We start from the raw sequence: 57,010 nt of genomic DNA on the forward strand, positions 1-57,010 counted from the left end.
GCCCACCCACGAGAGTTCGATGAGCAAACTGATTGTCCGCGCCGGCGAGTTCACCTTTGACGCGCGTTTCGAGGAGCAGCTCGCGCCGAAGACGGTCGCCGCCTTCCGCAAGGCGATGCCGTTCGAGAGTCAGGCGATCCATGTGCGCTGGAGCGGCGAGGGCGTGTGGATGCCGCTCGGCGATCTCGATTTCGGCGTGTCCTACGAAAACCACACCAGCTATCCGGCGCCGGGCCAGATCATCCTCTACCCGGGCGGCATCAGCGAAACCGAAATCCTGCTCGCCTATGGCGGCGTGCACTTCGCCAGCAAGATGGGCCAGCTCGCCGGCAATCATTTCATCACGCTGACCTCGGGGCTGGAGAACCTCACCGCGTTCGGCAAGACCGTGTTGTGGAAGGGTGCGCAGCAGATCCGTTTCGAGGAAATCTGATGTGACCGAGGCCCGCTATCCGCGCGATCTCAGCGGCTACGGCCGTAACCCGCCGGATCCGAAATGGCCGGACGCGGCGCGCGTCGCCGTGCAGTTCGTGGTCAATTTCGAGGAGGGCGGCGAGAACAACATCCTGCACGGCGATCGTGCCTCGGAAGCGTTTCTGTCCGACGTGCTCGGCGCGCAGCCCTGGGTCGGAAAACGTCACGCCAATATCGAGACCATGTTCGAATATGGCTCGCGCGCCGGCTTCTGGCGGCTGTGGCGGATGTTCACCGAGCGCAAGCTGCCGGCCACGGTGTTCGGCGTCGCAATGGCGCTGAAGCGCAATCCGGATGTCGTCGCGGCGATGCAGGAGGCGGGCTGGGATATTGCGAGCCACAGCCTGCGCTGGGTCGAACACAAGGACATGTCGGAGGACGAGGAGCGCGCGGAGATTGCCCGCGCCATTGCCGTGCATACCGAGGCGACCGGCGCGCGGCCGCTCGGCTGGTACACCGGCCGCTCCTCGATCAACACGCTGCGGCTGCTGATGGAGGCGGGCGGGCTACGCTATCTCTGCGATTCCTACGCCGACGATCTGCCATACTGGATCAAGGCAGCCGGCACCGAGCCGCATCTCGTGATCCCCTATACGCTCGATGCCAACGACATGCGCTTCATCAACGCCCAGGGTTTTGGCGGCGGCGACGAGTTCTACACCTATCTGAAGGACAGCTTTGACGTGCTCTACGCCGAGGGTGCGACGCGACCCAAGATGATGTCGGTCGGCCTGCATTGCCGCGTCGTCGGCCGTCCCGGCCGCGCCGCCGCGCTGATGCGCTTCCTCGATTATATCCAGAAGCACGAACGGGTCTGGGTGCCGACCCGGCTTCAGATCGCCGAGCATTGGCACGCCAATCTGAAGCATCTCGCCGCGGACGCGTTCGAGATCGGGTAAGTTCGGGTTCGAGTGTGGGTCTCTTTCTTACCTCGCCCCGCGTGCGGGGAGAGGTCGGATCGCATGAAATGCGATCCGGGTGAGGGGAGTCTCCGCGAGCGCAGCTATCACCGTATACGCGGAGGCGGCCCCTCACCCCAACCCTCTCCCCGCAAGAGCGGGGCGAGGGAGCGCGCGGTGCCGTTGCCGCCGCTTCAGCTCCTAATGCCCGGCCATGTGCCGGCCGATCTCGGTGAGGTCGGCCTCGCTGGCGCGGGCCTCGTGCACGAATGCGCCGTGGAACATCACGACCAGCCGGTCCGACAATTCCAGCAGCTCGTCGAGGTCTTCGCTGACCAGCAGCACCGCGGCGCCACGGTTGCGGGCGGCCATGATCTCGGCGTGGATCTGCGCCACCGCCGCGAAGTCGAGCCCGAAGCACGGGTTGGCGGCGATCAGCACCTCGACGTCGCCCGAGAGCTCGCGCGCCAGCACCGCGCGCTGCACATTGCCGCCCGACAGCGCCGCGATGGGGGTCTCCGGCGTGCGGGTCTTGATCTTGTAGCGGTTGATCTTGCGCTCCGCGTCCTCGCGGAAGGCCGAGCGGTTCAGCCACCAGCCGCCGCGCGCGAACGGGGCGCGGTCGAACTCGCGGAACGCGATGTTGTCGGCGACGCTCATGCCGCCGACGCAGGCGTTCTTCAGCGGCTCCTCCGGCAGCAGTGACATCTTGTGGCGGCGCATCTCCTCGCGGCTTGCCGCATAGGTTTCGCCCTGGACGCGGATCACGCCGCCCTCGGATTCGCGCTGGCCGGCCAGCACCTCGACCAGCTGGCGCTGGCCGTTGCCGGAGACGCCGGCGATGCCGACGATCTCGCCGCTCTTCACCGTCAGCGACACGCCGTGCACGGCGATCGCGCCGGCATCGTCGAGCGCGGTGAGCCTGTCGAGCTCGAGCCGGGGCGCGCCGGTCTCGCCGGTGCGCGGCGGCTGCACCGTCAGCTGTTCGGCGCCGATCATGGTGCGGGCCATCTCGTCCGGCGTGAGATCGGCGACCCGGCCGGTGCCGGCGAGCTTGCCGCGGCGCAGGATCGTGACGTCATCGGCAAACGCCATCACCTCGCGGAACTTGTGCGTGATCATCAGGATGGTCAGTTCACCCGCGACCACCATGGCGCGCAGCATGCCGAGCACCTCGTCGGCCTCGCCCGGCGTCAGCACCGAGGTCGGCTCGTCCAGGATCAGGAAACGGCGCTTCAGATAGAGCTGTTTGAGGATCTCGCACTTCTGCCGTTCGCCAGCGGAGATGTCGGAGACTTTCGCGTCGAGCGGCACCTTGAACGGCATCCGCGCCAGGAAAGCCTCGAGCTCTTTCTTCTCCTTGCGCCACTCGACCATGGCAGGCACGTCATCGCGCGCCAGCACCAGGTTCTCGGCGACCGTCATCGCCGGCACGAGGGTAAAGTGCTGGTAGACCATGCCGAGCCCGAGCGCATGCGCATTCTTGGGATTGGCGATGGTCTGCTGGCGGCCGCCGACCAGGATGTCGCCTTCGGTGGCGTGGTAATAGCCCATGATGCATTTCACGAGCGTGCTCTTGCCCGCGCCATTCTCGCCGAGCAATGCGTGGAACGAGCCGGGCCGCACCTTGAGCTCGACATTGTCGAGCGCTACGAAGTCGCCGAACCGCATCGTCATCGCGATGGCGTCGACGCCGAACGCGCCTGAAGGGGCGGCCGGTTCGCCGATGATCACGACAGCGCCCCGATCAGGTCGGCGGATTTGGTCACCGCGCCGAACACGCCGCCCTGCATCTTGATCATCTTCAGCGCGTGATCGTGATTGCTCCTGTCGGTCGCGCCGCAGCAATCCTCGACCAGCACGCATTCGAAGCCGCGGTCATTGGCCTCGCGCATCGTGGTGTGGACGCAGACGTCGGTGGTGATGCCGGTCAGCACGATGTTCTCGATGCCGCGCAGCCGCAGCATCAGCTCGAGGTCGGTGGCGCAGAACGAGCCCTTGCCGGGCTTGTCGATAACAGGTTCGCCCGGCAGCGGCGCAAGATCGGGGATGATGTCCCAGCCGGGTTCGCCGCGCACCAGGATGCGGCCGCAGGGGCCGGGATCGCCGATGCCGGCGCCGATCTGGCGCGAGCGCCAGCGCTTGTTGTCGGGGAGGTCGGTAAGGTCGGGCCGGTGGCCTTCGCGGGTGTGGATGATGTGAAAGCCCTGCGCGCGCATCACCGCGAGCAGTTTCTTGATCGGCTCGATCGGCGCCCGCGTCAGCGACAGATCGTAGCCCATCTTGTCGACATAGCCGCCGACACCGCAGAAATCGGTCTGCATGTCGATGATGATGAGCGCGGTGTTTTGCGGCCGCAGGTCGCCATTGTAGGGCCAGGCGTAGGGCTCGGATTTGATGAAGCGCTCGGGCATGGAATGATCTCGCTCGTCTATCGGGTGATGGACAATTCGGCGGGCGCGCCGGTCAGTGTGCGCTTCGGCGAGCAGGTGATGATCATGATCGCCAGGGTCAGGATGTAGGGTGCCGCGTTGAACAAGTGGTAGCCGGAGGTGATGCCGACCGATTGCAGCGCTGGCCCGAGCGCGGCGGCGCCGCCGAACGCGAGCGAGGCCCACAGGCACAGCATCGGGTCCCAGCGCGCGAAGATCACCAGCGCCACCGCAGTGATGCCCTGTCCCGAGGAGAGCCCTTCGTTCCAGCTGCCCGGATAGAACAGCGACAGGAACGAGCCGCCGATGCCGGCGAGGAAGCCGCCGACCATGGTGGCGCGCAACCGGATCAGCAGCACGGAGTGGCCCATCGCGCGCGCCGCGTCCGCGCTTTCGCCGGCGGTGCGGATCAACAGGCCCCAGCGCGTGGTCCTGAACGCCCAATAGAGCAGCGGTGCGATCGCGACGCCGATCAGGAACAGCACGTTGATGCGCAGCGCCGCGCGCACCTGCGGCACGTCGCTCCACCAGCCGAAATCGATCGCCGGCAGCCGTGCCGCCGTCGGCTCGATCAGCGGCTTGCCGAGGAAGAACGCAAGCCCGGTGCCGAGCAGCATCAGCGCGATGCCGACCGCGATATCGTTGACCCGCGGCAGCGAGCAGATGCCGGCATGCAGCGCGCCGAACAAGGCGCCGGTGATCCCGGCCGCGAGCACACCTAGCCATGGCGAGCCGGAGAGATAGGAGATGCCGTAGGCGCTCATCGCGCCCATCACCAGCGTGCCTTCGAGGCCGAGATTGATGCGGCCGCTTCGCTCGGTGATGCACTCGCCGAGGCTGACGAACAGGAACGGCGTCGAGACGCGGATGGCGCCGCCGAACACGGCGAGCGGGACGGTCCAGAGCCCGAGCGAGCTATCTGCCATGTCAGGACTTTCCCTTCAGGAAGCCGATCCGCCCGTAGAGCGCATCGCTTGCCAGCACGAACACGAAGATGATGCCTTGCAATACCAGCACCGACGCGTCGGGCAGGCCGAGCCGCCGCTGCAACAGGCCGCCGGAGGCCGAGATGCCGCCGAGCAGGATCGCGACCGGAATGATCGCGAGCGGATTCTGCCGCGCCAGGAATGCGACCAGGATTCCGGTGAAGCCGTAGCCCGCGGCGAGGTTGGCGTTGGTGCGGCCCTGCACGGCCGCGACCTCGATCATGCCGGCTAGTCCCGCGCTGCTGCCGGCGAGGAAGCAGACGGTCAGGATCAGCTTGCCGACGGAAAGCCCCACGATCTTGGCGGCGCGGATGTTGCCGCCGGCGACGCGCGCGGCGAAGCCGAAAGTGGTGTGATAGATCAGGATGTAGGCGGCAACAGCCGCGACGAGGCCGAACACCAGGCCCCAATGCACGTCGGTGCCGGGAATGCTGCCGATCATGTTGGCGGCGCCGATCTCGCGCGTCGACGGCTTGTTGAGGCTCGCCGGATCGCGCATCGGCCCTTCGACCAGATGGTTCAGAATCGCGAGCGCGATATAGACCAGCAGCAGGCTCGAGATCGTCTCGTTGACCCCGCGATATTGCCGCAAGCCGCCGGACAGCGTGATCCAGAGGCCGCCGCCGATCATGCCCGCGATCACCATCGCGGTCTGCACGACGATCGGTGCCGCGCCCTGCAGCGCCAGCGCCGCCGATGTCGCCGACAGCGCGCCGATCAACAGCGCGCCTTCACCGCCGATGATCACCATGCCGAGCTGCGCCGGCAGCGCCGTGCACAGCGCAGTCAGGATCAAGGGCGCTGCGCGGGTCAGCGTGTTCTGCCAGGAGAACCAGGTGCCGAAGGCGCCGTAATACATGTAGAAATAGAGGTCGAGCGGGTTCTTGCCGTAGAGCGCGATGAAGCCGCCGAATACCGCGAGCGCGCCGACCAGCGCCGCGCCCGGAATCAGGATGTATTCGATGCTCGCGCCGTAGCGTTGGAGGAAGCCGGGATCGGCGGCCGGAGCAACGCCGGCCGCCTCCACCGATTCCGCCGCCTCGGTCGTCACGCGGTGGCTCCGATCACGCCCTCGACCAGATAGTCCATCTTTTCGAGCTCGGGATCCTGCTGGCCGCGGTCGGTGCCGGAAGCGATCACCGTCTTGCCCTTGTTGTCGACCAGCGGGCCCTTGAAGATCGCGTACTCGCCGGACATGAACTTGGCCTTGACGTCATCGGCATGTTTGCGGGCTTCCGCCGAGACCATCTCGCCATAGGGTGAGACCTTGACGATCTCTTCCTTCAGGCCGCCGCGGTAGAAGTTCGGGATCGCTTCGCCCGCGGTGATCATCTTGACGAATTTCGGATAGAGCGCTTCCCAGTTCCATTCGGCGCCGGTGAGATAGGCCTTCGGCGCCAGCGGCGACTGGTTGACGTGATAGCCGCACACCATCGCGCCACGGCGCGCGGCGTTCTCGACCATCGTCTTCGGTCCGTCGACATGGCAGGTCAGCACATCGACGCCCTGGTCGATCAGGCTGTTGGTGGCCTCGGCTTCCTTGACCGGCATCGACCAGTCGCCGGTGAAGATCACCTGCGTCGTTGCCTTCGGATTGGCGAGCCGGGCGCCGAGCGTAAACGCGTTGATGTTGCGCAGCACCTGCGGGATCGGCTTGGCCGCGACGAAGCCGAGCTTGCCGCTCTTGGTGGAATAGCCGGCGACGATGCCGGAGATGTATTGCGCCTCGTCGATATAGCCGAAATAGCTGCCGGCGTTCTTCGGGTCCTTGTCGGACCACAGGCCGCCGCAATGCTCGAAGTGCATCTTCGGAAACTTGGCCGCCATCTTGACGACGTGCGGGTTGTAGTAGCCGAACGAGGTCGGAAACAGCAGCGTGGCGCCGTCGAGATTGATCATGGACTCGATGGTCTTCTCGACCGCGTCGGTCTCCGGCACCTTCTCTTCCTCGACCACCTTGATGCCGGGAAGCTTCTTCAGCGCCGCCGCGCCCTGAGCGTGGGCCTGATTGTAGCCGTAGTCGTCGCGCGACCCGACATAGATGAAGCCGACCGTGGTTTCCGCTGCCGCCGCGCCGCGAATTCCGAGCGTGCTGCCGAGCGCCAATGCCGCGCTTCCCTGCAATAAATGCCTTCTTGAAATCCTGCCAAGATCCATCGCCTGCTCCCTCCGGCGGGGCCGACCCGCCTGTCCTTGTCGCAGCCGCCGTAACGGCGGCGCGTGACGGAGTGTCGCAAGCTTCGTGCCAGAGCACATTTGGCGGTCATGGTTCTGTAAGCGACTGAATATGAATGCGAATAGTAATCAATATGGGCGGCCTGCGGAATCGGCAGATTCCGAATTGCCTATTTGATGAGCGATCAATCGTCGTTGTATGCAATGCCGTTAAGCAGTCGCTAACCCCCGGACGGCCGATGCGAGCCCCGCCGGGGGCGGCGTCAGGGCGCCATTTGCCGGCTGGTCAATCGGACCGGGCCTGCTACGAGTGAACCGGGCCCAGGTGGCGGGTCGGACTGATGGGAAACAGCATGAGCGAGAAGAAACCGTCCGCGAAACCGGCCTCCCTTGGCGACGGCATCGTGGCGCGGATCGATCAGCTCGCGGCGATCTCGGAGACGCCGGAGCATCTGGCGCGCGTCTTCCTCACTGACGAGCATCGCAAGGCGGCCGATCTCATCCTGTCCTGGATGCGCGAGGCCGGCATGAGCGCGCATCTCGATGCGATCGGCAATGTCTGCGGCCGCTACGAGGGTGAGCGGCCGGCTCTGCCGGCCCTGATGCTCGGCTCGCATTACGACACCGTGCGCGATGCCGGCAGATGGGACGGCCCGCTCGGCGTCATCACCGCGATCGCCTGCGTCGCCGATCTGAACCGGCGGGGCAAGCGGTTGCCGTTCGCGATCGAGATCGTGGGCTTCGCGGACGAGGAGGGCGTGCGCTTTGCGTCGACCCTGCTCGGCAGTCGCGCGGTGGCCGGCACGTTCGACGAGAGCGTGCTCAACACGCGCGATCGCGCCGGCACGTCGATGCGTGACGCGCTGGTCGCCTTCGGGCTCGACCCCGATCATATCGGCAAGGCGGCGCGCGCCCGCCGCGAGCTGCTCGGTTACGTCGAGCTACACATCGAGCAGGGCCCGGTGCTGGAACAGAAGGCGCTGCCGGTCGGCGTCGTCACCGCCATCTCAGGTGCGACGCGGCTTGCCGCCAATCTCACCGGCGTTGCCGGCCATGCCGGCACGGTGCCGATGCCGCTGCGGCGCGATGCGCTGACCGGCGCCGCCGAATGCATCATTGCGATCGAGCAGTTTTGCCGGAGCGATGAAGCCGGCCTCGTCGGCACCGTCGGCTATATCAGCGCCATGCCCGGCGCCACCAACGTGATCCCCGGGAAGGTGTCGTTCACGATGGACATCCGCTCGCAGAGCGACATGCATCGCAAGCGTGCGGTCGCCGACATCGTGCGGCAGATCGAGGCGATCGCCAAGCGCCGCGAACTCACGTTGCAGATCGACGTCACCCACGAGAACCGCAGCGTGCCCTGCGCGCCATGGCTGAAAGCGCAGATCGCCGAGGCGGTCGCAGCCGAGGGCCATGCCGTGTTCGAGCTGCCGAGCGGAGCCGGGCATGACGGGATGGCGATGGTCGACGTCGCCGATATCGGCATGATCTTCGTGCGCTGCCGCGGCGGGATCAGCCACAATCCCGCCGAGCATGTCGAACTCGCCGACGCCGACACCGGCGCGCTTGTGCTGCTGCGCTTCATCGAGAATTTTCATCCGCACGGTGCAGTGAATAGCTGAGGCCGCCACGCCTGGCGGCCCGTATAGCGCCAGTCCGCTGTCGCCCAATCCGTGCCGAATCCGGACAGATCAGACCGCCGTTTCCGGCTCGGCCGAGCCTATTTGCGCCCCGGGCCCGAAGCGCTAGACTTGTTCGAACGGGGGGAAGGACATGCGCTCGTCCGTCGTCCAGGACGTTCAGTTCCCGAAACAACCGGCGCTGCAGCTGATCTATGACACTGCGCCGATCGGCCTTGCCTACCTCTCTCCCGATTGCCGTTATCTCCAGATCAACCAGCGCCTCACCGAGATCTGCGGCATCTCCGTCGAAGGTCATCTCGGACGCACGGTGCATGATTGCGTGCCCGCATTGGCAACCGCGGTCGAAGGCATCGTTCGCTCGATCATGGAGACCGGAGAACCCGTGACCGGCGTGGAGGTCTACGGACAGCGCCCGGGCCACAATGACGAGCGATGCTGGATCACGCATTGGCACCCGCAGCGCGAGCCGAACGGGAGCATCGTCGGGGTCAACGTTGCCGCGGAAGAGATCACCGACCGCAAACGCAGCGAACGCGAGATCCGCGCCGCCCGCGACGCGGCCGAGAAAGCCCTGCATCATCTGCAGGAGACCCAGGCCTCGCTGATCGAGGCGGAAAAGCTTGCGGCGCTGGGCCGGCTGGTGGCCGGCGTCGCGCATGAGATCAACAGTCCGGTCGGCACCAGCCTCACGGTTGCCTCGGTGCTGGAGCAGAAATGCGCCGATTTCGCCGCCGAGGCTGCGCGCGGCAAGCTGAAGCGCTCCAGCCTGAGCGATTTCATCGAGGTGGTCGAGAGCGCGTCGTCGCTGCTGGTCGGCAACCTCAAGCGCGCCGCGGATCTGGTGCAATCGTTCAAGCAGGTCGCCGTCGATCGCAGCTATTTCGACCGCAGCCAGTTCGATCTCGGCGAGGTGACCGAGCAGGCGCTCTCGAACCTGCGTCCGGCGTTGCCGAAGAACAATCTGGCGCTCGAGGTCGATTGCCCGTCCGGTCTCGCGATGAACAGCTATCCCGGCCCTTACGGCCAGGCGCTGACCAATCTGTTCGTCAATGCGGTCGCGCACGCATTTCCGGACGGCAAGGGCGGCACCATCACGATCCGGCTGCGCGCGTCGGGTGCGGACCAGGTGGAAATCCTGTTCGCCGACGATGGCTGCGGGATGAGCCGTGATGTGCTGCGGCAGGCCTTCGATCCATTCTTCACCACGCGCCGCGACATCGGCCGTATCGGGCTCGGCCTTCACATCGTTCACAACATCGTCACGAACCGGCTGGGCGGAGAGCTCCATCTGGACAGTGCCCCGGGCATCGGGACCAGCGTGCGGATCGAACTGCCGCGGGTGGCGCCGCAGCGCGGAACCGACGGTTGATGCTCCGAGCGCTCAGAAGGAAATACTCCCCGGCGATGCGCCGGCGCGCGCGAGTGCCGCTGCGCTTCATCGAGAATTTCCGGCCGCACGGTGGGTGAAACAGCGCACGCCCCTTGTCGCCGTTATTGCAAGGAGCGATAGCCGTACAAAGATTGTCGTCCCTGCCTAGTGCGCAATTGCGCACTAGGCAGGGACGACGCGGAGTTTGTGGCGTGCGATCTTGGCAAAGTGGCCGCGAGGCTATTTTTAGCTGCCGGAGAAGAAAACTCTCCTCGCCCCCGCTCGAACGAAAGGTCCTTCCAGCTTGGAGCCGTAAAAGACGGTCCGTTACCCTTGCTTCTGCGTCCGTGATCGCGACATTCTAGGCCGGTCCAGATGGTCAAGACGATGAGCCAATCCGCATTCGATCCCTTCGGCGAGCCGGTTCCCGCGGTCGATTCTTCGGCCGCGAGCGAAGGTGTGTCGAAATGGCTGAAGACCGCGGGCACCAGCGTGTTCTGGGTGCTGGTGGTCGGTATCGTGCTGGCGCGCGCGGTCTATTTCGAGCCCGGCGTGTTCAGCTTCGAGCATGCCGTGGCGTGGGCGCAGGGTCTGTTCGCCGCGCTTTAGCCGACGGCGCGCGCGGCGCCGTCTTCGCGGCCCGGGTCTCCCGAATGATCCCCTCGAACGCGACGGCCGCCGGCACGTCCAGCCGGCCGGGCGATTTCAATTGCCAGAGCGTGCGCTCGATATGGACGCCCTTGATCGGGATCACCTTGAGCTTCCCGAGCTTCACCTGATCGTCGATCGTCGCGACCGATACGATGGCGACGCCAACACCGGCCGCCACCGCCTGCTTGATCGCCTCGGTGCTGCCGATCTCGAGCGTCCGCCGCGGCTCGACGCGCTGGGCGGCCAGCGCCTGCGCGACCACCTCGCGGGTGCCTGAGCCGGGCTCGCGCACGATCAGGATTTCGTCGTTCAGCAGGCGGACGTCGATCGCGCCCGCAGCGGCTGCGAAGCGGTGATCCGGAGCCGCGATCAGCACCATCACGTCGGTACGCCACGCTGCGCTGATCAGGTTCTCGTCCTCGACAGGCCCCTCGACCAGGGCGATTTCGATCTCATGTCCCAGCATCAGCGCGGCGATATCAGAGGTATTGGCGCTTACGACATGCAGGTCGATGCCGGGAAAGGCGCGGTGAAACACGCCGAGATATTCCGGGATCATATAGGTCGCGATCGTCGTGCTGGCGCCGATGCGCAGCGAGCCGCTGTCGAGGTTGCGCAGGGCCTGCAACTCGTCCTCAGCAGCGCGCTCGGCCGCGAACAACGTCTCGGCATGGCGGGCCAGCGCTGCGCCCTCCCGGGTCGGCCGCACCCCCTTCGGCGTGCGGTCGAGCAGCCGGCAGCCGACCTGCAGCTCGAAATCCCGCACGCCCTTGGAGATCGCGGGCTGGCTGATGTGCAGGAGGTCGGCGGCGCGCGAGAAACTTCCGGTTCTCGCCACCGCCGCGAACAGGCGAAGCAGATGCAGGTTAAGGGACATAACTTCTCTCTATCGGGGCAGTCCGAAAAGATATTAGCCAAGCGGGGCGCCCTGGCGCATAAAATCTTCTCCGAAAAGAGGATGTCGTGCCGCAACAAGAACAAGATCAAGGGCAGAAGCAGGGGGCGCTGAAGCGCATATTCCTGCTCATTCCGGGCATTCTGCTCTGCGGGGTAGTCACGATCATCTCGCTCGGCATCCAGGCCGCCGAAGAGCGGGTTTTCGACCACCCCTATATCGAGGCCCTGGTGGTCGCGATCCTGCTCGGCATGGCGGTCCGTACCGCCTGGGAGCCGCCGGAGCGCTGGCGCTCGGGCATTGCCTTCAGCGCCAAGCAGCTGCTCGAGGTCGCGGTGATGCTGCTCGGCGCGTCCATCAGCTTCGCCGCGATCGTGGCGTCGGGCGGGCTCCTGATCGGCGCGATCGCCGTCACCGTCGTGATCATGCTGGCGGTGACCTATGGTCTCAGCCGGATCCTCGGGCTCAAGACCAAACTCGCGATCCTGATCGCCTGCGGCAATTCGATCTGCGGCAACTCCGCGATTGCGGCGGTCGCACCCGTGATCGAAGCCGATGGCGACGACATCGCCTCGTCGATCTCGTTCACCGCGATTCTCGGCGTGCTGATGGTGCTCGGCCTGCCGCTGCTGATCCCACTCTTGAAGCTGACGGCAACGCAATACGGCATCCTCGCAGGCCTCACGGTCTATGCCGTGCCGCAGGTGCTGGCGGCGACCGTGCCCGCCGGCATCGTGAGCACCCAGATCGGCACGCTGGTGAAGCTGGTGCGCGTCCTGATGCTGGGCCCGATCGTGGTCGGCCTCTCGCTGTTCGTGGCGCGGCGGCGCAAGGCCGCCGGCACCGCCAAGGAAGGTGCTGCAAAGGCCACCTCGATCAGCCCGTTCAAGCTGGTGCCCTGGTTCATCATCGGCTTCCTGGTGCTGGCCGCGCTGCGCTCGTTCCAGCTCGTGCCCGACATCGCGATCGCGCCGGTGACCAAGACGGCCGCGATCCTCACCGTCGTCTCGATGGCAGCGCTTGGGCTCGGCGTCGATGTGCGCGTGCTTTCGACCGTCGGCGGCCGCGTGACGGCAGCGGTCACGCTGTCGCTGATGCTGCTCTTGGGCTTGAGCATCGGCCTCGTGCATTTCTTCAAGTAGCCGCGCCGGGGCGGCTACTCGGCGGCCTTCGCGGTCTTGCCGAACATCCGTGTCGGTGCGGGAAAGCCGCAGGACGTGCCGTCGGTGATCTTGACCTGATCTTCCCACGGCAGGCGGAAGCGGCCTGACACCATGTCCTGCATGAAGGTGTAGGGACAATCCATCGCGCCGCCTTTCACCGCGACATAGCCGCGGTGCCAAAGCTGATAGATATTGTTCTCGACGCCCCAGTTGATCCGCGCCTCGCGCACGAGGTCGGGCCGCACCTCGGCGGTGATGATCTCGTCGGCCCGTCCCGTGGTGCCGTGCGCGATGATGCTGCCGTCGAAATTGACGATCATGCCTTCGCCCATCGAGTCGAACGACCCGTCCGAGCCGCACATGCAGACATTGGCCGTCACCATCAGGTTCTGGAACGCGTTGGCCTGGTTGGTGAAGCGCCAGCTGTCGCGGATCGGCGCGGTGTAGCCTGCGGTGCGGATCATGATCTCGGCGCCCTTGTAGGCACATTCGCGCGCCATTTCCGGGAACATGCCGTCGTGGCAGATGATCAGCGCGATCTTCGCGCCCTTCGGTCCGTCGATCACGGGAATGCCGACATCGCCCGGCTCCCACGGCTCGACCGGAATCCAGGGATGGAATTTGCGGTAATAGAGCTTGATCTCGCCGTGATCGTCGATGATCAGCCCGGAATTGTAGGGGTTGCCGTGCGGGTTTAACTCCATGATGGAGAAGCAGCCCCAGATCTTGTTGTCGATGCAGGCCTGCTGGAAGGCCGCGACTTCGGGGCCGTCGAGCCGGCACATGATCTCCGGATTGGTATCCATCGAGAGCCCGTGCAGCGAATATTCCGGGAAGACGACAAGATCCATGGTGGCGAGATTGCGCCGCGCCTTGCCGACCATCCAGACGATGCGCTGGGTCTGCCGCGCCAGATCGGCTTTGGTCGCCACCACGGGCAGCTGCAGCTGCACCAGTCCGATCACCACGCCGTTGGGTGACTTGTTGAGGCCGCCAAGTCCATTCATGCCTGTCCTCCCGCCAATTAAAATGGGCTGTCATTTCGCGAACGATTGTCGTCGTTCGGTCGGGCTCCCGTCCGGCCCCTTAGCTAGCAACGATCATGCCAGCAAGATCGAACGGCCAGCAAATCAGGTGCCGGTGATGACCTGGGAAGATGACGCGGAGAAATGGCCGAGCGTGTCCCAACAGATTGAGATGCCGGGCGTTTCGGGCGGTTCAGGGGGCCAGCCGCATCGTTGCGCAATGGCACGCGGTTTGCTTAATCAAATGCGGGTCTTCTCCCATTGGGGGCGTGCGTCATGGCGAACACGAGGACAATCGCGGCGGAGCCGGCGCCGATCACGCTCGACTGGAGCAAGACCGCGCTCGTCATTATCGACATGCAGCGCGATTTCATGGAGCGAGGGGGCTTCGGCGAGACGCTCGGCAATGACGTCAGCCAGCTCGCCCGCGCGGTGCAGCCGATCGCGGCCGTCCTCGCCGCGGTGCGCGACGCGGGCTTGCTCGTGGTCCATACCCGCGAGGGCCATCTGCCCGATCTCTCCGACGCGCCGCCGGCGAAGCTCGAGCGCGGCGCGCCGTCCTTGCGGATAGGCGATCCCGGTCCGATGGGGCGGATCCTGATCCGCGGCGAGGCGGGGCACGACATCATCCCCGAGCTTTATCCGCTCGACAGCGAGATCGTGATCGACAAGCCCGGCAAGGGCGCGTTCTACGCCACCGAATTCGGCGACATCCTGCAGAAATACGGCATCGAGAATCTGCTGGTCTGCGGCGTCACCACCGAAGTCTGCGTCAACACCACGGTGCGCGAGGCCAATGACCGCGGCTATCGCTGCGTCGTGATATCAGACGGCTGCGCGTCCTACTTCCCCGAATTCCACGAGATGGGCCTGAAGATGATCAAGGCCCAGGGTGGCATTTTTGGTTGGGTCGCCGAGTCTGCCGCGGTGCTGGAGGCGATTGCTGCGTAGAGCATGATGAGATTAGGACGCGGGCTCATCAACGCGCAGCCATAGCCGGATCGAAGTGCCTAGCCCTTCGCGGCGGGGACGGGCGGCACCGGCAGAATGATTTCGGAAGCGACCTTCCAGTCCTTCCCGACGCGAAGCCAATTGATGATCATGAGAAACGGCCTGGCCGTTCCGTCCTGCCCCGCATAAGAGACCGTGATGTTCATCGGCACGTAGGACTCGGCGACGTCGCGCGTCAGGCCGACAACCTTGAGCTTCGAATAATCTGGCTCGAGCACGACCGGACCGGAGCTTCCGATATCATGCAGCTTTTGATCAACCGCCTCGTTGCCCCAAAAACCGGCCCAGTTCCCCTCGGACGGGATCGCGCTCTTGGCCACCAACAGGGTCGAGGGCGATTGCCAGAACATCCCATGCAGAGCCTTGAAATCGTGGTTGTTGGCCAGTTCCATCAGCCGGCCGAACTTCGATCTTATCGCGCCGAGGGTCGCAGCATCCAGCGGCTCTTTCCTGACGGCGGGAGCAGACGCGACAGCCCCGGTGGAAACAGCCAAGGCGGTGAGAGTGATAAGAAGTGTCTTGTACATACCGGAATTTCCCTTCCAACGTCAGGTTCGCGTCATGACAACGGCCGTCGCGTTCCGCGATTGGTTTACTCACTTCCATCGGCCGAAGACGTCGTCGGGACGTTTCAGCTTGCACATTCGCGTAGCAAGGTTGTGATCTTCGTATCGAGATTTCGGGCGACGGCAAGGGCTTCCGAGCTGCCATAATGCAGCAGATAACTCTCCATTTTGTCATAAGAGACGTGCACGCCATCGGGACGCTCATCAATGAGCAACGTGACCGGAGCGTAAGATCCAGCATCGGGCACGTGCTTGACCATTTCTTTCATGATGAGTGGATTGCCGACCACAAACCGCATGATCCTGGGCGTCTTGGATCCAGTTTCGCGACGCAGAATGTCGCCCAGGTCGAATTCCGCGAAGAGCATAAGGTCCGTTCGACCGAGGCCGCTTTGTACAACGCGCTTCAAATCCGGGAAGGAGTTTGTCGCCCTCGTCTCTTGGAAAAACTCGACCATGTTGGGTTGCCCGATCGCCGACTTGAGCGCGGCCACAACAGCGTCGAATGGTTTTGAGCTCGTGAGGCTGAAACGCTCAACCTCGATCTTAACGATTGTCATCTTTCCTCCGTAACAACTCTCATGGATGAAGCGCGCCTGACCGCATCGGAACGACCGGGTGTCATGCATCCCCGTGCAGTGCATCCAGGAAGGTCCGGACGTGGCTGACGAACATCTCGTGGTGCTGAAACAGGGCGCCGTGCCCTGAATCGGGATAGAGGACCAGCTGAGCGTTGCTTAGTTCCTTGAACATTGCGTAGGCGTTGTTCGCGGGCAGCATGGTGTCGTGGCTGCCGCTGACCACAAGAGCGGGCTGGCGGATGGCGCGCAGAATGGCGTGCCCGGGATCGGGTGTTGCGCACCAGGTGATCAGCGCCTTGGCCTGCGGATCGGTTACCGCGCTGCCGTTATCGGTGTCCCGATCGTCCTTACGCACCTTCGTCCGCTTCAGGAAGGCCAAGCCGGATGACCGGCTGGCGGACGAATTCGTGAAGAACAGCGGCAGGCGGGGGTCCGGCGCATCGGTTTGGGAAAACGCCTGCTGCAGAACCGCCAACAGGTGTTCCTCTCCGCCTTTCGGCGCGGTGCCGACGAGGATGAGCTTGCGGACCAGCCGTTCGTGCTCGGCGGCGATCTGTTGGGCGACGCAGCCGCCGAGAGAAAAGCCCAATAGGTCGACTTCAGAAAAGCCGAGCAGATTGATGAAGGCGACCGCATCTCTCGCCATCGCTGCGATATTGTCAGGCGTTTGGCCGGTCGAGCGACCGACCCCTGCATTGTCGAATGCGACCACAGGTCGATCGGTGGCGAGAGCGTTGACGACGGCGGGATCCCATGCATCGATGTTGCCCGAGAAGTGCTGCAGGAGCACCAGCGGCGTTCCGGTCGAACGGCCGAGGCGGCGATAGGCGAAGCGGATTCCGCCGCCTTCGATGTAACGGGTCGGCGCCGTTTCGAGCGAGGCGTCCTGGCTCGCGATGTCGAGTTGAGTCATGTCATCCTCCGGATGCTTGGCAAAAAATAATCGAGTGGGCGGACCGGTGCGTAGCGACCGAGGCGGTCCTGCAGGATGTCGTCGGCGCTTCCGCGGCTTTGGCTGGTTTGGGCCATCGCGGTCCGATGCGTGCTGCATTCTTTGAGCGAGCGTGCGCGCTCCCGGCGCGAACGCGCCGGGAGCGGTACCGTCACTTCGCGAGTGCGGCCTTTTCAATCACCGCGGCGACTTCCTTGGCATGAACGACGAGCGAAGCGTGGCTGCCGGCGACTTCCGTCGTCTGAGCCTTCATCCTGGCTGCGAACGACTTCTGGGCCTCGGGCGCGAGGACTTTGTCCTTGGTGCTGATGACATAGAACGTCGGCTTGTCGTGCCAAGCCGCAATGTCGACGGGGGCTTCGAACGCAACGTGATTCAACGGAAGCTGCGAATTGGCAAGATGCGCTGCGATTTCCGGAGGAAGGTCAGCCGCGACGGCCGACGGAAACACCTTGGGATCGATGTACAAATTGCCCGTCGCGTCGGGATGGATCGCGTTGCCGCCTTCGGTGGGCGGGCCGGCTTTTGCCAGCGACGCCAGGGATTCACCGACCTCCGGCGCGAAGGCGGAGACATAGACCAGCGCCGAAACCTTGGGATCGTTGCCGGCTTGCGTGATCACCACGCCGCCCCATGAGTGGCCGACCAGAACGGTCCTGCCGTCCTGCTTCGCGAGCGCCTGCTTGGTGGCATCAACGTCGGCGGCGAGCGAAGTGAGCGGATTTTCGACGAGCGTGACGTTGTAGCCTTTCTTCGTGAGAATATCGGCAACGGGCTGCCAGCTCGTCTGGTCCACGAAAGCGCCGTGCACGAGCACGACGTTGTGGGCTGCTCCCTTGGGCAGTTCGGCGGAATGGAGGGAGCCGACCAATGTCGTTCCGGCCAGGAGTGCGGTGGCGGCTGAGAGGAGGATATTTCGCATTGATTGTTCCTGTTGGCATGTCGGACGAACACGGTCCGGGGAAATGGACAGGCGTTTCCAGCAGGGTCGCGGTTCTTCCATCTGCCGTTGGCGAAATGGTTGCCGCTCGTAACGTCGGCCCGCCGCGACATGACCTATTCCGCGGACCTTTCGGACGATAGAGATCAATCGTCCTGATGTTGTGTCCGATCGTCCACCGGTCTAATCTTGGCGGCATGGACATCCTCGCCCAAGTGCTCGATCGCGTTCGTCTCGGCGGGACGCTGCTTTTTCACTTCGAGCTCGGCCATCCCTGGCATCTTGAGTTGCCGGCGCGTCCCTACGCTCTGTTTCACTATCTCAGCCAGGGCTCAGCGACTTTCGCGCTCGGACCGGGACAGGAAATCCAGATGACCGAGGGCGATTTTGTCGTCATCACACGCGGAGAGCCCCATGTGTTTTATTCGGATCGCCGGGCCAAGCCTTTGCGGATCATGGATATCGATCGATCGTCGCCGCGTCTTGGCGTCGTTCGTCAAGGCGGCCGTGCAAAGCCGCGCTCGACCATGATCTGCGGCAATTTCACGGTGTCACGGCCGGTGTTTGGCAGCGTGCTGGAGCTGCTTCCGCCCGTGCTCCTGCTGAAGCGGACGGCGGACGGTGGTTGGCTTGAAGCAATCCTGCGCCGCATGGTCAGCGAGTCCGCGCTCGAGCGTCCTGGCCAACGCGTTGCGCTTTCACGACTGACGGAAGTGCTCTTTGTCGAGGTGCTGCGAAGCTGGATCGCGTCTCTCAAACCCGGACAAGGCGGCTGGCTCGGAGCAATATCTGACCCGCATATCGGACCGGCGCTCAAACTGATACACGAAAACCCGGAACGCCCTTGGACCCTGAGCGACCTTGGCCAGCGCGTGGGGCTCGGCCGCTCGGTATTTTCGGCGCGCTTTACCAAGCTCGTCGGCCAGTCCATGCACCGTTATGTGATCGAACGCCGGATGGCAGAAGCGGCGTTCCTGCTCGAAACCAGCGACGAGCCGATCGCACGAATTGCAAGCCGGGTCGGTTACGCGACCGCGGCGGCATTTTCGAAGTTGTTCCTCCGGCATCACGGCCTGTCGCCTGGCCGGTACCGGGCCGCTCGACGATCTGACGGCGGAGGAAGGCAAGGGGACGTTCAGGAAGCAGAAGTTGCCGAATGACCTTGGCCCAGATGTCCGCTCATGACCCAGGCTGTGAGCGTTTTCACAAAGCCTGGATCCATAGATGACGCTCTGGATGACCCCTGAGAACGTCGGCTCTCTGAAGAAAACCGGAAGTGCCTAGGTTCGGTCGCTACCGGCGGCTTTTGGACCCAAAGCGGTCATGACGAATTGATGGTATCCTTGGATGTATTCTTAAGCGTGGCGAGCCCCAACGTTATGAGAAAGCATGACCACGAGCAATTCTCAAAGCTGCTAACTGCGACGTTCCCGCCGCACCCCATGCCTGCGCAGTTCTTTTGGAGGGAAGATCGGCACGACAATAGCTATGAGTTCCGTCGCGATTTGCTTGAATGGCTCGCAGAACGCCAATGGACAGAGATCAAGATGCGCGACTGGGCAATGGCTGGACACCTCAGCATAACCAGAGAGCTCTTGGAGCCAGCAACCTTCCTCTATTACTTGCCGTCATTGTTGCTCGGTGTCATTGAAGACCCGGGATACCTAGAGTCGGCGCTCGTAGCCATTATTCCCTCGGCAAGAGATCGAAGACCGAAGAGCAAATGGTGGGGTGAGCTTCTCGAAACTATTTCACCAGATCAGAGCGCTGCAATTCGTGCCTTCCTAGCGTATATTCGCAATAATCTGTTGCGGTCTGGTGAGGGACCTTTTGTGATCTCGATGAACGAGGCGTTGACGACGGAAGCAGAAACGTTCTGGGATGCACAAATTCTCTCGTCAACGAGCCGGACGAAGTAACGTCCGGGTTCTGGTCCTTAGCCGACATCATTGAGCGCGCCTCTTTGTCCGCTTCTGACGGTAATGCGGGTGTCGTTCGGCGGTCGGTATGGGTACACGCTCTAGCCACCCTTCACCGCGCCCGCCGTCAGCCCCGCCACGATCTGCCGTTGCGCCAGCACGGTGAGCAGCAGCACCGGCGCCGTCACGATCAGCGCGGCGGCGGCGAGCGGGCCCCAGCTCAGCTGGTCGAACGAGATCATGTTGTAGACCGCGACCGGCAGCGTGCGTGTCTCGCGCCCGGCCAGCACGATGCCGAACACGAAATTATTCCAGGAGAAGATCACCGCGAGGATGAAGGCGACCGCGAGCCCGGGCCTGGCGATCGGCAGCGCGACATGGCGGAACACCTGCCAGCGCGTGGCACCGTCGATCAGCGCGGCTTCCTCCAGCTCCAGCGGTGTGGTCTCGAAATAGCCGATCATGATCCAGATCACGATCGGCACCGTGACCACGAGATGGATGATGATCTGCGGCACCAGCGTTCCGAGCAGGCCGAGCCACTGGAACAGCAGGAACAGCGGGATCAGGTACGACAGACCGGGCGTGATGCGCGCGATCAGGATCACGATCGCCGATTTATGCGCGGCCATCCGCGCGATGCCGTAGCCCGCGGGCACGCCGACCAGCATCGCGAGCCCGGTGGCGCAGCCGGTCACGATCAGGCTGTTGCTGAAATAGGTCAGGAAGCGGTTGGAGGCGAACACGTCGGCGTAGTTCTTCCAGGCGAAATGCTCCGGGATGAACACCGGCGGATAGGAGGCGTTGTCGATCTCGAATTTCAGCGACAGCGAGGCCATCCAGAGGAAGAACAGGATCGCCGGCGAGACGATGACGAACACCGACAGCCACAGCCCGATCCGGCCCAGAATCTGACGCGGGTTCATGCGCCGTCCCCGAGCTCTGAGGTCCACAGCAGGCGCTTGCGCAGGTAAAGCAGCAGCGCCGCCAGCGCCACGATCAAGAGGAAGAACACCACCGCGATCGCCGAGCCGTAGCCGAGGTCGTAATAGACGAAGGCGACGCTGTAGAGATAGACGTTGATGGTTTCCGACGCCGAGCCCGGTCCTCCCTGGGTGATCGCGAAGATGATGTCGAAGCTTTTCACCGCGTCGATCATGCGGATCATGCCGGCGATGAACAGGAACGGCATGATCAAAGGCAGCGTGATGAAGCGGAACACCTGCCAGAAATTGGCGCCGTCGATCTGCGCGCTCTCATAGGGTTCGGTCGGGATCGCGGCGAGGCCGCCGAGCACGATCAGCATCACCAGCGGCGTCCATTGCCAGGTCTCGACCAGCACCAGCGAGGGGATCACCGTCGTCGGGTTGAACACCCAGAGCTGTGGCGGCAGGCCGACCAGCGAGAGCAGATAGTTCAAGACGCCAAGCTGCGGGTGGAACATCATGGTCCACACCAGCGCGATCGCCACCGGGGTCGCCATCATCGGCATGATGAAGATGCCGCGGAGGAAGCCGCGCGCGGCGAATTTCTGGTGAAACACCACCGCCGCCAGCGTGCCGAACACCAGCGGCAGCACCACCGACAGCGCGGTGTAGGACAGCGTGTGCCCGACCGCCTCGACGAAGCGCGGATCGGTCGGCAGCCGCAGATAGTTGGCGAGCCCGACGAAGACGGTCGGCGAGCCGACCTTCCACTCCTGCATGCTCATCCAGATCGTGAACACCCACGGAAAGACGATCACCGCCAGCACCACGACGAGTGCCGGGATCACGAACGGCCAGTAGGACGGCGGACGCCATTCACGCGCCGGCGCGGCGTCCCCAGAGCCTCCGGCTCTGGAGTCTTGTTTTGACGCGTTTTCTCCACGCGAACCGGTACCCACTTCGCTCGAAAACGCTTTGTCCGCCGCCGGCGAAGCCTGTGTCACCACGCTCACGCTTTTTCACTACGCTCCAGGATGGGGCGGAATTGCTCGTGTGCCTTCTTCAGCTCGGTGGCGGGATCGGCGCCCGAGAGCGTCGCAGTCAGCGCCGCACCGACGATGTCGCGGAATTCGGCGACCGGGATGATGACCGGCAGGCCGAGCTTCGAGATCTTGGCAGAGTCGACCACCGACTGCAGCCATTCCTTGGTCTTCACGCCCTTGGCGACCTCGGGGTCGTCGACAATGGAGTTGCGGAACGGCACGCCGCCGCCGGCCTGCAGCAGGCGGGCGCCTTGTCCTCGCGAGACCACCCATTGGCAGAGCAGGTAGGCGGCTTCCTTGTTCTTGCTCGCCGCGGGAATGCCGATGCCGTCGCCATAGGTCGACGAGAATTTGCCCTTGGGTCCGGCGGGCACCAGCGTGTAGCCGACCTTGCCGACGACGCGCGAGGCGGCGGGGTCCTCCAGCGGCGGCGCCCAGCCGTCGGCGTCGATCCACATCGCCGCGCGGCCTTGCGTGAAGGAGGCCATCGATTCCATCCAGTTGAAGCCGGCGACGCCGGGAGGCGCGCATTTCGTCAGCAGCCGCTGGTAGAGCTTGGTGGCTTCGACGGCCTCGGGGCCGTCGGTCAGGATGTTGCCCTTGGCATCGAGGAATTCGCCGCCATAGTTCAGATAGAAGTTGGTCCACATCGCCATGTTGGCGTTGCGCAGGCCACGGCCGACGAAGCCGTAGATGCCTTCCTTGGGATCGGTCAGCTTCTCGGCGGCGACCGCCATTTCCTCCAGCGTCTTCGGGACCTCGACACCCTTCTTCTGGAACAGCTCCTTGTTGTAGTAGAGGATGAAATAGTCGACCGACCAGGGCAGCGACAGCATCTGGCCCTTGTCGTTGCGCGCATATTGCAGGCCGGCGGCCGAGAAATCGCTCTCGACGAGGTCGGGCGGCGTCAGGCTCGGGTCCTTGAGGAAGCCCGACATGTCGGCCAGCCAGCCGGCCTTCTCGAATTGCCGCTTCTGCACGTGATAGCTCAGATGCACGACGTCGAAGCTCGGCTTGCCCGAGGACAGCTCGATCACGCATTTCTGGCGCTGCTGCTGCTCGGGAATCTGCTCCGATTCGACCTTGATGCCGGAGAGCTCGGTGAATTCCTTGATGTATTTTTGCAGGTTGTCGCCGCGCGGCCCCTTGGCGAGGATCACCTCGAGCGTGGCCCCGGAATATTTCTTCCAGTTGACCTCGGCGCGGGCCGGAAATCCGGTCAATCCAACCGCGCCGGCGGCTGCGGTGCCGGCCAGCATCTGCCGGCGCGAGATCAGGTGATGCGACATGTTTCTCTCCCTGGGACGGTTCTTGTTTGGGAGAGATAGTAGAGCATGATCCGGAAAAGTGGAAACCGGTTTTCCGAACAGATCATGCTCAAGAAATTGAGCGAGAACATTGATGCGATTTGCAATCGCATCAATGTTTGAGCGTCTCAACTTTCCGTGCCTAGCCCCCACTTGCGCGGCGCCGCTGCATAACGCTGCGCCGCGCATGGTATGGCAATTATGCCTTGACGAAGGCGAGCAGGGTGCCGTTCGCAGCGGCCGGCGGCACGGTGATGCCGCTGCCGCTCTTGACGCCGGTCGCGCCCAGCGCCTTCTCGGTTGTGGCGAGGTCGGCCGCGATCACGAGACCGGCGCCGCCGCGATCGGACAGGCCATCCAGCGATACGCCGGGATAACGCTTGCCGAGCTGATCCCTGGTCAGGAACACGAAGTCGGCGCGATCCCCGCCGGACGGCACCGCAACCGCACCGTCGGGATCGTGCCTCGCGGCGACATCGATCATCCTGGAGAGATGCGCGGCATCGGCTGCCGGATCCGGCGAGACGATCAGCGCCTGCTTGAGGCGTTTTGCCCCATTGGCGTGCGTCATCAATTCGGGGATCCACACCGTCTCGCGGGTCTTGTGCTGACAGGCGAAGATGCGGACGCCGCCGGGCGCCTCGGCGGTCGGCCACTGGAAGGTGCGGAATTTCGCCGCCGAGACCGTGCCGTTCGGCAAGGTCACCGGGCGCTCGAAATCGGTCGGCCCGATCGGCGGATAGCCGCGTGCGCGGATCTCTTCGGCACCGGCGGCCGAATCCACCGCGGTGAATGCGATGCGTTCGATGCCTTCGCCGCGCTTCTCGAGGAAGGCGCGCGCCGGCGCATTGTGTTCCGTCGGCGTCAGCACGCCGAGCAATTCCATGTAGTCGGGGTCGAACATGATGGTGTAGTTGCCCGATCCCATATGCGCGCTATGGGTGCCGCGCGGCGACACGGTGAAGCCGAGCCGCTTGTAATTCTCGGCGGCCTTGTCGAGGTCCTTCACCATGACCACGGCGTGATCGATTCCGATGACGTTCTTGAGTGCCACTTGTTGTCTTCCCGGCTGGAATGAGAGAGTAAAGCTAACCAGAATGATCTGGCGCCCGCAAGAAAGGATCATGATGAGCAGCAATGCCGTGCGCTGGCCCGATTCGCTCTGGGCAGCAGTGACGCCACCCGGCCCCGATTGCCCCGAATTGACGGGTGCGCAACAGGCCGACGTCGTCATCATCGGCGGCGGCTTCACCGGCCTGTCGACCGCGCTGCATCTGCGCGAGGCCAATGTCGACGTCGCGATCGTCGAGGCCGCCGAGCCGGGCTGGGGCGCCTCGGGCCGCAACAATGGCCAGGTGATCCCGACGCTGTCGCGCCCCGATCCCGAGGACATCATCAAGAGGCACGGCGCGGCCGGCGAGCGCTTCGTCGCGATGCTGCGCGACAGCGCGGCAATGCTGTTCGACGTCGTCAAGCGCTACAATATCGAGGCCGAGCAGGAGCAGGCCGGCTGGGTGCAGCCGGTGCATTCGCCGGGCCGGATCAAGATCGCTGAACGGCGGGTGCAGCAATGGTCGAAATTCGGCGCGCCGGTCGAATTGCTGTCGCGCGACCAGACCAGGGACATGCTCGGCTCGGATGCGTGGTATGGCGGCTTCTGGAATAGGACCGGCGGTCACGTCAATCCGCTGGCGCTGGCGCGGGGCCTGGCGCGGACCGTGCTCGGCCTCGGTGCGCGGATCTATGCCCGTTCCCCCGCGCTGAGCTTCGAGCGCCGCGGCGATCGCTGGGTGGTGAAGACCGAGAAGGGCGAAATCTCCGGCCGTGCGCTGGTCGTCGCGACCAATGCCTATAGCGGCGAGTTCGCGAAATCGCTGGTGCCTGAGATCGCGACCGAGGTGATGCCCGTGCTGTCGTGGCAGATGGCGACGCAGCCGCTGTCGGACAATGTCCGCAAGACTATCATCCCCGGCCGGCAGGCGATGTCGGACACCCATGGCGAGCTGTATTTCGCGCGCTATGACGCCCGCAATCGCCTCGTCACCGGCGGCGCCGTGCTCGGCCCGGGCGACAAGACCGCGCGGCTGAAGGCGCGGGTGACCGAGCGGTTGCAGCTGATATGGCCGCAGATCGGCGATGTCTCCTTCGACTATGTCTGGAACGGTTATGTCGGGATGACCGCGGATTTCCTGCCGCGCATGCATCGCCTCGGACCGAACGCCTATGGCTGGACCGGCTGCAACGGCCGCGCCGTCGCGCTGACGATCCCGCTCGGCCGCGAATTAGCAAAGGCGGTCCAGGGCGTGCCGGAAAGCGAGCTGGCGCTGCCGTTCACCGAGCCGGTGCAGTACATGGCGCACGGATTGCTGCGCAAGCTCGCGCCCTGGATGCTGGTGCTCTACCGCCGCCGTGATGCGCAGGAGCTGGTCAAGGGCGATCGCTTCGAGCTGCTGCGCTGGGCGGAGTACTTCCTCGCCTCGCGCCGCTCACGGTGAGCGCAGACCAACGACGCACCACGCGCGATGGCTTGATCAGGCGATCAAGGCATCGCGCTTTCGCGTGAAGTCACCGCCGGGGATCGCCGACAACAGCGCCTGCGTATAGGGATGCTGCGGCCTGCCGAACACTTCGGCGGTCAACCCTTGCTCGACCACGGCGCCGTCCTTCATCACGGCAACGAGGTCGCAGATCTGCGCGGCAACCCGCAGATCGTGGGTGATGAAGATGATGGAGAGCCCAAGCTGCTGGCGCAGTCCGGCGAGCAACCTCAAGACTTGCGCCTGCACCGAGACGTCGAGCGCCGAGACCGGCTCATCGGCGACCAGCACATCCGGCTTCAGCGCCAGTGCCCGCGCGAGCCCGATGCGCTGCCGCTGGCCGCCGGAGAATTCATGCGGAAAGCGGTCGCCGGCGGACGGATCGAGGCCGACCAGCTCGAACAGCTTTCGCGCTTCCGCGATCGCGGTGGTGCGGTCGGTGCCGTGCACGATCGGTCCCTGCGCCACGAGTTCGGCCGCCTTGCGGCGCGGGTTGAGCGAGGCGAACGGATCCTGGAACACCATCTGAATGTGGCGGGTCTCGCGTCTGATCTCCTCGCGGCCGAGCTTCGCCCAGTCCTTGCCGTTGAGCACGATCGATCCGTTGTCGGGATCGATCAGCCGGACGATGCAGCGCGCCAGCGTCGATTTGCCCGAACCGGATTCGCCGACAATGCCGAGCGTCGCACCGCGCGGCAGCCGGAGCGTGACGTTCTTGACCGCCTCGGTGATCCGCGCGCCGCGGCCGAGGAAACCGCCGGTGCGGTAGGTTTTCGAGACGCCCTCGATGGTCAGGATGTCCTTGCCGGAGAGGATACGCGGCGGCGGCGCCTTCAGCGGCGGAACGGCCGCGATCAGTTGCTTGGTGTAGGCATGCTGCGGATCGTTCAGCACCTTGTCGGCCGCACCTTGCTCGACGATCGCGCCGTGCTGCATCACCACGACTCGGTCGGCGATCTCGGCGACCACGCCGAAATCATGGGTGATGAACAGCACCGCGGTCTTCTTGCGCTGCTGCAGATCGCGGATCAGCTTCAGGATCTGCGCCTGCGTCGTGACGTCGAGCGCGGTGGTCGGCTCGTCGGCGATCAGGAGTTTCGGGTCGAGCGCCAGCGCCATCGCGATCATGGCGCGCTGGCGCTGGCCGCCGGAGAGCTCGTGCGGATAGGCCTTCGCGGCTGCCCTGGGATCGGGGATGCGGACATCCTCGAGCAGTGCCTCTACGCGTGCGTTGATCTCGGCCTTCGACAGGCCGGTGTGGATCGCAAACATCTCGCCGATCTGGTCGCCGATGGTGCGCAGCGGGTTGAGCGCCGTCATCGGCTCCTGGAAGATCATCGCGATCCCGGCGCCGCGCACCTCGCGCATTTCGGCCGGATCGGCGGCGCAGAGATCGCGGCCGTCGAACATCATCCGGCCCTGCTCGATCGCAACCTCGTTCGGCAGCAGCCGCATGATGGCGTTCGCCATCATCGACTTGCCGGAGCCGGATTCGCCGACCACGCAAAGGATCTCGTTCGAGGCGACCGACAGGGAAACGTCGGACAGTGCATGCGGCCGGTCGGCGCCTTTGGGCAGGCGCACGGTTAACCCGTCGAGCGAAAGGACTGTCTCGCTCATCGGCTCTTCAGCCTCGGATTGAGCGCATCGTTGAGGCCCTGGCCGACTAGCGACACCGCGAGCACGGTGACGAGGATCGCAATGCCGGGGATCGCCGAGACGTACCACTGCACGCGGAGCACATCGCGGCCGAGCCCGATCAGATTGCCCCAGGAGGCGACGTTGGGATCGGACAGCCTCAGGAACGCGAGTGCGCTTTCGAGGAGGATCGCGACCGCCATCACCACGCTGGCATAGACGATCACGGGCGGCAGCGCGTTGGGCAGGATCTCGCCGAGAATGAGCTGGAGGTCCTTCATGCCGAGCGTCTTGCCCGCCTGGACGAATTCGCGGTTGCGCAGCGACAGGAACTCGGCGCGGGTCAGCCGCGCTGGCGCCGGCCACGACACCACGCCGACCGCGATGGTCACCGTGGTCAGCGTCGAACCGAACACCGCGACCAGCACCAGCAGCAGCACGAAGTTCGGCAGGGTCTGGAACGCTTCGGTGATCCGCATCAGGACGTTGTCGACCCAGCCGCCGTAATAGCCGGCGAAGGCGCCGACCAGGATGCCGATCAGGATCGCGATCACGGTGGCGACGCCGCCGATCAGGAGCGAGATCCGTGCGCCGTAGAAGATCTGCGCGGCGATGTCGCGGCCGGAATTGTCGGTGCCGAGCAGGAAGCGCGGATTGGAGAACGGCCAGACCAGCGGCCGGCCGGCCAGCGCGAGTGGGTCGCGCGGATAGAGCAAGCCGGCGCTGACAGCCATTGCGATCACGAGCAGCAGCAGGATCAGGCCGATCACGGCGGCCGGGCTGCGGAAGTAGCGCTTCACCGCGTCCATCGTCAGCCCTCCGCCGCGATGCGCGGGTCGAGCCGCGCGTAGAGCAGGTCGACCACGAAGTTCACGACAATCACAAGGAGCGCGGACACGAAGACGATGCCGAGCAGGGTGTTGAGGTCGCGCTGCACCACGGACTCATAGGCGAGGCGGCCGAGGCCGGGCAGCGAGAACACGCTCTCGACCACGACCGAGCCGCCGAGCATGGTGCCGGCCTGCAATCCGATCAGCGTCACCATCGGCAGCAGCGCGTTGCGCAGCACGTGGCGGGTGATGACATGGGTCTCGTCCAGTCCCTTCGCGCGGGCGGTGCGGACGAAATCGAGGTTCAAGACCTCGAGCATGGAAGCGCGCATGATGCGCAAATAGATCGCAAGGAAGATCAGCCCGAGCGTCAGCGTCGGCAGCACGAGGTGGGCCGCGATATCGAGCACGCCCCGGATGCCGGTCTGCACTGTTCCGATGTCCTGGAATCCGCCGGATGGCAGCCATTGCAGATAGACCGAGAACACCACGATCGCCATCAGCCCGAACCAGAACGAAGGGGTGGCGTAGAAGATCAGGCCAAGCGTCGAGATCAACGTGTCGGGCCAGCGGTTGACGCCGCGCGCGGCGATCACGCCGAACACCAGGCCGAAGAAGAACGCGAACGACAGCGACGCGGTCATCAGCAGGATGGTCGGCGGCAGCCGCTCCAGGATCACGGTCGCCACCGGCTTGCCGTAGATCGAGGAGAAGCCGAGATCGAGCCGCACCAGGTGCCACAGATAGTTGGCGAGCTGCGCCGGAACCGAGAGGTCGAGCCCGTAGAACTTGCGCAGCTGTTGCGCGGTCGCGGCGTCGCCGCCGCCCATCTGCGCCATCAGCGCATCGACGGTGTCGCCCGGCGCGAGCTGCAACAGCAGGAACACGCCGATCAGGATCAGGAACAGGGTCGGAATCGAGGCGGCCAGCCGCCGCCCCGCAAGGCTCAGGATACGCATCGGTTATCTATAGCGTTTTCGAACGAAGTGGACACCGGTTCGCATCCAGAAGGCTTTGAGTTGAACCAGAGCCGGCCCCCTCGTCACCTCGCCCCGCTTGCGGGGAGAGGTCGGATCGCATCGAAGATGCGATCCGGGTGAGGGGGTACAGGTCTATCGATGGAGCAATATCGCGGAGAGAGCCCCTCACCCCAGCCCTCTCCCCGCAAGAGCGGGGCGAGGGAGAAGCAAGGCTTGCCGCCTCATGCGCTTAGCCACAGATCGTGCCAGCTCGCCGAGCCCCAGCGCGGCGTGTTGGAGTGGTTGCGCGCCTTTGCGGTGATCACGGTGACGAAGATCTGCTCGATCGGCATCCAGACCGGCAGCTCGGTGTTCACCTCCTTGACGAAATCGGCATAGAGCGCCTTGCGCTTGACCGGATCGACTTCGGTCGCGGCATCGTCGATGGTCTTGTCGACGGTCTTGTCCTCCCAGCCCCACTGGTTGGTCCACGGCGCGCCCTTGGGCTGGCCGGAGCGGTACCACACCGTGGTCGAGACCGCAGGGTCGTTGCGGTACTGATGCCAGCCGGTCGCAAGATCGAAGGCGTGGTCGTCATAGACCTGCTTGAGGAAGCCGCCGCCGTCGTTGCGCACGATATCGACCTGAATGCCGACTTCTCCCAGCGACTGCTGGATGAAGGTCGACCACAGCGAGATGTCCTCACCCCACGGCGCCGGCAGCAGCTTGAGCGAGAAGCGGTTGCCGCCTGAGGCCTTGAGGCCGGCCTCGTCGAGCAGCGCGATCGCCTTGGCCTTGTCATATGGATATTGCGGCGTGTTCGGTCCGGGAAAGAAGTCGGTCGAGGTCGAGGGAATCGGGCCGGTGCCGAGCTTGGCGAAATCGCCCAAGAAGTTCTCGATGAAGAACGGCACGTTGATCGCATGCGCGATGGCGCGGCGGACGCGGATGTCGGACAATTCCTTGCGGCGGAAGTTGAACTCGATGGTGTTGGTGCGGGCGTTGCCTTCATTGCCCTTGGTCTGGACGATGAAGCGCTTGTCCTTGCCGAGCCGCGCCATGTCCGAGATCGTCAGCCCCGAGAACGGGCTGTAGTGCAATTCGCCGGCCTCCATCTGGGCGGCCGCGGCGGCGCGGTCGGTGATCACCTTCCAGACGATGCGGTCGAGATTGGGCGCGTTCGGCCGCCAGTAATCCGGATTGCGGTCGGCGATGATGTATTGCCCGCGCTCATATTTGACGAATTTGAACGGGCCGGTGCCGACCGGCGCCAGATTGGTCGGGTTCTGCCTGATGTCGCCGCTCTCATAGAGATGCTTGGCGGAGACGTAGCCGAGGTCGGGCAGGGCCCGGAGCAGCAGGTTCAGCGGCATCGGCCGCTCGTAGCGGAAGATCGCGGTCTGCGGATCGGGCGTATCGACCGATGTGAGGAACAGCTGCAGCGTCGATCCGTAGTTGAGGATCTTCTTCCACATGTTCATCGCGGTGAAGGCGACGTCCTCCGACGTGAACGGCTTGCCGTCGTGCCAGGTGACGCCCTTGCGCAGCTTGAAGGTAACGGTCTTGCCGTCCGGCGTCGCCTCCCAGCTCTCGGCGAGCACGCCGACCGGCTGGCCGTTGGCGTCGAGGTCGACCAGATTCTCCTGGATCTTGCCGCCGATGATGTAGACGCCGGTCGAGGCCTGGATGCTCGGGTTGAGCTGGCGCTGCTCGGCGCCGTAATGGACGTTGAACACGCCGCCCTTGCGCGGGGTTTCCTGCGCGAATGCCCGCATCGGATTGATGACGTTGGCCGCAATCGCGGCCGAGGTCAGAAGGGCCGTGCGGCGGTTGATCTCAAGGCGGGACAAATCCATACGCGGGGTCTCCGGAACATACATAAAGGCTTGCATCGGGGTGGCCAGCCGATCGGCCGTGGCGCCCCTTTGCGATGTTACGATGGAATGGGAACCCGAGTCGAACCCGAGTCATTTTCTAATGCCTCGGCCTTTTGGAGGATCGTTTCCGAAACCTGAAGTGGCCCGCCGCAGTGCGCCGCAACCCGAATTGCACGCAACATTGTCGCACACAGGCCGCGTGCGATGCGTCGAGTGATTCTCTTTCTGGCCCGCTTCGGGAGCCCCGAAGCCGCGCAAACGCTGTAATTTTAGGGGTCGGAAGCGACTTGACTGGAAAAAACACTGGAAAAAACCCTGATTCGGGGGCTGTCCACAGCGATATTGCTGTGGTGAGTGCAGAAAACACTGTTTTTCTCGGCGTTTTCCGCCATATCGTGCCCACTCCAGAATCAATGGAGCAACCATGGCTACCCAACTGTCGAAGTCGCAAGTGATCGAGAAGATCGCGACCACCACCGAACTCTCCAAGCGCGACGTCAAGAACGTTTTGGACTCGCTCGTCGATGTCGGCCACAAGGAGCTGAAGAAGGCCGGGGTGTTCCTCGTCCCCGGCTTCGCCAAGTTCGTTGTGGTCAAGAAGCCGGCGACCAAGGCGCGCAAGGGCACCAACCCCTTCACCGGTGAAGAGATGATGTTCAAGGCCAAGCCGGCCCGGAAGATCGTCCGCGCACGGCCGGTCAAGGCCGCCAAGGACGCGGTTTAAGAATAGAAGGCCTCCGGTGACGGAGGCCTTTTGCTTTTGAGCCGTCGCTTCCTGCCGTTGGTTGCCCGCTTGAGCGTTTTCGAGCGCAGTGGACACCGGTTCGCGTGAAGAAAACGCGCCAAAGCAAAGTCTTGAGCTCCGGTTTCTGGTTGAGCCAGGACCGGGGCTCTAGACCACCGGCGACCGGCCACCATCGACATTGATGGCGGTGCCGGTGATGTAGGAGCCTTGCTCCGAGGCCAGGAAGCAGGCGAGGTTGGCGAACTCCTCCGCCGTCCCGATGCGGCCGAGCGGCGTGCCCTTGGCAAGGCCCTTGGCGAATTCCCCGAAATCCGTGTTCGGCGCCTGGGCCGCGTGCCGCTTGACCCATTGATCGCTCATGATCAGGCCGACCAGCAGCGCATTCACCAGGATGTTGTGCTCGCCGCCTTCATTGGCCATCACCTTGGTCAGCGCCATGCCGGCGGCGCGCGACACCGAGGTGGGCGCGGAATTGCCGGCCGGCGCCTTCGCAAAGGTGTTGAGCACGTTGATGATGCGACCCCATTTGCGCTGCTTCATGCCCGGCCACACCAGCCGGCTGAAGCGGATCGCGGCGAACAGTTTCAGGTCGAGGTCCTCCTGCCAGGCCTCGTCGCTGATGTTCTCGAAGGCCAGCGTGCGCGCGGTTCCGGCGTTGTTGACCAGCACGTCGATCTTGCCGAGATCCGCGACAATCTGGTCGTGTGCCTTGGCGATGTCGGCGGCCTTCGCGACGTCGCAGACGTAATCGCGCACCACGAGGCCGTCCTTGGCCAGTGCCTCGCGCGCCGCCGCGAGGTCGGCCGCGCCCCGCGCGAGGATCGCGAGCTTGGCGCCGGATTCCGCAAACCGCCGCGCCACCGCGATCCCGATGCCCTTGCTGCCGCCGGTGACTACCGCGACACGGTCCTTCATTGATAGGTTCATTGTTGTTCTCCCTGGGGCTGGCCCTGAGAGAACGCTATCAAACCGACAGCGCGACCAACAAGGTCATGCAGAGCAGGTGTGCTGTGACGATTATCGCGAGATGGAGCGGGCCGGACATCGGATGTCTCCATTGTGGTGCGCGGCTTGATGCTTCGTCAGGTGGGCACGGCCGTCTGTCTCCCTCCCCCTGAAAGGAGGAGGGCGGGGTGGGGGTTGCTCTCCACGGACGCCGGCGTCTGTGGAGGCAGGATCCCCACCCGGTTTGCTCCGCAAACCGACCTCTCCTTTTCAAGGGGAGGTGAGGATAGAGCGCACTGGATCAGGCACGTCCTAGTTCAAGCTTGCGCTTGCCGTAAAACTGCGGTCGACGGCCTTGCCGACATCCAGCGTCTTGCCGAGGATGCCGTAGCGCGTGGCGCGGTCGGATGCGGCCTGCACTTCCTTCACCACGGCCTCGTTGATCGCGATCGGGCTCGTCTTCTGTGCAGTGTAGGCGGCGAGCAGCACGTCTTCCGGCAGTTTTGTGAGCTCGGCCGTGCTCTTCGCGTATTCGGCAAGATGGTCGAGCGACCACAACCGCGCCTTGTTGAGCCGCTGCACCAGATCCTGCACCGCCGCGCGCTTGGCCGCGATCGCGTTGTCGGAGGCGACGATGAAGGTGATGGTCGGCGTCAGGCCCTCGCCATCGGCGACGACGCGCGCATTGTCCTTCAGCTTGGCATAAGAGATGTACGGCTCCCACACCGCCCAGGCGTCGATCGAACCGGCGAGCAGCGCGATCTTGGCGTCGACCGGGCCGAGCGGGGCGAAGGTCGCCTCCTCGATCCTGCTGCCGGCCTTCTCCAGCGTCGCATTGATCAGGAACTGGCCCCAGCCGCCCCGCGTGCCGGCGAGGCGCTTGCCCTTCAGATCGGCCGCCGTCTTGATCGGCGAATCCCCGCGCACCAGGATCGCCTGGGTCCGTGCATCGGAGCGCGTGCCGCCGATCGCCTTGATCGGCGCGCCGGAGGCATAGACCGTGAGGAAGGACAGGTCGCCGGTGTAGCCGACATCGAGCGCGCCGGCATTGATCGCCTCCAGGATCGGGGCTGCGGCCGGAAATTCCGACCATTCGATCTTGTAGGGCAGGTCCTTGGCGAGGCCGGAGATCTCCAGCAGCGAGCGGTTGCCGCCCTTCTGGTCGCCGACCCGCAGCACGATCGCATCAGCCGCGAAGGCTGCGGCCGATGTCGACAGCGTGATGACGGCCGTGATCAGCGCGGCCGCGGTGCGGCGCGTGAATGTATGGGGAGAACCCGGGCGGGTCAGTTTGCGCATATGCATTTTCTTTCTGATTCATTCGCTGCTCGTCGGAAAGCGCGGCGGCGTTTGATCAAGTCTATGAGCAAGCCGTTCGTCGTCAACGAAACGGAAAACTGAAATCAGCCCGCGCGCAGCAAGGATGATCTCGCCGGACCGTCATGCGTAGAAGACATCGCGCAAGCGGCGATGTTTCGCTCAAATTTGGCGCAATCGATGCCGCTCCGTCGAGCGTCTGCGCCGCGACAGCAGCGAAAATCCTTTCATCGTCGCGCGCTGCGATCGTGGAGAGTTCAGCTGCCGCGCCGACTACATTCGAAATTCCATTTCATTGACGGTGAACTTGTCGCGCCGCATCATTTGCGCGTTGCTTTGAGGGCAATAGCGCCGGAGAAATCCGCTTTTTTCTAAACGATGAGCTTCGAACGACGGGGCGCGCAGACGGACACGTCTTGTGCGCGGGGCGGAGCCTTGCCGAAATGCAGGAGTGATGATGTCGACGAACAAGAAGACGGTGATGGATCGCCGCACCTTACTGCGTGCAGGCGCCGCTGCAGCTATTGCCGCGCCGATCGGCGCCTATAGCGCGCAAGCGTTCGCGCCGCGCCCGGTCGCATCGGCGATCGACTTCTCCGAATTCCCGATCTGCAAGACCGCCTCCGATGCGCCGCCGCTGACGGGAGCGCCGCGCAAGCTGAAGCTGTCCTGGAACGCCGGTGCGGTCTGCCTCGCGCCGCTGCCGGTCGCCATCGACCACGGCTTCTTCCAGAAGCAGAATCTCGACGTCGAGCTCGTCAACTATTCCGGCTCGACCGACCAACTGCTGGAGGCAATTGCCACCGGCAAGAGCGACGCCGGGCTCGGCATGGCGCTGCGCTGGTTGAAGCCGCTGGAACAGGGGTTCGACGTCAAGATTGCCGCCGGCACCCATGGCGGCTGCATGCGCGTCCTGACCCGCACCAATTCCGGCGTCGGCAAGCTCGCCGACCTCAAGGGCAAGATCGTCGCGGTCGGCGATCTCGCCGGTCCCGACAAGAACTTCTTCTCGATCCAGCTCTCCAAGCTCGGCATCGACCCGGTGAGGGATGTCGACTGGCGCGCCTATCCCGGCAATCTCCTGAACGTCGCGGTCGAGAAGGGAGAGGTGCAGGCCTTCCTGTCGTCCGACCCGCTGGCCTATCTCTGGCTGAAGGACACGCAGTACAAGGAGGTCGCTTCCAACCTCGACGGCGAGTACCGCGACAAGAGCTGCTGCATCGTCGGCCTGCGCGGCAGCCTTGTGCGCGAGGAGCCGCGTGTGGCGCGCGCCATCACCCAGGCGCTGCTCGATGCCGCGATGTTCACCTCGCAGAACCCGGACAAGGCGGCAAAATCGTTTCAGCCCTATGCGCCGAAGGCGGCGAGCCTCGCCGATCTCGAGGCGATGGCGCGCTACCACACCCATCATCATCATCCCACCGGCGAAGTGCTCAAGCGCGAGCTCAAGGGCTATGCCGACGACCTGAAATCGGTGCAGGTGTTCAAGCAGAGCACCGACACGGCCAAATTCGCGGAGCGGATCTATGTCGACGTATTCAGTGTCTGACACGACGGCCGCTGCCGCACCGCGCGCCGCGGTCACGTTCGCGAATCTCTCCGGCAGCTACGGCATTGGCCTCGCGGCGACCCTCGCCTGGCTCGCGTTCGGGCTGTCGTGCCTCTATTGGCCCGATGTCGGCGACTGGTCGCGGACGGAGTCGCTTGGGATCGGTGCAATCGTGATCGCGGCCTTCATCCTGTTCGGCACATTCAGCGCGGATTATCTCGGCAGCGCCGGGCAGGCGTTGCGCAAGCGCGCGCCATGGCTGGTGGCGTTCGGCGCGTTCGTCACGCTGTGGGAGGTCGCCACCGCGAAATTCACCTGGCTGCCGCTGCCGTTTTTCCCGCCGCCGCAGTCGATCCTCGAGGTTTATACCGACGACCTGCCGAAGCTGCTCGACAGCGTGTTCGCCTCGATCAAGCTGCAACTCGGCGGCTACATCATTGGTGCGACCATCGGCTTTGTGACGGGCGTCTCGATCGGCTGGTCGCAGAAGATCGGCTACTGGGTGCACCCGGTGCTGCGCTTCATCGGCCCGCTGCCGGCGACCGCCTGGCTGCCGATCGCGTTCTTCACCTTCCCGTCGAGCTGGAGCGCCTCGACCTTCCTGATCGCGCTTGCCACCGGATTTCCGGTGACGGTCTTGACCTGGTCGGGTGTGGCGAGCGTCAGCACCGCCTATTACGACGTCGCGCGCACGCTCGGCGCCAAGCCGTCATTCCTGGTGCTGAAGGTCGCGATTCCCGCCGCGCTGCCGCACGTGTTCGTCGGCCTGTTCATGGGGCTTGGTTCGTCCTTTGCCGTGCTCGTGGTCGCCGAGATGATCGGCGTCAAGGCCGGGCTCGGCTGGTACCTGCAATGGGCGCAGGGCTGGGCGGCCTATGCCAACATGTATGCGGCGCTGATCGTGATGTCGCTGCTCTGCTCCGGCGCGATCACGCTGCTGTTCCGAACGCGCGACCGCCTGCTGGTCTGGCAGAAGGGTGTCGTCAAATGGTAGTGCAGTCCACAGCCGAAGCGATCACCTATCCGGCCATCGGCGCCGAGCTCGACATCGAAGGCGTCAGTCACGCCTTCGATATCAACGGCGCTGTGCTGCCGGTGCTTGACAATGTGAACCTTGCCATCGCACCGGGCGAGTTCGTGGCGCTGCTCGGCCCGTCTGGTTGCGGCAAGTCGACCTTGCTGCGGTTGGTGGCCGGGCTGGAGAAGCCGCGCAGCGGCGCGCTGCGCGAGGATGAAGTCCGCATCAGCGGCCCGCATCCGTCGCGTGTCGTGGTGTTCCAGGACCCGACGCTGTTTCCGTGGCGCTCGGTGTGGGACAATGTGGCGCTCGGGCTGGAAGCGCAGGGTATCCTGAAGGCGCAGCGGCACCGGGTCGACGCCGTGATCGAGCTGGTCGGCCTGTCCTCGTTCCGCAATGCCTATCCGCACCAGCTCTCCGGCGGCATGGCGCAGCGCGTGGCGCTGGCGCGCGCGCTGGTCAATGATCCGAAGATCCTGGTGCTCGACGAGCCGCTCGGCAAGCTCGATTCGCTGACGCGGATCGCGATGCAGGCCGAGCTCGTGGCGTTGTGGCAGCGCAAGGGCTTCACCACGCTGCTCGTCACCCATGACGTCGAGGAAGCGCTGGTGCTCGCCAACCGCGTCATCGTGCTGTCCGACCGTCCGGCGCGGATCAAGGCCGACATCGCGGTCGGGCGGCCATACCCGCGGCATCGCGGCGATCCATATTTGGCTGATCTGCGCAAGCAGATCCTCGGGCTGCTCGGGCTGGAGGCGACATGGTGACGACCGCGGCGCGGGAGCTGCCGCCGGCGAACCAGCCCGAGCACATCGCGCGCGCGTTGCGGCTTGCCGAGGTGTTTGCCGCGCGCGCCCCCGTACATGATCGCGACGCCAGCTTTCCCTTCGAGAATTTTGCTGACCTGTCGCGCGAAGGCCTGCTGGCGCTGACCGTGCCCGTGGCGCTCGGCGGGGCCGGGGCGGGCGCGCGCGATGCCACGCGCGTGCTCGGCATCATCGGCAAGGCCGACCCGTCGACCGCGCTGGTGCTGTCGATGCATTACATCCAGCATCTGGTGATGGCGCGCAGCACGCGCTGGCCGGCACGTCTGTCGCGCAAGCTCGCCAAGGAAACGGTCGAGGGCGTGGCGCTGATCAACGCGTTGCGCGTCGAGCCCGAGCTCGGCTCGCCCGCGCGCGGCGGCCTGCCGGCGACCACGGCGCGCCGCACCCAAACCGGCTGGCGGCTGACCGGCCGCAAGATCTATTCGACCGGCGCGCCGATCCTGAAATGGTATTCGGTCTGGGCGAAGACCGACGAGCCGGAGACCCGCGTCGGTTTGTTTCTGGTTCCAGCCGGATTGCCGGGAACGCGGATCGAGGAAACCTGGGATCATCTCGGCCTGCGCGCCAGCGGCAGCCACACCGTGATCTTCGACGACGTCGTGTTTCCGCTGGATTCTGAGATCGACGTTCGCAGGCCAGACGACTGGAAGGTTCCTGACGTCACCCAGGCGACCGTGCATGCGATCTTCGTCGCCGCTATCTATGACGGCATCGCCCGCGCCGCCCGCGACTGGCTGGTCAAATTCCTCAAAGAGCGGGTGCCCGCCAATCTCGGCGCGCCGCTGGCGACGCTGCCGCGCATGCAGGAGGTCGTCGGCGGCATCGAGGCCCGGCTTGCCGTCAATGCCCGCTTGATCGACAGCTTCGCCGCCGATTTCGATAACGGCTTCCCGCTGTCCGCGATCGAGTCTAACATCATCAAGCTGACGGTGACCAATAACGCCGCAGCAGTGGTGGAGGTTGCCTTGTCGCTGACCAGCAATCACGGCCTGTCGCGAACCAATCCCCTGGAGCGGCATTACCGTGACGTGCTGTGCGGCCGCGTCCATACCCCGCAAGACGATGCCACCCGTGTCTCCGCCGGACGCTCCGCGCTGGGCGTCTGAAAACAACAGCCAACAACAACGGAGTTGTCAGTCATGCCGGTCGAGTTCATCGGCTTCATCACCAACAACAATGCCTCCGAGACCATCGTCCGGTCCGGCCCGGTGCTCGATCCGCCCTATATCGAGACGGTCGCCAAGGCCCATGAGCTGGCCGGCTTCGATCGCGCGCTGCTGGCGTTTCACTCGACCACGCCGGACGCGTTGCAGGTCGCGCAGCATGTGCTGACTGTCACCAAGCAGCTCAAGGTGATGATCGCGCAGCGCCCGGGCTTCACCGCGCCGACGCTCCTGGCGCGCCAGCTTGCGACGCTGGATCAGTTCTATGGCGGCCGCGTCTCGCTGCACGTCATCACCGGCGGCAACGCCATCGAGCTGCGCCAGGACGGCAACACGCTCGACGACAAGGACGAGCGCTACGCCCGCACCAGCGAATTCCTCGACGTGGTGCGGCTGGAATGGACCAGCGAGAAGCCGTTCAACTACAGCGGCAAGTATTACAGCGTCGAGAACGGCTTCTCGCAGGTGAAGCCGTTGCAGAAGGGCGGCATCTACACCTTCGTCGGCGGCGGCTCGGACGCCGCGGTCGAGGTCGCGGGCAAGCATGCGGACACCTTCGCGCTGTGGGGTGAATCCTACGCCCAGGTGCGCGACGTCACCGCGCGGGTGCGCGCAGCGGCTGCCAAGCACGGCCGCCCAACGCCGCGCTTCAGCCTGTCGGTACGGCCGATCCTGGCCGACACCGAGGAGAAGGCGTGGGCGAAGGCGGAGCATATCCTCGCGCGCGCCACCGCGCTGCAGGACCAGACCGGCTACCGCCGGCCCAATCACGCGACCGATGGCGCCAAGCGGCTCCTGGCGCTCGCCGATCAGGGCACGCGGATCGACAAGCGGCTGTGGACCGAGATCGCAAAGCTCACCGGCGCCAACAGCAACACCACCGCGCTGGTCGGTACGCCCGAGCAGGTCGCCGAAGTGTTCGCCGACTACTACGATCTCGGCGTCAGCCACTTCCTGATCCGCGGCTTCGATCCGCTGGTCGATGCCATCGACTACGGCCGCGAGCTGATCCCGCTGACCCGCAAGCTGATCGAAGCGCGCGACCAGCAGCGGGGGATTGCCGCCGAATGATCCGTCTCATTGTCGCGGCGGCGCTTGCGCTCGCCGCCATCGACGCGGCCGTCGCGCAGACCACGCTGCGCGTCGGCGACCAGAAGGGCAATTCGCAGGCCGTGATGGAAGCGGCCGGCGTGCTCAAGGACGTTCCCTACAAGATCGAGTGGAAGGAGTTCGCCGCCGCGGCGCCGCTTCTGGAGGCGCTCGGGGCCGGTGCGATCGACACCGGCCTGGTCGGCGACGCGCCATTCACATTCGCGGCCGCCGCCAAGATCCCGGTGAAGGCGATCGCGGCCGTGCGGCAGTCGCGCGACGGGCTTGCGGTCGTGGTGCCGGAGAATTCTCCGATCAAGAGCTTCGACGATCTGCGCGGCAAGAAGATCGCAACCGGCCGGGGCTCGATCGGCCATCAGCTGATCCTGGCCGCGCTGGAATCGAAGGGCTGGCAGGCGAGCGACGTGCAGATCGTGTTCCTGGCGCCGTCGGATGCCAAGGTTGCCTACACGCAGGGCTCGGTCGACGCGTGGTCGACCTGGGAGCCCTATGTCAGCCAGGAGGAGGTGCTGTTCAAGTCGCGCCGCGTCATCACGGCTGACGGCATTACACCCGGCCTCGGCTTCCAGGTCGCGACGCCTGATGCGATCAAGGACAAGCGCGCCGAGCTGGAGGACTTCGTGCGTCGCCTCGCGGCCGCGCGCGCATGGTCGCAGAACAATGTCGAAGGTTATGCTGCGACCTGGGGCAGGCTGATGAACATCCCGCCCGCAGTGCCGCTGAACTGGCTGACACGCGCAAAGATCCGCATCGCGCCGATCGACGACAGCGTGGTGGCCGACGAGCAGAAGACCATCGATCTCTACGACCGCTGGGGCCTGATCCGGCAGAAGATCAACGCCGCCGACATCGTCGATCGGTCGTTTGCAGCGGCGGTGGAGAAGGGCGCCGGGCTGTAGGCAATTTGCAAGCGACGCCAAACATTCAGCGTCGTCCTGGCGAAAGCCAGGACCCATTACCCCGGATGCTAGTTTTTGTAGGACGCTGAGGCCGCGATCCCGCTCACCATCAAATTCGGTGGTAATGGGTCCTGGCTTTCGCCAGGACGACGGGCGTGAGGGCTTACGCATTCTGAAGAGGCGACCGCTGCAAGCGGGAGATGTGGACCATCTGCGCGGAAGCGGTTCAACGTCGCACGATTGCACCGCTAACGAACCCGTGATCTCGAAAACATCCATTCGTCCGCAGGCCGCTGCGCGGCAAGGATTTTCCCCTCTTCGCGCATTCCAAAACCGCAACGTTGCTATTTTCGCCGCGGCCTTGCCGCACCCACCGGCGCTGCCAAGATCAAACGGACGAACAATCGAGTCCGGGAGATCACCGTGGGCCTTCAAGAAACTCGCATCGAGTCGCTGCCGTTTGTGACCGCTGAACTGAATTATCTCGCGCCGACGCCGGGCAAGCCCCGAACTTACGCTTTCGATCCGCCGCCCGGCGAACCCAAATCCACTGCACTGCCCGAAGCTCACAATGTCCCGATCTTTGACGGGCGTCTGATCGCCGACAGCTTCTCGCTCGACCGCGAGGGCTTTGCGCTGGTCAAGCATCCGACCTTCGTGAAGGACTATTACGACGACAACGAAGTCCGCAACGTTTACTACCCGGCCGTCGAAGCCTTCCTCAAGGCGACGCTGAAGGCGGATCGCGTCTTCATCTTCGATCACACCGTGCGCAAGCGTGTCGAGGGTGCGGCTGATATCCGCGGCGGCGGCCCGCGCCAGCCCGCCACCCGCGTCCATGTCGACCAGACCGCCGTTTCCGGCCACAACAGGGTGTTCGAGCACTTGCCCGACGAGGCCGAGCAACTCGTCAAGGGCCGCGTCCAGGTGATCAATCTGTGGCGTCCGATCCGCGGCCCCTTGCGCGATTCACCGCTTGCGATGGCCGACGGCACCACGGTTGCCCCGGAGGATCTGATCGCATCCGACCTGATCTACCCGAACCGCAGCGGCGAGACCTATTCGGTGAAGTACAATCCGAACCATCGTTGGTTCTACATTCCCGAGATGACGCCGGACGAGGCGATCCTGCTGAAATGCTACGACTCGGCGACAGACGGCCGGACGCGGTTCGGACCGCACACCGCCTTCGTCGATCCGACCACGCCTGCGGATGCGGCGCCGCGCGAGAGCATCGAGCTGCGCACGCTGGTGTTCCATAAGCAGTAAGGGGCGCGCTTCCCATAAATTCGTCATGCCCGGGCTGAAGCGCGAAGCGCGTCTTCGCGCGGATGTCCCGCGCATCCACGTCTTCGGCTTCGCGTGAAGAAAGACGTGGATCGCCGGGACAAGCCCGGCGATGACAGCATCGCGGGCGTTGCCCCCAAACTTGGCACCATCAGCCCAATAATGTTACGCCCGTCCCCTAACTGCTTGGGGAAGGGCGATTCATGGACGGCGTGGTGACGAAGGAAGCAGCGGGGATCGGGTTCCGCGCCCTGGTTCTTGCGCTTCTGGCGTTGGCCTCTGGTCACATGCTGTCGACGCTGCTGCGCACGATCCCGGCGATCAGCCTCGATCTGATGGCGCGAGATTTCGGCACCTCGCCGCAGGCGCTGGCGAGCCTCACCTCGATCTATCACTTCTCCTTTGCCGCCTCGCAGATCCCGGTCGGCGCCGCGATGGACCGTTTCGGCGTGCGGCCGGTGTCGCTGAGCCTTCTCGGAGGTACCGTGGTCGGGACGCTGGTCTCGGCGCTCGCCACGGGTCCCGCGAGCTTCGTGCTCGGGCAACTGATGCTCGGCATCGCCACCTCGGGCATGCTGATGTGCCCGATGACGCTGGCCGCCAAGCAGATGTCGGCGGCGAAGTTCGGACTGTGGTCCGGCCTGATCCTCTCGATCGGCAATATCGGCATGCTGCTGTCGGCAAGCCCGCTGGCCTTCGTGGTCGATCAGTTCGGCTGGCGCGCCGGCTTCTGGGGCTCGGCCGGCTTCGGCATTGTGGTGCTGATCGCGGTATTCGCGCTGGTGCCACGGCAGCCGGCGGCGCATGCGGATGATTCCTCACCCTTGCAGCAGATGGCCGAGGTGCTGCGGCTCGGCCTGTCGCGCGGCCTGCGCGGATTGATCGCGCTGTCGCTGGTGTCGCTCGGCGCCTCGCTGGTGCTGCGCGGCCTGTGGGGTGGGCCGTGGCTGATGGATGTGAAGGGCCTGAGCCGCATCGAGGCCGGCAATGTGCTCGGCCTGTTCACGCTGGCGATGATCATTGGCCCGGCCTGTATCGGCGCGATCGATCGCAAGTTCGGGCATCGCCGCACCATGGTGGCGTCGACCCATGCCGTCGCCGCGCTGCTGCTGGTGCTGATGGCCGCCGGCGCGCCGCATTTGGCGGTCTCGAACCTGCTCGGCGTCGCCGTGATGCCGGTGCGGTATGATCTCGTGCTGCTGATCCTGATCGGGTTTGCGACCTCGGCGCAGCCGCTGATCTACGGCATGACGCGGCAGCTCGTCGACGCCCAGAACACCGGCAAGGCGCTGTCGTCGGTCAATCTCGCTTTCTTCCTCGGCGCGGCGCTGCTGCAATTCAGCACCGCCGGCGTTGCGGCGCTGTTCGGGCTGCCCGCGGTGCTGCTGTTCGTCGCCGGCGCCCTGGTGATCGGGATCGTGCTGTTCCTGACCTATACGCGGCCTTCCGCGGCCTAGATCGCCTGCGCCTGCTTGCGGATTTCGTTGGCAAGCGGCCGCAGGGAATCGACCCCGCGCGGCCCGACGAGGCTATAGCCCGTGCCGCCGTCCGCCCAGGAGAAACCCGCGATGTCGCCGCCCGAATGCGCGGCCATCGGCGCGTTCTGATCCGACGTCATCGGTCGGGTGAGGACCACAAGCCGCTCGCCGTGATCATCGTCGTACATGAACATGGCCGCGGGACCGTGCGGCGTCGGCACCACCCGTCCGCCCATCAAGCGATATCCCGACTTGCTCAGATCCGGCAGCTTGACCGGCTGACGCAGCCGGTTCGAGACCCATTGCACCAGCTCGGTGCTGTCGCGCAGCTCGACCGGTCGGGTGTGATCCGAGGCGTAGACCTTGTAGGAATCGCTTGCCTCCTCGGCCAGCGCCGCAATCCCGCCGGCAGGTGCCAGGGTCGCGCTACGGACTGCCCATCCGCCGAGGCCGCCGATCGAGAGCATCAGCATCGCTGCGATCGCCCAACGGAACGACGAGGGGCGGCGGCGCGGGCGCTCGATCATCCTGGCGAGGTTGAGCTGCGGCGGCAGCGGTTCCTCGGCAATCGGCAGCAATGCCGATCGCAGCAGGTTACGCTCGTCGGAGTAGTCGGCGATGCGCTTGGCCATATCAGGATGCTTTTCCAGATAGGCAATGATTTCCACCTCGCGCTCCGGCTCCAGCGCGCGATCCACATAGGCATGCAGATCGTCTTCGGTAATGGGTCGATTGCTCATGTCTTGTTCCGCAATTGCACGACATTATTGTCCAGTTGGCCGGCAGCGCCCTCCAACTCTTGATGGAGCCGCTCACGGGCGCGCGCCAGCCGCGACATCACCGTGCCAATGGGCACGCCGAGCACCTCCGCGGCGTCGGCATAGGACAGGTCCTCGACGCCGACGAGCAGCAGGACCGCACGCTGGTCATGCGGAAGCCTTGCGAGCTTCGCCATGACGTCGCGATACGTCACCTTGTGCTCCTGCTCTGCGTCCTGACCGAATGCATCCTCGTTGGTTTCGTCGATCGCGATGTGGACGCCGCGCGTCGTTGCGCGGCGAAACTGGTTGATGGCGAGGTTGTGCAGGATGGCGAACAGCCACGGCCGCGGATTGTCCGACCGCCGCTGCTCCCAGTGGATGACGGCGCGTTCGAGGCAATCCTGCACCAAATCGTCGGCCGCTGCGTGGTCGCGGACCAGGGACCGCGCATACCGCCGCAAGGCGGGTATCAGCGGTTCGACGAGGCGCAGCATGTCGTTCATGGCGTTTGCACCTGGATGACCGCGCCGAGTTTGGCCGGCTCGCCTGACGTGATGACGAGATAGCGTCGTTCGGCCTTGGCGGCGCTCTGCACGATCTGCCGGATCGGCCCGGTGGTGTTGACGATGGCGGAGCCGGCGGGATTGGTCATGAAGGCTGCCAGAGGCTCTACCGATCCCGTCCCGTCGGCACGTTCGGCCAATCCTAGCACATAGTGCTGCTTGGGTTCGAGCCCGGTGACCGATGCCTGCAGCACCTGGATCAGCCCCTGATCGAACAGCGAGACGCTGGTCGTCGGCTTGTCGCCCTTGGCCTGCTTCTTCGGCGCGAGCGCGAGGTGGGCGACTTGGCCGGCGGCGCCAAGCGCCTGCAGGTTCTGGCGATCGTCAGGATTTGGCGCAGCGTTCGGCACGTAGGCTATGGCTTGGGGCGCCTGGCCGATCGGGATATTGGCGATCACCTTGTTGGTGGCGGTGTCGATCGCGGCCAGCGCATCGGCATTTTCGAGACCGACATAGATCCGCGTGCCGTCGCCGGACGGCCAGACGCCATGCGGGAGATTGCCGACGGGAATGGTCGCGATTTGGGAGAAGTCGTCGGTGCGAAACACCTTGACCTGGTTGGTGCCGCCGATGGTCACATAGGCGAAGGTCCCCTTGGCCGTCTTCGCGAAATTGACGTGGTTGGTGATCGGGCCGGTGTCGATGGTCTTGATCGGGTTGAACGGCGGCTTGGCGTTGAAGACCTGCGTCCTGCCGACATCCTTCAGCGTGAACCACACCTGCTCGCCGTCGGGCGTCGCTGCGATGTTGGGGCAGAACGGGCTTTCCTGCTTCACCTTCGCCACGATCTGGTGGTCGGCGACCGAGACCACATCGGTTTCCGGATTGAACGAGGAGCAGATGTAGCCGTACTTGCCGTCGGGCGAGAAGATCTGCATGCCCGGTCCTGCCGGCACCTCGATCCGCATCGTTTCCTTGAAGCTCTGCGCGTCGATCACCGAAATGTAGTTCTCGCCGCGCACGGTGACCCAGACTTCCTTGCCGTCGGGCGTGAAGAACGCCTCGTGCGGCGACCGCCCGACATAGGTGACGTGCTTGACCGCGTTGGTTGCCGTGTCGATGAAGGTCACCGAATTCGAGCCGATCGAGACGATGGCGAGGGTGTGGTGGTCGGGCGAATAGCCCATGCCGTGGACCAATACCTGCCCCTTGTAGAGCGGGCTGAAATTGCCGGGCTGCGGGTCGCCGAGCCGGATGACGCCGATGAGCTTGTTGTCGACGGGATCGGTGACCGACACCGTGTTCGAGAACTGCTCGGCGGCGTAGACACGGTCGTGATGGCTGATCGGGATGTCGGGCGCGGACACAGCGCCCGGCGCCTGCCCCGCAAACGCGGACGTCGACAGCGCGATCATGCTGGTGGCCAACAGGCCCTTCATGAACTGGCCGGTCATCACTTGGTCTCCTGCTTCATCATATCGTGGTGCATGTTCATGTGATCGTGCGTGGTCGCCGCCCGGCCGGGTTTCGCGCCGGGTTGTTGTGTCGGGGAGGGGGTCGTGTCCGTGACCTGTTCGCCGAGTGCGAGCTTCATGGCGTCGATCTCCTGGCGTTGCTCGACGATGATCTCCTGTGCGATCCGGCGCAGCCGCTCGTTCTTGCCGTAGCGAAGCTCGATCACGGCCATGTCGATGGCGCCCTGGTGGTGCGGCGTCATCATCGCGACGAAATCGCGGTCGATATCGCCGCTCGGTTTGGCGGCCATGTCATTCATCATCTTGGTCATCGCCGCATCGTTCTCGGCGAGGAAGGCGCTCTCTTCGGCCGACTGCGCGGTCTGGGCCGGCTGATGGGCTTCTTGGGCGAGCACCACCGGGGAAACTGCGACGGTGAACAGAACGCGCATGCCGAACACCGCGGCACCGAAGCCGGGTCTGAGGAATCGCAGGATCATCATGTTTCACCCTGAAGGTTGTCGCGGAGGGCCCCCGCGATCCAGTTGGCTTGCATGGGTGGGACGCGGTGGTGTGAGTTCTATTCCGTCGCCGGGTCAAAGATTGTCGATCACGACTTGCTGATCGGCCGAATGGTCCGTTCCGGCCGAACCGGCCGATTTGCGATCGGCAAGCCACTGGCTATAAGAGGGAATTCCGGTTCCACTCGGCCGGTTCCTCGATCCTCGCCGCGCAATCGCACGCGCCAACAAGGCCAAGATGTCCGCCAAGATCGATCCAATCACCCGCTCCGTGGTCCAGCACCGCCTGTCGTCGATCGTGAAGGAGATGGGCGAAGCCATGCTTCGCACCTCCTATTCGCAGATCCTCAATTCCAGCCGCGATTTTTCGCTGGCGATCTGCGACACCAGCGGGCGGCTGATCGCGCAGGCCGATCACATCCCGGTCCATGTCGGTGCCTTACCTTGGGCGACGCTCGCGGTCGAGGAACGCTTCAAGGATGTCGCGCCCGGCGACGTCATCCTGCTCAACGATCCCTATCATGGCGGCAGCCATCTGCCCGATCTCACCGCCTTCGTGCCGGTGTTCGACGGCGGCAAGCGATTGCTCTGGACCATCGTGCGCGCGCATCAGAGCGACATCGGCGGCGCCACCCATGGCGCCTACAATCCCGCTGCGACCGAGATCTATCAGGAAGGCATTCGGATTCCGCCGATCAAGCTCTATGAGGCCGGCAAGCCGCGTGAGGACCTGCTCGACCTTTTGGCGCTCAACATCCGCAATCCCAGAGAATTCCGCGGCGACCTTGCGGCGATGCTGGGTGCCGCGCATCTCGGCGAGCGCCGCGTCTCAAAACTGTTCAGCGAGTTCGGTGCCGAGACGGTCGAGGCCGCGATTGAGGCCATTCTTGATGCCACCGAGCAGCAGACCCGCGCCGTGGTGTCCACATGGAAGGATGGCGTGTTCTATGGCGAAGCCCTGCTCGATGATGACGGTCACGGCCGCACCGACATCAAGATCGCGGCCAAGGTGACCAAGAAGGGCAGTGACATCGAGGTCGATCTCACCGGCTCCGATCCGCAGTCGACGAGTTTTGTGAATTCCTCGCACGCCAACATGCAGGCGGCGGTGGCGATGGCCTTTGCCTATCTGATCGACGCCGACATCCCGAAGAACACCGGCGCGCTGCGGCCGCTCAAGGTGGTGGCGAAGCAGGGCACCATCGTGTGGGCCGATCCTGGCCGCCCCGTGACCTTGTGCACCAGCCATCCCTCCAACGAGATCGTTGAAGCGATCATCAAGGCGATGTCGGCGTCCTGTCCGGATCGGGTGATGGGCGGCTGGGGTCGCCGCTTCCGCATCGCGATCCAGGGCGAGGATCCGCGCAACGGACGCAATTTCATCTGGCACATGTTCCAGGCGCGGCCGGGCGGCGGCGCATCGCCGGGCGGCGACGGCTATTCCTCGATCGGCGAGTGGCACTCGGTCGGCGGGCTCAAATTCGGCAGCATCGAGGTCGCCGAGGTGCGATTTCCGCTGTATTTCCGCCAGCACGAGTTCCGGCCGGATTCCGGCGGCGATGGCCAGCACCGTGGCGGGCTCGGCGTGGCGCTCGACATGGTGCTGGAGACGGCAAAGCCCGCCAAGGGCAACACCGCCGGCGACGGCGCGCGCCACGGCCCCTGCGGCATGCTCGGTGGCAAGGACGGCGAGCCGCATCACTATCGCCTCTTGTCGGAAGGCCGCGCGCCGCGCGTGCTGAAGACCAAGGAGGTCGGCATCGAGCTGCGCCCCGGCGATTGCCTGGAGATCCGCTCGTCCGGTGGCGGTGGCTGGGGTCCATCCGAGAAGCGAACGGCGGAGGCGCGGGCGCGCGACGTCGCACAAGGTCTGGTTTCGAAAGCGGTATAGGGCAGCGATGTACACGATTGGGGTTGACGTCGGCGGCACCTACACCGACCTGGTTGCGACGGATCAAACCGGGCGGACCGTTTTCGCGAAATCACCGTCCACGCCGGCCGATCAGTCGATCGGCGTCATGGCGGGACTTGAGGAGCTGGCGCGCCGCCTCGGCGTCACGCGCGCGGCGATGCTCGCCGCGACCGATCGGCTGGTGCACGGCACGACGGTTGCGACCAATGCGCTGCTCGAGCGCAAGGGCGCCAGGGTCGCGCTGCTGACCACCGAGGGCCATCGCGACGTCGTCGAGATGCGCGAGGGGCTGAAGCCGGATCGCTACGATCTGCGCACGCCGCCGCCCGAGCCATTGGTGCCGCGGGAGCGACGGTTTGGCGTGCGCGAGCGGCTGAAGGCCGACGGCAGCGCGGCGGTTGCACTCGATGCCACAGCGCTTGGCGATGTCATCGCCGAGGTGAAACGGTCCGGTGCGAACTCGATCGCGGTCTGTTTCCTGCACGCCTATCTCAACCCGGCGCATGAGCTCGCCGCGGTCGAGCGGCTGGCGAAGGAGCTGCCCGATGTCAGCGTGTCGCGCTCCAGCGACGTGCTGCCGCAGATCAAGGAATATGAGCGCGTCTCGACCACGATCGTGAACGCCTATGTCGCGCCGACGGTGCGACGCTATCTCACCAATCTGGAGCGCAGCCTGCATGAGGCCGGCTTCAAAGGCTCGCTGTTCGTCGTGCTGTCGCATGGCGGCATGGCGCCGGTGGAGGAAGCCTCGCGGCTCGCGGCGGGCACCGTGCTGTCGGGCCCGGCCGGCGGCATCTCCGGCAGCCGCCGCTGCGCCGAGATGCTCGGGATTCCCGATCTCGTGCCGTTCGACATGGGTGGCACCTCGACCGACATCTCGCTGATTGCCGACGGCGAAGCCTCGCTGTCGGCCGACGGCATGCTGGCCGGACAGCGCATCGCGCTGCGCAGCCTCGACATCGCCAGCATCGCGGCCGGCGGTGGCTCGATTGCCGGTGTCGACGGCGGTCGCACGCTGCGGGTCGGGCCGGAGAGCGCGGGCTCGGTACCGGGCCCGGCGTGCTACGGCAATGGCGGCCTAGCTGCCACCGTCACCGATGCCAATGTCGTGCTCGGCTATCTCGATGCCGCCGCCTTCATGGGCGGCGCGCGCCCGCTCGATCGCGGGGCGTCGGAAGCCGCGGTTGATCGCATTGCGGAGGCGCTCGAGCTATCGCGGATCGAGGCTGCCGCCGGCATCTACAAGATGATCAATCTGAAGATGGCCGACGGCATCCGCCTGATGACGTTGCGCCGCGGCGTCGACCCCCGCAAATTCGCGCTGCTCAGCTTCGGCGGCGCCGCCGGCATGCATGCGGCCGAAGTCGCGCGCGAGCTCGAGATCAAGCGCATCATCGTGCCGACGGTCGCCTCGGTGCTGTCGGCCTGGGGCATGCTGACCAGCGACCTGCGCTACGAGGTGAGCCGCACCCATTACGGCACCGGACGGATCTCCGCCGACGAGGTGAGGGCACTGTTCGCCGGTTTGGAGGAGCAGGCGGCGGGGCGGCTGCGCGACTGGTTCAAGGGCGACATCGCTATCGAGCGTTCGGCCGAGATGCGCTACGGCGAGCAGGTGTTCGAGATCGATGTGCCACTCGGCGACCTCGATCTCGGCGCCGCGGACCTCGTGGCGCAGATCGAGGAGCGCTTCCATCGCCGCCACGAGGAACTCTACACCTATGCCTCGCGCGGGCAGGAGGTGGTGTTCGTCAACGCCCGGGTCGCCGCGGTCGGCAAGGTGGCGCGCGGCGGCGGCGATGTCGGCGAGGCCGCCTCAGTCGCACCCTGCACGCCGCGCGGCAAGCGGCAGGCCTGGTTCGGTGCCTGGCGCGAGGTGCCGGTCTACGCGCTCGACGATCTCAAGCCGGGCCATGCGCTCGCTGGTCCCGCGATCATTGAGGCCGAAACCACCACGGTTCTGGTCGACAGCGGCGACCGCGTCACGGTCAACCCGCTGGGCTGGCTCGACATAACATTGCGCTGATCGCCATGCTGGAACTGCGCTCCCTCTCCCGATTGCGGGGGAGGGTTGGGGTGGGGGTCTCGCCGCGAGTCGGACCACCATTATGTGGAAGGAGCCCCCACCCGGATTGCATCTTCGATGCAATCCGACCTAAGAGCGAGCTTCGCTCGTCTCGACCCCGCAAGCGGGAGAGGTGAAGAGAGGTCCGCCTCCGCATCAACATTTCATTTTCCCCGCATTGGCTTGGGCGATAAGGTCGCCTCCTCGGGAGGGAGCGCCGGTTGCTGCTGGCGTTTGTGGCGATGTTGATGCAAACAAAACGACAAACGACGCTTGCGATTTCGCTCGCCTTCGCAGCGATGCTGGCGGCGGCGCCGTTGCACGCCCAGCAGGCACAGAGCGCTGGCAGCAGCGAGATCCGTGTCGGCAATGTCATGCCCTACACGGGGCCGCTCGCGGCGTTCGCGACCATCGGGCGGGCGGAAGCGGCCTATTTCGACATGGTCAACGAGCATGGCGGCATCAACGGCCGCAAGGTCAGGTTCGTCTCGGTCGATGACAGCTCCAATCCGAAGACCGCGATCGAGCAGACCCGCGATCTTGTCGAGAAGCAGGACGTGCTGTTGATGTTCGGCTCGTTCGGCACGCCGAGCAATCTCGCCGTGCGAAAGTACCTTAACGAGAAGAACATCCCGCAGCTGTTCGTTGCCTCGGGCGACGAGGAGTGGGCGCATCCCAAAACCTTTCCCTGGACCATGGGCTGGCAGCCGACCTTCCGCGCCGAGGGGCGGATCTACGCCAACTACATCCAGGCCGCCTATCCGTCGCGCAAGATCGCGGTACTGTGGCAGAACGACCAGTTCGGCCGCGATCTGTTCCGGGGATTGCAGGAGGGGCTCGGCGACACCGCGGGCATGATCGTTGCCGATCTCGCCTTCGACGCGTCGGAGACCGCGATCCAGAACCAGGTCGGAATCCTGAAAGGCTCCGGCGCCGACATCCTGGTGTTCGACGGCGCGCCGGCGATCGCGGCCCGCGCGATCCGCGTGGCGGCGGACCTCGACTGGCACCCGGTGTTCATCCTCGACAACGCGTCGGCCTCGATCGCCAGCGCGTTGCGGCCGGCGGGCCTGCAGAACTCGCTTGGCGTGATCTCGACCTCGTTCCTGAAGGATGCCGGCGACGCCTCCTGGAAGAACGATCCGCAGATCAAGGCGTGGGACGCCTTCATGGACAAATACTATCCCGACGGCGACAAGGACGACATCTACGCCGTGTTCGGCTACGCCGCCGCCGACACGCTGATGCAGGTGCTGCGTCAGTGCGGCGACGACCTGTCGCGCGAGAACATCATGCGGCAGGCCGCCTCGCTGAAGGACTACCAGAGCCCGATCGCGTTGCCCGGGATCGTGATCAACACCGGGCCGAAGGATTTCCGCCCGATCAAACAGATGCGGCTGGTGCAGTTCGACGGCAACGCCTGGCAGCCGATCGGCGACGTGATCGAAAGCGCGTTCACGCCGGTGCGTGAGGATAATTGAGGGGGCAACGTCATTGCGAGCGAAGCGAAGCAATCCGCCGCGCCACGGTGGCGGCGTGGATTGCTTCGTCGCGATCGCTCCTCGCAATGACGACGCTGCTAAGCCGCACCCGCCATTCCATCACCGTCACCCTGAGGTGGCCGCTTCTTCAGCGGCCCTCGAAGGGTCGACGGCCCGGCTGGTGGGCCGTGCATCCTTCGAGGCTCGCTCCGCTCGCACCTCAGGATGACGGGTCTGATAGCGTGACCGCTTACTTCTTCAGCCCGTAGTTCAGCAGCCCGCCCTTGTTCTGCGGCGGATGCGCGCGCAGGCCTTCCTCGTTTGGCTCGGTGCCCCAGCCCGGGCGATCCGGGATCACGAGATGGCCGTCGACGAACTCCGGCACGTGGGTGAACAGCTCGTGGTCCCAGGCCAGCCGATCGATGTCGGTTTCCATGATGCGCAGGTTCGGCACCGCCGCGCAGAAATGCGCGTTCATCATGGTGCAGAGGTGGCCGTAGAAATTATGCGGCGCGACGTTGACCTCGAAATGCTCGGCGGCCGCGGCGATCTTCATCGACTGCCAGACGCCGTTCCACGGCGTGTCGATGATCGCGACATCCATCGCCTGCTCGGTAAAGTAGGGCAGGAACTCGCGCAGGCCCAAAAGCGTCTCGCAGGACGAGATCGGGTGCCGGCTCTGGCGGCGGATGTAGCCGAGCGCCTGCGGGTTGAAGGTGTCGATCTCGACCCAGAACATGTCTATCTTCTCGATGGCGCGCAGGATCTTGAGATAGCCTTCGGTCTTGGCGTTGAAGTTGAGGTCGAGCAGGAGGTCGACATCCGGCCCCGCGCCGTCGCGGATCGCCTCCAGATGCATGCAGAGATTGCGCAGCACATTGCGGTCGACATTGATCTCGGGCTGGAACGGCGAGCCGAAGCCGGGGCGCCAGCCTTGCGGCTTGCCATCCGTGTAGACGAAGATATTGGTCTTCATCGCCGAGAATTTCTTCTCGCGCACCTCGGCGCCGATCGCCTTGACGCCGTCGAGATCGGTAATTGGCGGCTTGTACCAATCCGGATGATTGATGCGCCAGGTCGCGCAATGCGACCAATAGACCCGCACGCGGTCGCGGATCTTGCCGCCAAGCAGGTCGTAGCAGGGCACGCCGAGCGCCTTGGCCTTGACGTCGAGTAGCGCGTTCTCGATCGCCCCGAGCGCCAGCGCCACCACGCCGCCGGCGGCGGGGCGCGTTGCGGCGAATAGCTCGACATAGATGCGCTCATGCTCGAACGCGTTCTTGCCGACCACGCGTGCCGACAGCCGCTCGATCGCCGCGGTCACACCGGGCGCGCCAAAGCCCTCGTCATATTCGCTCCAGCCGACCAGCCCCTCTGACGTCGTCACCTTGACGAAATGATAATTCCGCCAGCCGGCATCGCAGGCGAGCGTCTCGACACTTTTGATGGTGGTGGATTTGCTCATGGTTTCCTGCCCGGCGTTTGTTGGTGTTGAAGAGAGCACAATAGCGGATCGAGCAATGCGTCAACCGCACGGCGGCAGACCGTCAGCGCACGCTTGTTGCAAAGTGCAGCAGCAATCGCGTGAATTCCGTCAAGCGGAAGAAAATTCCACTTGCATCACACAGTCGGCGCGGCTTCAAGTTCACGCAACAAGAAACTGAATCAGCCGATGGCATCGGCTGGTCATTTTGTCGCGAGGAAGCGTGATGGGTGCGTTGTCGCATCTGCGGATAGTCGAGATCGGAAGCGCTGCGGCGACCAGCTATTGCGCGCGGCTGTTCGCTGATTTCGGCGCCGATGTGCAGAAGGTCGAGCCGCCCGCGGGCGATCCGCTTCGCCGCGCTGCGCCGCTGACGCCGCAGGGGCACAGCGCATGGTTTGCGTTTCTCAATTTCAACAAGTCGAGTGTCGTGCTCGACCAGAACGACGCGAGCGCCACGTCGCGCCTGCATGAGCTGATCACCGGCTGCGACATCCTGCTCGATGGGCGCGGCATCGATGCGGCCAATTGTCCCGGCATCGATCTCGATGCGGTCAAGCGGAACAATCCGGGCCTGATCCATCTCGACCTCGCCTGGTTCGGCGATCGCGGTCCCTATGCCGATTTCGCCGCGACCGACTCCACGATCCGCGCACTCACGGGGCTCGTGAAGCTGGTCGGCCCCGAGCAAGGGCCGCCGATGCACGCGCCGGATTTCCAGACCGGGATTCTCGGCGGGCTGTGGGGCTTCATCGCGGCCGCCTCGTCGGTGCTCGGCCGCATGCAGGATGGGCGCGGGCGCGAAAGCCATCTCAGCCTGTTCGAGGCCTCTATCGCCGTCACCGAATACATCATGTTCGAGGCGTTCCAGCGCGGCGACATCATGCGGCGGATCGGCGTCAACCGGTTCTGGCCGACCTTTCCGGTCGGCATCTACGAGACCAAGCAGGGCTGGCTCGGCGTCACCACGGTGACCCCGGCGCAATGGCGCGCGTTCTGCGAGATGCTTGGGCTCACCGATTTGTGCGACGATCCGACACTGGTCATGGGCGTCGACCGGCTGCAACGCGTCGCCGAGATCGAAGGCAAGATCCTGCCGAAGCTGAAGCAGCGCACCGCGCAGGAATGGTTTGCCGAGGGTCTCAAGCGCAAGATCCCGATCGTGCCGGTGCCGGAGATCGCGGATCTCATTGCTGATGAAGAGAAGCGCGCCCGCGGTGCGATTGTCCCGATCACGGTCGGCGACGAGACCGGCTTTTCCGCCGGCACGATGCAGCGGCTGACCGGAACGCCGCCGCTGCATGGCGGCCGCGTGCCTGATCTCGGCGAGCAGCAGGCGAGGCGCGATGCCGCGCCGCGTGTGCCGGCGCCGAAGCCGGCTCCGACCAATCACCTGCCGCTCGAGGGCATCCGCGTGGTCGACTTCTCGATGGGCTGGGCCGGGCCGATCTGCACCCGCACGCTCGCCGATCTCGGCGCCGACGTGATCAAGATCGAGGCGACCCAGTATCCGGACTGGTGGCGCGGCGTCGATCGCCGCCCGGCCTATGTGCTGGAGCAGATGTACGAGAAGTCGGTCCGCTACTGCATCATGAACCGCAACAAGCGCGGCATCACGCTCGATCTGACCCGGCCGAAGGGCCTCGCGCTGGCGAAGCGCCTGCTCGCCGATGCCGATCTCGTGGTCGACAATTATTCGGTCGAGGTGCTGCCCAAGCTCGGCCTCGGCTACGAGGTTCTGAGCAAGATCAATCCGAAGCTCGTAATGATGTCGATGTCGGCGTTCGGCGCCGGCAGCGTGCACCGCGACTGCCGCGCTTACGGCTCGACATTGGAGCAGGGCTCCGGCCTGCCGAGTGTGGTCGGCGATGCCGGCGGCCCGCCTGTGATGAGCCATACCGCGTTCGGCGATGCCGTCGGCGGCCTCAACGGCGCTGCCGCGGTGCTGACCGCGTTGATCCACGCAAAGCTGACGGGGCAGGGCCAGTTCATCGATCTCGCGCAGATCGAATGTATGATGCCGTTTGCCGCGCCCTGGATCGTCGCGCATTCGATCGACGGCAAGCAGCCTGCGAAATACGGCAACCGCCATCCGGATTTCGTGCCGCATGGCTGCTTTCGCTGCGATGGCGAGGACAACTGGATCGTCGTGGCGGTGTCCGACGACGCGATGTGGCCCAGGCTCGCACGGCTGCTCGGCCGCGACGACTGGGCGGCGGACGCGACGCTCAGGACGGCCGCGGGCCGCCGCGCCATCGAATCCGAGATCGAGGCTGCGATCGAGGCCTGGACCTCTGCACGCAATGCCGATGCGGCGATGACCGCGCTGCAAGCTGCCGGTGTCGCCTCCGGCGTCGCGCGGCTGCCGATCGATCTCCTCGACGACCCGCAGCTCGACGCCCGCGGCTTCATCCAGCAGGTCGACCGCGCCTTCATCGGCAAACATCCGCAGCCGTCGATGCCGTTTCGCGAGGGCGATGCACCGTTTGCGATCCGCTCGGTGCCGCCGACGCTCGGCGAGCATAATCGCGAGATCCTCTCCGGTATGCTCGGCCTCTCCGACGCCGAGCTCGAGGAGCTCAGCCGCGAGGGCATTATCGGCACCGAGATGCTGATGGAGGAGCAGCTGGTGCAAGAGAAGAAGCGGGCGGCGGGCTGATGGAGGCAGGCCAGCCGACAGGGCGCAAGGCGGAGGGTGCGCGCGACGGCGCGCGGCCGCTGCTGTCCGTGCGCGGGCTCGGCATCCGTTTCAAGACGTCGCAGGGCATCTGGCAGGCGACGCGCCGGATCGATTTCGACATCGCGCCCGGCGAGCGGGTCGGCATCGTCGGCGAGAGCGGCTGCGGCAAGACCATCACCGGCCTGTCGATCCTGCGGCTGTTGCCGGGCAATTTTGCCGGGCTCGACGGCAAGATCCTGTTCGACGGCACCGATCTCGCCTCCTGCAGCGCGCGGCAGATGCGCGCGATCCGGGGCAAGCGGATCGCGATGATCTTCCAGGAGCCGATGAGCGCGCTCGATCCGGTCTTCACCGTCGGTCACCAGATCGCGGAGACGCTGCGCGTCCATACGGACGTTTCCTACGAGGAAGCCCGCGCGAAGACGCTGGAGATGCTCCGCCGCGTCGGCATCGCCTCGCCCGAGCGGCGGATCGACGACTATCCGCATCAGCTCTCCGGCGGCATGCGCCAGCGTGTGATGATTGCTGCCAGCCTGATCTGCGGGCCCCAGCTTTTGATCGCGGACGAGCCGACCACCGCGCTCGACGTCACCGTGCAGGCGCAGATCCTCGAATTGTTGCGCGACATCAGCGAGACCTCGAAGACGGCGCTGATGCTGATCACCCACGATCTCGGCGTCGTCGCCGAGACCTGCACGCGGATGATCACGATGTATGCCGGCGAGGTGATCGAGGACGCCACCGTCGACGAGGCGCTGGTGCGGCCGCTGCATCCCTATACGTCGGGGCTCTTGCGCTCGCTGCCGCATTTGAGCCCGCGCCACGGCCGATTGCCGTCGATCCCGGGCCGGGTGCCGTCGATCGCGGAGATGCCTGCCGGCTGCCGCTTCCGCGCCCGCTGCGCCCATGCCGCGAAGGGCTGCGAGGCCGAGCAGACGCTGCAGGACGCCGGCGGCGGCCGCAAGGTGCGCTGCTGGCGCTTTGCCGAGCTCAATCTGCCCGGCGCGCTGC

The 57,010-nt window shown here is 65.0% G+C and carries 50 protein-coding genes (1 of these 50 running past the window's edge); 24 read left to right on the top strand and 26 right to left on the bottom strand.

Annotated features, from left to right (window positions below; genetic code table 11):
• The first annotated feature begins 19 nt into the window (after positions 1-19).
• Positions 20-433, top strand: a complete 414-nt coding sequence (locus JQ573_RS05300; RefSeq protein WP_092124838.1) for a DUF3830 family protein — start codon at positions 20-22, stop codon at positions 431-433.
• A 1-nt stretch (position 434) separates the two neighbouring features.
• The gene (puuE, locus tag JQ573_RS05305; RefSeq protein ID WP_212311398.1) at positions 435-1,373 is read left to right on the top strand and encodes an allantoinase PuuE; all 939 of its coding nucleotides are present in this window, start codon (positions 435-437) and stop codon (positions 1,371-1,373) included.
• Between the two features lie 201 nt (positions 1,374-1,574).
• Here puuE and JQ573_RS05310 read toward each other — a convergent pair whose 3' ends face one another.
• Genes JQ573_RS05310 through JQ573_RS05330 form a run of 5 tightly spaced genes read right to left on the bottom strand, consistent with a single transcriptional unit; the run spans position 1,575 to position 6,948 of the window.
• Positions 1,575-3,107 (bottom strand): ABC transporter ATP-binding protein, encoded by a 1,533-nt coding sequence (locus JQ573_RS05310; RefSeq protein ID WP_212311397.1) that lies wholly within the window; start codon positions 3,105-3,107, stop codon positions 1,575-1,577.
• Positions 3,104-3,787 (bottom strand): cysteine hydrolase family protein, encoded by a 684-nt coding sequence (locus JQ573_RS05315; RefSeq protein ID WP_212311396.1) that lies wholly within the window; start codon positions 3,785-3,787, stop codon positions 3,104-3,106. Before JQ573_RS05315 ends, JQ573_RS05310 begins: the two co-directional genes overlap by 4 nt.
• 17 nt (positions 3,788-3,804) lie before the next feature.
• The gene (locus JQ573_RS05320) at positions 3,805-4,731 is read right to left on the bottom strand and encodes an ABC transporter permease (RefSeq protein ID WP_212311395.1); all 927 of its coding nucleotides are present in this window, start codon (positions 4,729-4,731) and stop codon (positions 3,805-3,807) included.
• 1 nt (position 4,732) lies between these two features.
• A complete protein-coding gene (locus JQ573_RS05325; protein WP_092124844.1) occupies positions 4,733-5,842 on the bottom strand; it encodes an ABC transporter permease in 1,110 nt (369 codons plus the stop codon).
• Complete coding sequence (locus tag JQ573_RS05330; protein ID WP_212311394.1) at positions 5,839-6,948, bottom strand: BMP family ABC transporter substrate-binding protein; 1,110 nt, start codon at positions 6,946-6,948, stop codon at positions 5,839-5,841. The genes JQ573_RS05325 and JQ573_RS05330 overlap by 4 nt, the downstream gene beginning before the upstream one ends.
• A gap of 371 nt (positions 6,949-7,319) precedes the next feature.
• On the opposite strand from JQ573_RS05330, the gene JQ573_RS05335 reads away from it, so the two are divergent.
• The 3 genes from JQ573_RS05335 to JQ573_RS05345 all read left to right on the top strand — a co-directional run bounded on the left by JQ573_RS05335 (position 7,320) and on the right by JQ573_RS05345 (position 10,590).
• Positions 7,320-8,591: an allantoate amidohydrolase gene (locus JQ573_RS05335; RefSeq protein WP_212311393.1), complete on the top strand. Its 1,272-nt coding sequence runs from the start codon at positions 7,320-7,322 to the stop codon at positions 8,589-8,591.
• Between the two features lie 151 nt (positions 8,592-8,742).
• Positions 8,743-9,981, top strand: coding sequence for an ATP-binding protein (locus JQ573_RS05340; protein WP_212311392.1), 1,239 nt, complete (start codon positions 8,743-8,745; stop codon positions 9,979-9,981).
• Between the two features lie 387 nt (positions 9,982-10,368).
• Positions 10,369-10,590 (top strand): hypothetical protein, encoded by a 222-nt coding sequence (locus tag JQ573_RS05345; RefSeq protein ID WP_224942950.1) that lies wholly within the window; start codon positions 10,369-10,371, stop codon positions 10,588-10,590.
• Here the strand turns inward: JQ573_RS05345 and JQ573_RS05350 are convergent.
• A complete protein-coding gene (locus JQ573_RS05350) occupies positions 10,538-11,509 on the bottom strand; it encodes a LysR family transcriptional regulator (protein WP_212311391.1) in 972 nt (323 codons plus the stop codon). The genes JQ573_RS05345 and JQ573_RS05350 overlap by 53 nt on opposite strands.
• 86 nt (positions 11,510-11,595) lie before the next feature.
• Here JQ573_RS05350 and JQ573_RS05355 point away from each other — a divergent pair, with 86 nt between their 5' ends.
• Positions 11,596-12,669 carry a putative sulfate exporter family transporter gene (locus JQ573_RS05355; protein WP_212311390.1) on the top strand — a complete coding sequence of 358 codons (1,074 nt, stop codon included), beginning with the start codon at positions 11,596-11,598 and terminating at the stop codon, positions 12,667-12,669.
• A gap of 14 nt (positions 12,670-12,683) precedes the next feature.
• On the opposite strand, the gene JQ573_RS05360 is transcribed toward JQ573_RS05355, so the two are convergent.
• Positions 12,684-13,697 carry a formamidase gene (locus tag JQ573_RS05360; RefSeq protein ID WP_212311389.1) on the bottom strand — a complete coding sequence of 338 codons (1,014 nt, stop codon included), beginning with the start codon at positions 13,695-13,697 and terminating at the stop codon, positions 12,684-12,686.
• 294 nt (positions 13,698-13,991) lie between these two features.
• On the opposite strand from JQ573_RS05360, the gene JQ573_RS05365 reads away from it, so the two are divergent.
• On the top strand, positions 13,992-14,666 hold the full coding sequence (locus JQ573_RS05365; RefSeq protein ID WP_212311388.1) for a cysteine hydrolase family protein: 675 nt from the start codon (positions 13,992-13,994) through the stop codon (positions 14,664-14,666).
• Between the two features lie 59 nt (positions 14,667-14,725).
• On the opposite strand, the gene JQ573_RS05370 is transcribed toward JQ573_RS05365, so the two are convergent.
• The 4 genes from JQ573_RS05370 to JQ573_RS05385 form a co-directional block, all read right to left on the bottom strand.
• On the bottom strand, positions 14,726-15,253 hold the full coding sequence (locus JQ573_RS05370; RefSeq protein WP_212311387.1) for a hypothetical protein: 528 nt from the start codon (positions 15,251-15,253) through the stop codon (positions 14,726-14,728).
• Positions 15,254-15,357: 104 nt separating this feature from the next.
• Positions 15,358-15,852, bottom strand: coding sequence for a DUF302 domain-containing protein (locus tag JQ573_RS05375; RefSeq protein ID WP_212311386.1), 495 nt, complete (start codon positions 15,850-15,852; stop codon positions 15,358-15,360).
• A 61-nt stretch (positions 15,853-15,913) separates the two neighbouring features.
• The gene (locus JQ573_RS05380; protein WP_212311385.1) at positions 15,914-16,786 is read right to left on the bottom strand and encodes an alpha/beta fold hydrolase; all 873 of its coding nucleotides are present in this window, start codon (positions 16,784-16,786) and stop codon (positions 15,914-15,916) included.
• Between the two features lie 190 nt (positions 16,787-16,976).
• Complete coding sequence (locus tag JQ573_RS05385) at positions 16,977-17,747, bottom strand: alpha/beta fold hydrolase (RefSeq protein ID WP_212311699.1); 771 nt, start codon at positions 17,745-17,747, stop codon at positions 16,977-16,979.
• Between the two features lie 215 nt (positions 17,748-17,962).
• On the opposite strand from JQ573_RS05385, the gene JQ573_RS05390 reads away from it, so the two are divergent.
• The gene (locus JQ573_RS05390; RefSeq protein WP_212311384.1) at positions 17,963-18,925 is read left to right on the top strand and encodes an AraC family transcriptional regulator; all 963 of its coding nucleotides are present in this window, start codon (positions 17,963-17,965) and stop codon (positions 18,923-18,925) included.
• 219 nt (positions 18,926-19,144) lie between these two features.
• Positions 19,145-19,684, top strand: coding sequence for a DUF6714 family protein (locus tag JQ573_RS05395; RefSeq protein ID WP_212311383.1), 540 nt, complete (start codon positions 19,145-19,147; stop codon positions 19,682-19,684).
• Positions 19,685-19,785: 101 nt separating this feature from the next.
• On the opposite strand, the gene JQ573_RS05400 is transcribed toward JQ573_RS05395, so the two are convergent.
• The 4 genes from JQ573_RS05400 to JQ573_RS05415 form a co-directional block, all read right to left on the bottom strand.
• Complete coding sequence (locus tag JQ573_RS05400) at positions 19,786-20,610, bottom strand: carbohydrate ABC transporter permease (RefSeq protein WP_212311382.1); 825 nt, start codon at positions 20,608-20,610, stop codon at positions 19,786-19,788.
• A complete protein-coding gene (locus JQ573_RS05405; protein ID WP_312011359.1) occupies positions 20,607-21,458 on the bottom strand; it encodes a sugar ABC transporter permease in 852 nt (283 codons plus the stop codon). The genes JQ573_RS05400 and JQ573_RS05405 overlap by 4 nt, the downstream gene beginning before the upstream one ends.
• Positions 21,459-21,619: 161 nt before the next feature.
• The gene (locus JQ573_RS05410; protein ID WP_212311381.1) at positions 21,620-22,942 is read right to left on the bottom strand and encodes a sugar ABC transporter substrate-binding protein; all 1,323 of its coding nucleotides are present in this window, start codon (positions 22,940-22,942) and stop codon (positions 21,620-21,622) included.
• 217 nt (positions 22,943-23,159) lie between these two features.
• Positions 23,160-24,014, bottom strand: a complete 855-nt coding sequence (locus tag JQ573_RS05415) for a VOC family protein (RefSeq protein ID WP_212311380.1) — start codon at positions 24,012-24,014, stop codon at positions 23,160-23,162.
• A 73-nt stretch (positions 24,015-24,087) separates the two neighbouring features.
• Here JQ573_RS05415 and JQ573_RS05420 point away from each other — a divergent pair, with 73 nt between their 5' ends.
• Positions 24,088-25,455 (top strand): FAD-binding oxidoreductase, encoded by a 1,368-nt coding sequence (locus JQ573_RS05420; RefSeq protein WP_212311379.1) that lies wholly within the window; start codon positions 24,088-24,090, stop codon positions 25,453-25,455.
• A 36-nt stretch (positions 25,456-25,491) separates the two neighbouring features.
• Here JQ573_RS05420 and JQ573_RS05425 read toward each other — a convergent pair whose 3' ends face one another.
• The 4 genes from JQ573_RS05425 to JQ573_RS05440 form a co-directional block, all read right to left on the bottom strand.
• On the bottom strand, positions 25,492-27,117 hold the full coding sequence (locus JQ573_RS05425; protein WP_212311378.1) for an ABC transporter ATP-binding protein: 1,626 nt from the start codon (positions 27,115-27,117) through the stop codon (positions 25,492-25,494).
• Positions 27,114-27,944 carry an ABC transporter permease gene (locus tag JQ573_RS05430; protein ID WP_212311377.1) on the bottom strand — a complete coding sequence of 277 codons (831 nt, stop codon included), beginning with the start codon at positions 27,942-27,944 and terminating at the stop codon, positions 27,114-27,116. The genes JQ573_RS05425 and JQ573_RS05430 overlap by 4 nt, the downstream gene beginning before the upstream one ends.
• Positions 27,945-27,946: 2 nt before the next feature.
• On the bottom strand, positions 27,947-28,924 hold the full coding sequence (locus JQ573_RS05435; RefSeq protein WP_212311376.1) for an ABC transporter permease: 978 nt from the start codon (positions 28,922-28,924) through the stop codon (positions 27,947-27,949).
• A 242-nt stretch (positions 28,925-29,166) separates the two neighbouring features.
• Positions 29,167-30,780, bottom strand: coding sequence for an ABC transporter substrate-binding protein (locus JQ573_RS05440; RefSeq protein WP_212311375.1), 1,614 nt, complete (start codon positions 30,778-30,780; stop codon positions 29,167-29,169).
• 445 nt (positions 30,781-31,225) lie between these two features.
• Here JQ573_RS05440 and JQ573_RS05445 point away from each other — a divergent pair, with 445 nt between their 5' ends.
• Positions 31,226-31,525 (top strand): HU family DNA-binding protein, encoded by a 300-nt coding sequence (locus JQ573_RS05445; RefSeq protein WP_021077434.1) that lies wholly within the window; start codon positions 31,226-31,228, stop codon positions 31,523-31,525.
• 168 nt (positions 31,526-31,693) lie between these two features.
• Here the strand turns inward: JQ573_RS05445 and JQ573_RS05450 are convergent, their stop codons facing one another.
• Together JQ573_RS05450 and JQ573_RS05455 are read right to left on the bottom strand one after the other, a co-directional pair.
• Entirely contained in the window at positions 31,694-32,473 is a 780-nt protein-coding gene (locus tag JQ573_RS05450; RefSeq protein ID WP_212311374.1) for an SDR family oxidoreductase, read from the bottom strand.
• A gap of 330 nt (positions 32,474-32,803) precedes the next feature.
• On the bottom strand, positions 32,804-33,790 hold the full coding sequence (locus JQ573_RS05455) for an ABC transporter substrate-binding protein (RefSeq protein WP_212311373.1): 987 nt from the start codon (positions 33,788-33,790) through the stop codon (positions 32,804-32,806).
• Between the two features lie 475 nt (positions 33,791-34,265).
• On the opposite strand from JQ573_RS05455, the gene JQ573_RS05460 reads away from it, so the two are divergent.
• The 8 genes from JQ573_RS05460 to JQ573_RS05495 all read left to right on the top strand — a co-directional run bounded on the left by JQ573_RS05460 (position 34,266) and on the right by JQ573_RS05495 (position 43,118).
• Positions 34,266-35,357 carry an ABC transporter substrate-binding protein gene (locus JQ573_RS05460; protein ID WP_409334633.1) on the top strand — a complete coding sequence of 364 codons (1,092 nt, stop codon included), beginning with the start codon at positions 34,266-34,268 and terminating at the stop codon, positions 35,355-35,357.
• Positions 35,335-36,351 carry an ABC transporter permease gene (locus tag JQ573_RS05465; protein WP_212311371.1) on the top strand — a complete coding sequence of 339 codons (1,017 nt, stop codon included), beginning with the start codon at positions 35,335-35,337 and terminating at the stop codon, positions 36,349-36,351. The genes JQ573_RS05460 and JQ573_RS05465 overlap by 23 nt, the downstream gene beginning before the upstream one ends.
• Complete coding sequence (locus tag JQ573_RS05470; RefSeq protein ID WP_212311370.1) at positions 36,345-37,142, top strand: ABC transporter ATP-binding protein; 798 nt, start codon at positions 36,345-36,347, stop codon at positions 37,140-37,142. Before JQ573_RS05465 ends, JQ573_RS05470 begins: the two co-directional genes overlap by 7 nt.
• Entirely contained in the window at positions 37,136-38,308 is a 1,173-nt protein-coding gene (locus JQ573_RS05475; protein ID WP_212311369.1) for an acyl-CoA dehydrogenase family protein, read from the top strand. Before JQ573_RS05470 ends, JQ573_RS05475 begins: the two co-directional genes overlap by 7 nt.
• 33 nt (positions 38,309-38,341) lie before the next feature.
• Positions 38,342-39,436, top strand: coding sequence for an LLM class flavin-dependent oxidoreductase (locus JQ573_RS05480; protein WP_212311368.1), 1,095 nt, complete (start codon positions 38,342-38,344; stop codon positions 39,434-39,436).
• Positions 39,433-40,374 (top strand): ABC transporter substrate-binding protein, encoded by a 942-nt coding sequence (locus tag JQ573_RS05485; RefSeq protein ID WP_212311367.1) that lies wholly within the window; start codon positions 39,433-39,435, stop codon positions 40,372-40,374. The genes JQ573_RS05480 and JQ573_RS05485 overlap by 4 nt, the downstream gene beginning before the upstream one ends.
• Before the next feature lie 423 nt (positions 40,375-40,797).
• Positions 40,798-41,643 carry a CmcJ/NvfI family oxidoreductase gene (locus JQ573_RS05490; RefSeq protein WP_212311366.1) on the top strand — a complete coding sequence of 282 codons (846 nt, stop codon included), beginning with the start codon at positions 40,798-40,800 and terminating at the stop codon, positions 41,641-41,643.
• Between the two features lie 221 nt (positions 41,644-41,864).
• Entirely contained in the window at positions 41,865-43,118 is a 1,254-nt protein-coding gene (locus JQ573_RS05495) for an MFS transporter (protein ID WP_212311365.1), read from the top strand.
• On the opposite strand, the gene JQ573_RS05500 is transcribed toward JQ573_RS05495, so the two are convergent.
• From JQ573_RS05500 to JQ573_RS05515, 4 genes are read right to left on the bottom strand one after another with little or no spacing between them, the layout of a single operon-like run.
• On the bottom strand, positions 43,115-43,879 hold the full coding sequence (locus tag JQ573_RS05500; protein ID WP_212311364.1) for an anti-sigma factor: 765 nt from the start codon (positions 43,877-43,879) through the stop codon (positions 43,115-43,117). The genes JQ573_RS05495 and JQ573_RS05500 overlap by 4 nt on opposite strands.
• Positions 43,876-44,403, bottom strand: coding sequence for an RNA polymerase sigma factor (locus JQ573_RS05505; protein WP_212311363.1), 528 nt, complete (start codon positions 44,401-44,403; stop codon positions 43,876-43,878). Before JQ573_RS05505 ends, JQ573_RS05500 begins: the two co-directional genes overlap by 4 nt.
• Positions 44,400-45,857 (bottom strand): YncE family protein, encoded by a 1,458-nt coding sequence (locus JQ573_RS05510; protein WP_212311362.1) that lies wholly within the window; start codon positions 45,855-45,857, stop codon positions 44,400-44,402. The genes JQ573_RS05505 and JQ573_RS05510 overlap by 4 nt, the downstream gene beginning before the upstream one ends.
• On the bottom strand, positions 45,857-46,309 hold the full coding sequence (locus tag JQ573_RS05515; RefSeq protein ID WP_212311697.1) for a DUF305 domain-containing protein: 453 nt from the start codon (positions 46,307-46,309) through the stop codon (positions 45,857-45,859). The genes JQ573_RS05510 and JQ573_RS05515 overlap by 1 nt, the downstream gene beginning before the upstream one ends.
• 307 nt (positions 46,310-46,616) lie before the next feature.
• Here JQ573_RS05515 and JQ573_RS05520 point away from each other — a divergent pair, with 307 nt between their 5' ends.
• The 3 genes from JQ573_RS05520 to JQ573_RS05530 all read left to right on the top strand — a co-directional run bounded on the left by JQ573_RS05520 (position 46,617) and on the right by JQ573_RS05530 (position 51,836).
• Positions 46,617-48,269 carry a hydantoinase B/oxoprolinase family protein gene (locus tag JQ573_RS05520; protein WP_212311361.1) on the top strand — a complete coding sequence of 551 codons (1,653 nt, stop codon included), beginning with the start codon at positions 46,617-46,619 and terminating at the stop codon, positions 48,267-48,269.
• A gap of 7 nt (positions 48,270-48,276) precedes the next feature.
• Positions 48,277-50,316: a hydantoinase/oxoprolinase family protein gene (locus JQ573_RS05525; RefSeq protein WP_212311360.1), complete on the top strand. Its 2,040-nt coding sequence runs from the start codon at positions 48,277-48,279 to the stop codon at positions 50,314-50,316.
• A gap of 287 nt (positions 50,317-50,603) precedes the next feature.
• Positions 50,604-51,836, top strand: a complete 1,233-nt coding sequence (locus JQ573_RS05530) for an ABC transporter substrate-binding protein (protein WP_249131226.1) — start codon at positions 50,604-50,606, stop codon at positions 51,834-51,836.
• 250 nt (positions 51,837-52,086) lie between these two features.
• Here the strand turns inward: JQ573_RS05530 and JQ573_RS05535 are convergent, their stop codons facing one another.
• The gene (locus JQ573_RS05535; RefSeq protein WP_212311359.1) at positions 52,087-53,301 is read right to left on the bottom strand and encodes a mandelate racemase/muconate lactonizing enzyme family protein; all 1,215 of its coding nucleotides are present in this window, start codon (positions 53,299-53,301) and stop codon (positions 52,087-52,089) included.
• Positions 53,302-53,545: 244 nt separating this feature from the next.
• On the opposite strand from JQ573_RS05535, the gene JQ573_RS05540 reads away from it, so the two are divergent.
• Both JQ573_RS05540 and JQ573_RS05545 read left to right on the top strand, forming a co-directional pair.
• On the top strand, positions 53,546-55,978 hold the full coding sequence (locus JQ573_RS05540; protein WP_212311358.1) for a CaiB/BaiF CoA-transferase family protein: 2,433 nt from the start codon (positions 53,546-53,548) through the stop codon (positions 55,976-55,978).
• Positions 55,978-57,010: the 5' portion of an ABC transporter ATP-binding protein gene (locus JQ573_RS05545; protein ID WP_212311357.1), read on the top strand. It continues 44 nt past the right edge of the window; 1,033 of the gene's 1,077 nt are visible here — the first part of the coding sequence; its start codon is at positions 55,978-55,980; its stop codon lies off the right edge, out of view. The genes JQ573_RS05540 and JQ573_RS05545 overlap by 1 nt, the downstream gene beginning before the upstream one ends.

Origin of the sequence: Bradyrhizobium sp. AUGA SZCCT0105, assembly GCF_018129565.1 — a bacterium.
Taxonomy (GTDB): domain Bacteria; phylum Pseudomonadota; class Alphaproteobacteria; order Rhizobiales; family Xanthobacteraceae; genus Bradyrhizobium.

Bases quoted from the DNA above. Each gene is read 5' to 3' on its own strand.
- JQ573_RS05395 (WP_212311383.1), top strand. From the start codon at position 19,145: ATGAGAAAGCATGACCACGAGCAATTCTCAAAGCTGCTAACTGCGACG.
- JQ573_RS05525 (WP_212311360.1), top strand. From the start codon at position 48,277: ATGTACACGATTGGGGTTGACGTCGGCGGCACCTACACCGACCTGGTT.
- JQ573_RS05505 (WP_212311363.1), bottom strand. From the start codon at position 44,403: ATGAACGACATGCTGCGCCTCGTCGAACCGCTGATACCCGCCTTGCGG.
- JQ573_RS05500 (WP_212311364.1), bottom strand. From the start codon at position 43,879: ATGAGCAATCGACCCATTACCGAAGACGATCTGCATGCCTATGTGGAT.
- JQ573_RS05370 (WP_212311387.1), bottom strand. From the start codon at position 15,253: ATGTACAAGACACTTCTTATCACTCTCACCGCCTTGGCTGTTTCCACC.
- JQ573_RS05520 (WP_212311361.1), top strand. From the start codon at position 46,617: ATGTCCGCCAAGATCGATCCAATCACCCGCTCCGTGGTCCAGCACCGC.
- JQ573_RS05320 (WP_212311395.1), bottom strand. From the start codon at position 4,731: ATGGCAGATAGCTCGCTCGGGCTCTGGACCGTCCCGCTCGCCGTGTTC.
- JQ573_RS05375 (WP_212311386.1), bottom strand. From the start codon at position 15,852: ATGACAATCGTTAAGATCGAGGTTGAGCGTTTCAGCCTCACGAGCTCA.
- JQ573_RS05390 (WP_212311384.1), top strand. From the start codon at position 17,963: ATGGACATCCTCGCCCAAGTGCTCGATCGCGTTCGTCTCGGCGGGACG.
- JQ573_RS05480 (WP_212311368.1), top strand. From the start codon at position 38,342: ATGCCGGTCGAGTTCATCGGCTTCATCACCAACAACAATGCCTCCGAG.
- JQ573_RS05420 (WP_212311379.1), top strand. From the start codon at position 24,088: ATGAGCAGCAATGCCGTGCGCTGGCCCGATTCGCTCTGGGCAGCAGTG.
- JQ573_RS05495 (WP_212311365.1), top strand. From the start codon at position 41,865: ATGGACGGCGTGGTGACGAAGGAAGCAGCGGGGATCGGGTTCCGCGCC.
- JQ573_RS05400 (WP_212311382.1), bottom strand. From the start codon at position 20,610: ATGAACCCGCGTCAGATTCTGGGCCGGATCGGGCTGTGGCTGTCGGTG.
- JQ573_RS05345 (WP_224942950.1), top strand. From the start codon at position 10,369: ATGAGCCAATCCGCATTCGATCCCTTCGGCGAGCCGGTTCCCGCGGTC.
- JQ573_RS05315 (WP_212311396.1), bottom strand. From the start codon at position 3,787: ATGCCCGAGCGCTTCATCAAATCCGAGCCCTACGCCTGGCCCTACAAT.
- JQ573_RS05510 (WP_212311362.1), bottom strand. From the start codon at position 45,857: ATGACCGGCCAGTTCATGAAGGGCCTGTTGGCCACCAGCATGATCGCG.
- JQ573_RS05515 (WP_212311697.1), bottom strand. From the start codon at position 46,309: ATGCGCGTTCTGTTCACCGTCGCAGTTTCCCCGGTGGTGCTCGCCCAA.
- JQ573_RS05340 (WP_212311392.1), top strand. From the start codon at position 8,743: ATGCGCTCGTCCGTCGTCCAGGACGTTCAGTTCCCGAAACAACCGGCG.
- JQ573_RS05530 (WP_249131226.1), top strand. From the start codon at position 50,604: ATGCAAACAAAACGACAAACGACGCTTGCGATTTCGCTCGCCTTCGCA.
- JQ573_RS05465 (WP_212311371.1), top strand. From the start codon at position 35,335: ATGTCGACGTATTCAGTGTCTGACACGACGGCCGCTGCCGCACCGCGC.
- JQ573_RS05440 (WP_212311375.1), bottom strand. From the start codon at position 30,780: ATGGATTTGTCCCGCCTTGAGATCAACCGCCGCACGGCCCTTCTGACC.
- JQ573_RS05360 (WP_212311389.1), bottom strand. From the start codon at position 13,697: ATGAATGGACTTGGCGGCCTCAACAAGTCACCCAACGGCGTGGTGATC.
- JQ573_RS05430 (WP_212311377.1), bottom strand. From the start codon at position 27,944: ATGGACGCGGTGAAGCGCTACTTCCGCAGCCCGGCCGCCGTGATCGGC.
- JQ573_RS05380 (WP_212311385.1), bottom strand. From the start codon at position 16,786: ATGACTCAACTCGACATCGCGAGCCAGGACGCCTCGCTCGAAACGGCG.
- JQ573_RS05485 (WP_212311367.1), top strand. From the start codon at position 39,433: ATGATCCGTCTCATTGTCGCGGCGGCGCTTGCGCTCGCCGCCATCGAC.
- JQ573_RS05535 (WP_212311359.1), bottom strand. From the start codon at position 53,301: ATGAGCAAATCCACCACCATCAAAAGTGTCGAGACGCTCGCCTGCGAT.
- JQ573_RS05300 (WP_092124838.1), top strand. From the start codon at position 20: ATGAGCAAACTGATTGTCCGCGCCGGCGAGTTCACCTTTGACGCGCGT.
- JQ573_RS05425 (WP_212311378.1), bottom strand. From the start codon at position 27,117: ATGAGCGAGACAGTCCTTTCGCTCGACGGGTTAACCGTGCGCCTGCCC.
- JQ573_RS05450 (WP_212311374.1), bottom strand. From the start codon at position 32,473: ATGAACCTATCAATGAAGGACCGTGTCGCGGTAGTCACCGGCGGCAGC.
- JQ573_RS05335 (WP_212311393.1), top strand. From the start codon at position 7,320: ATGAGCGAGAAGAAACCGTCCGCGAAACCGGCCTCCCTTGGCGACGGC.
- JQ573_RS05330 (WP_212311394.1), bottom strand. From the start codon at position 6,948: ATGGATCTTGGCAGGATTTCAAGAAGGCATTTATTGCAGGGAAGCGCG.
- JQ573_RS05540 (WP_212311358.1), top strand. From the start codon at position 53,546: ATGGGTGCGTTGTCGCATCTGCGGATAGTCGAGATCGGAAGCGCTGCG.
- JQ573_RS05470 (WP_212311370.1), top strand. From the start codon at position 36,345: ATGGTAGTGCAGTCCACAGCCGAAGCGATCACCTATCCGGCCATCGGC.
- JQ573_RS05455 (WP_212311373.1), bottom strand. From the start codon at position 33,790: ATGCGCAAACTGACCCGCCCGGGTTCTCCCCATACATTCACGCGCCGC.
- JQ573_RS05350 (WP_212311391.1), bottom strand. From the start codon at position 11,509: ATGTCCCTTAACCTGCATCTGCTTCGCCTGTTCGCGGCGGTGGCGAGA.
- JQ573_RS05410 (WP_212311381.1), bottom strand. From the start codon at position 22,942: ATGTCGCATCACCTGATCTCGCGCCGGCAGATGCTGGCCGGCACCGCA.
- JQ573_RS05365 (WP_212311388.1), top strand. From the start codon at position 13,992: ATGGCGAACACGAGGACAATCGCGGCGGAGCCGGCGCCGATCACGCTC.
- JQ573_RS05475 (WP_212311369.1), top strand. From the start codon at position 37,136: ATGGTGACGACCGCGGCGCGGGAGCTGCCGCCGGCGAACCAGCCCGAG.
- JQ573_RS05385 (WP_212311699.1), bottom strand. From the start codon at position 17,747: ATGCGAAATATCCTCCTCTCAGCCGCCACCGCACTCCTGGCCGGAACG.
- JQ573_RS05435 (WP_212311376.1), bottom strand. From the start codon at position 28,924: ATGCGTATCCTGAGCCTTGCGGGGCGGCGGCTGGCCGCCTCGATTCCG.
- JQ573_RS05445 (WP_021077434.1), top strand. From the start codon at position 31,226: ATGGCTACCCAACTGTCGAAGTCGCAAGTGATCGAGAAGATCGCGACC.
- JQ573_RS05460 (WP_409334633.1), top strand. From the start codon at position 34,266: ATGTCGACGAACAAGAAGACGGTGATGGATCGCCGCACCTTACTGCGT.